Below are 57,671 nucleotides of genomic sequence, written 5' to 3' on the forward strand. Positions count from 1 at the left end.
TGGCACAAGAAATCCGTTGCAGTTCATCGATTTTTCCAACAAGGATGAGCGAATAATTCGCGGCCTCCAAGCTTATGAGCGAGCAGAGGAAATTGGCCTTGATCGCGTGGAAAATGCACTCGCCTCATACAAGGTAATGCCCGAGGCATTTATCTTAAATCCAGGTAAGTATTTTAGCGACCTGGAAATTTCAATTACCTAGCCTTTCGGGCAATCCGACTACCCCTCGCCTCGCCGCTCAGCAGCCCGTACAGCCTACATTGTCGGTCCAAACACCATAACTCGCGTAGAGAAGTGATAGCAGCCGACTCCAACCGGCGTCGCGATGGCAAAACGTCCAGCGCGGACGTGCCCTATGGAGGATGTTGCCGTGCTAAGCATCTCGCCTGCCCCTGCTTTCGCCCAAGTACCAGCAGTACCGACTGGTGCGCTTACCAAGCAGGCGCACTCAGACCTGTTTGTCTTGAAGAACTGCACTACCGACAACTGCAATATTTTCAACAGGCCGAGGCACACTGGCAGGCGGAGCGTTTCGACGAAGCCTGGACGGCCTACGCACAAGCGTATGCCATCCGGCCCGATGATGAACCCCAATCCCCCTAGCAGCGTGTCTTATCCGGCGAGCGCAATAAACTCCGCCAGATTGGGACGGTAGGGCACAATCTGCACCGTGGGATTTTGCATTTTTTGTTTGTAGCGAGATTCATTTGTCCACATGGCAATCTGGCTACGCAAAACCCAAAAACCGCAGGGTACGGCCATGCCTGCCACCATGACGGCCAATCCCACGGCGTCTCCCCAGGAGCGGTGCAGGCCAACGGCGACTATCGGTAGGGAAGCGGCGCCAGCGAGCAGGCAGGCGGCGGTACAGCCGGCCGAGACTAACATCATCCCTCGGTAAAAATTGACGTGGTACTTGAGGGCTTTCAGTTCGTTCTTTGTTGCCGATGCCAAGGCAGACTCCCGGGTTAATAGCGGCACGCGCTCCGTGCTATTGGGTGGGCTGAGCATACGGGCGGCGGACTGGGCATTTGTCGCGCTGCTATCGTTGACGGGCTCGGAGATGTTGATCGAAACATGGCTTGGTGGAAGAGTAGGAACAAGAGGAGTATGGTCGAGACGAAACATGGTGGCTGCCTTCGCAATGAATTGTTGTGAAAATCGCGTGAGTCCATGGCAACGCCCCTTATTGCTTCCTCCGCGCATGCCAAATAGCAAGCACCGCTCGGCGAAATTGCCTTGCGGCATGATGCTTGCTAATTCCGACGGATAAAACGCCAAATCAGCGGTGGCAGCTTTCGAAATACGCTTGCCGATTTATGTTTTTCGATGCGCTCCGCAGGGTGCTTAGTGCAGGAACCATAGCATCAGGCCGACCAGCCATAAAATCAGCGGGGCAAGGAAAGGCAGATAGGTGAATTTATTCGCACCGCGCATTAACACGCTTTTCGCGGGTTTTTCCGGATGGTGGTAAACCGTGACGGTTGAATCCAACGCGAACTTGCTGACGATGGCGCGGGCAGTCGAAATTGGCACCGTCCCACCAAAAAAGACACGATAGCCTTCGTAACTGCTGCCGTTGACCTCATAGCGATAGCGCACTTCCCAATCCCATCGAGTCGGCTTGGATATATAGCGTGTCACTTTGGACCTGACTACTTTGCCCCGCACAGCAGGCCAGGCCAAACTCCGGCGTGCACAATACAGTTCGTATAGCCCCCACGCCGCCATCGCACATCCAGTAGCCAGAAGGAAGAGGCTAGCGCCTTGAAGCACGGCAAGTTGCTGCCAATGTGCACCTGTCGGTACCGCTGTCATGTCGTCTACCGCCGTTTTCTCTCAAGGATATTTAGGGTCCCGCGATCCGCAGGGCTTCTTCGATATCCACCGCCACCACCCGGCTAACCCCTTGTTCCTGCATGGTTATGCCAACCAGCTGATCGGCCATTTCCATGGTTATCTTGTTATGGCTGATGTACAAGAACTGCGTACGTTCTGCCATACGTTTGACCATTTCACAGAAGCGCGCAGTATTGGCATCATCCAACGGCGCATCCACTTCATCCAATAGGCAGAAGGGTGCCGGATTGAGGCGGAATAACGCAAATACCAGTGAGAGCGCCGTCAGGGCTTTTTCACCGCCGGACAGCAGATGGATGGTGGAATTTTTCTTGCCGGGCGGTTGCGCCATGATCTGGATGCCGGCATCCAGAATCTCGTCGCCGGTCAGTATCAGCTCGGCATGTCCTCCACCGAACAGCAGCGGAAAGAGTTCCTGCAGATTGCCGTTCACCGTGTCGAAGGTGGTCTGCAGCATGGCGCGGGTTTCGCGGTCGATTTTGCGGATGGCACTTTCCAGCGTTTCCATGGCTTCGATCAGGTCGGCGGCCTGGGTATCCAGGTAGAGCTTGCGCTCGCGGGCGGCATTCAGCTCGTCCAGGGCGGCCAGATTGACATTGCCCAGTGCATTGATGGCTTGGCTCAGTTTGCCGATTTCGCTTACCAGCGTGTTGATCTTCAGGCCGTTGCCGATCAGCGGCAACAAGGCCGCCACATCGGCCTCCGCGTCCAGCAATTCCTGACTGAACCGTTCCAGCGCCAGGCGCGCTTCCTGTTCCTTGAGCCGCAAATCGCCGAGCTTGTCGCGTAGGGGGTCGAACCCCTGTTCGATCAGCTGCTTTTCCAGCTCGCGCTCCTTGAGCGCGTTGGTGGCGGCATTGGCGGCATCGCGCAAGCCGGCCAAAATCCGTTCCTTCTCCGCCCGCTGGTTCACGGCTTCCTGGAAACCGATATCGAACTCGCCCTCGTCGATGCCTTCCAGATCGAAGCTGGCTTCGTCCAGACGCAGCTGCGCTTCCTCCAACTGGGTAGAGAGATCCTGATCGCGCCTGGCCAATTCGGCCAAGCGGGCTTCGGCCGACTGCCGGGCGAAGCCGCTCTCCTGTGCCTGGCGCTCGACCTGTCGCAGCCGGCCGCGCTGTATATCCAGCGCGGTTTCGGCCTCGGCCCGGGCCAACTTGCCGGTCTCCACCGCACGTTCCAGTTCCGGCAACTGACTGGCCGCCTGCTCGGCTTCCAGTTTGACATCCTCGCGTTCCAGCGCAAGTTCGCCGGCTTCTTCCGCCAACTCGGCGATTTCCTGCTGCAGAACGGCACGCCGCGACTGTGCCTGTTCGGCGGCCTGGCTAAGACGGGCCAGCTCCACTTGCCGTTCGCCCCGCTGCTGGCGCAGCACATCCAGCCGGGTACGGGCATGTTTGAGTTCGCCGTGCAGTTCACCCAACTTTTGTTCGGCGGCGTGCAGCGCCGTGGTTTCGGCCTCCAGGGCCGGGCCGAGTTGCGCCAATCGCTGGGCCAGCTCGGCCAGCTCGCGCTCGCGCTGCAGCACACCTGCCAGCGCATTGTCGGGGCGTGGAAGTGCATGGCATGGCGGCTGACGGCATGGCCGGATGGTGAAACGGCCAGCCCGCCCGGGGGCAAATTTGGCTGTGCCTGGGCCAGTTCGTCATCGCCGGCCACGCACCAGACCTGCGCCAGCCAGTCCCGCAGCGCGGGCGTCAGCATGGCAAGGTCGGAGCCGACACGGTCGGCCAGCGCGGGCAGACCGATATCGCGCGGCTCCCCGGTCGAGGCAGCTTGTCTGACGGCGCCAACCCAGCTCAGCCGGGCCGGCGCTGCTTCGGTAAAGGGGGCACCCTCCCCCACCACGGCATTCATGCGCTCGCGCAACACCGCCTCGACCGCAACCTCCCAGCCGGGATCGATACGCAGATGCCGGAATACCCGCGGCGCATCCTGCAGTCCCTGCCTGGCCAACCAGCCAGTGAGATCCTTGTCCGCGCTGGCTTGCGCCTGCAGCTTGGCGAGGGCGTCATGGCGGGCGCTGGTTTCGGCGCGCTCGGTGCGGAGCATTTCCACCTCGCGGCGATGCCGGCCGCGCGCGTCCTCCGCCTGGTGCAAGGTAAGGTCCAATTCGCCCAGCCGGCCTTGCGCCTCTTCCAGACTCAAGCTCAGTTCTTCCAGGACCAAGCGCTTGTCGTCGAGCAGATCGGTATCGGGCATGGGCAGATTGCGCTGCTCCGTCTCCAATCGCTCGCGTCGCTGTTGCAACTGCGCCAGGCTGCGATCGAGGTGCTGCAACTGCTGTTCGGCGAGTTGCTTGCCCTGCCTGGCGTGCGAAAACGCCAGCTGCGCTTCGCCCAGCGTGGCTTCGTGGCGCTTCTGTGCTTCTTCGAGCCTGGGCAGGGCATCCTGCTCGGACAGCAAGTCCAGCTGGATATCTTCCTGCGCCATGACCGCTTCATCGCGCTTGTTCTGCCACTCGTCCCGTTCGGTCAGCAGCGCTTGGCCTTGCCGGCCCAGCTCGTCCAGCCGCTGGCGTGCATGCGCCTGCTGTTGGCCGAGGCGCTGTCGGGTTTCCCGCAGGTGCAGCAGTTTTTGCTCCATGCGCGCCACGCCGGCACTGGCTTCGGCCAACATGGTCTGCGCCTCGCTCACCCTATCGGTGGCGTCGTAATGCGCTTCCCGCAGCATTTCGATGGCAGCTTCGGTTTCGCGCAAGCGGCTGGTCTGCGATTCGAGGCCGGTCTGTGCCGCCGCGATATCGCCGCGGCATTGCGCTTCATCGCGCTCCGCATCCAGCTTGCGTTGCAAGGCCAGCAGATTCTGCTTTTCGGTCAGCTGGGACTTGTACTCATTGAAACGCGACGCGATGCCGGCCTGGGTTTCCAACTTCTCGAGCTGGCCGGTCAATTCCAGGCGGATATCGTCTACCCGCGCAAGATTCTCGCGCGTGTCGCCGATGCGGCTTTCGGTCTCCTTGCGGCGCTCCTTGTACTTGGAGATGCCGGCGGCCTCCTCCAGAAAGGCACGCAGCTCCTCCGGCCGGGCATCGATGATGCGCGAGATCATGCCCTGCTCGATCACCGCATAGCCCCGCGTACCGACACCGGTGCCGAGAAAAAGGTCGGCGATGTCCTTGCGTCTGCATTGCAGGTTATTAATGTGGTAGGACGACTCGCCCGTACGCGTCAGCACGCGCTTGATGGCAATCTCGGCGTATTGTGACCAGGCGCCGGCGGCGCGTCCTTCGGCATTGTCGAAAACCAGTTCCACCGACGCCCGGCTGACCGGCTTGCGGCCACTGGAACCGTTGAAGATCACATCCTGCATCGATTCGCCGCGCAGTTGCTTGGCCGACGACTCACCCAGCACCCAGCGCACCGCATCGATCACATTGGATTTGCCGCAGCCGTTGGGGCCGACCACCGCGACCAGTTGGCCGGGAACGGGGATAACGGTGGGATCGACGAAGCTCTTGAAACCGGCAAGTTTGACGTGGGTAAGGCGCACGGCGGCATTCTAAGGGATGGCGAAGGTCGGCGGATTGTAAACGATGTGAATGAATTATCATGGGCAAGACCATGCACACACTTCTCCTGCGTCTACTGCTACTGGCCACCCTCCTTCTGACCGCTTGCGGCGGAAAGCCGAAGATGGAGCGGCTGCCCGCCGAAGCCGGCGTGCTGGCCTTTGGGGATAGCCTGACTTACGGTACGGGTGCACCGGCGGAAAGCAGCTATCCGGCAATCTTGCAGGATCTGATCAAGCACAGGGTGGACAATGCCGGCGTTCCCGGCGATACCACGGCCGATGGCCTGGCCCGCCTGGAAAGCGCGCTGGACGAAGCCAAGCCTGCCCTCTTGATACTTTGCCTGGGCGGCAACGACTTTCTCAAACATCGGCCGGAAAGTGAAACGCGGGCGAATTTGCAGGCCATGCTGGAATTGGCCCAATCCCGCAAGTTGCCGGTGTTGCTGGTGGCCACGCCCAAGCCCGGTTATGGCCTGAACGTCCCGCCGCTGTATGAGCAGTTGGCAGAACAATACGGCGTCCCGCTGGAAGACGAGGCCTTGCTGGAAATCCTGGGCAGCAAGGCAATGAAGAGCGATCTGGTCCATCCCAATACCGCCGGTTACCAGGCCCTGGCCGAAGCGATCGCCGCCCGCCTGCGGGAGCTGGGCGCGCTCTGAACAGGCGCTGCAAACACGCGGAAGCGACTGTTCGCGTTGCCTGCACGCGCCTATCGGTAAAATACCAAGCGTCAAAATGCAACAATCTTTCTAAATAAGTCAAAGCTGCGAATATAGATTCGGAGTAATTTCCTTTTTGGATTATTGGATTTAAATTAAATACCCAATTTAATCTTTTATTTTTTGAAGAGGACTTTCTATGCGCTGCTTTGTTCAGCCAGGTTGGGTAGCATATATATCCGCCTCCCTGCTATTCCTATCGCAAGCGAGTTTCGCGAGTAATCTTGTCGATACCGATAAACTCTCCCCGCAAACACGCGCCATTCCTTTTATGCGCAAGGCGGTCGAAATCGGTAGTGCCAGCAATAGCTTCGAACTCAAGCCTTCCACCACCGTCGTGTACCTGGATCCCGCTGAACAAGCCATTGCCCAGGTGCTGGTGGAGGATATTCGCAGCAAGACCGGCTTGACGCTCGCCACCGCCCAACGCGCCGACTGCCCGTCCGACGCAATCTGTCTGATCGTGCAATCACGCACCGGACCGCCGCCTACCGGCATCAATGTCGACGGCTACCTGCTGAATATCGACAACGGCGTAAAGATCCAGGCGCCGCACGCCAATGGCGCATTTAACGCTACACGGACCTTGCTGCAGCTATTGCAGGACCAAAACGGCCATTTCAAGGCGCCATCGATGCAAATCCGCGATTGGCCCACCGTGCGGGAGCGTATTCTTACGCTGGATGTGGCCCGGCAGTTCTATCCGCTGGAGGATCTAAAGAATTTGATACGCCAGATGGCGTATTACAAAATGAACTATTTCCACATCCATTTCACCGATGCGCAGGCTTTTCGCCTGAATAGTCCGCGCTACCCCGGCCTCGCGCCCAGTGTGGAAAGCTACAGCAGGGATGACATAAAGGAACTGGAAGCATTCGCCCGGAAATATCATGTTTCCATCATCCCGGAAATCGACCTGCCCGGGCACGCCACCGCGCTCGGCAACTACTACGCACGCAGCTATGGCGCCCAGGGCAAGACGATCAATTTCACCTGCCCCAGCATGGCAAGCTACACCATAGGCGGGGTGATCTACCCACGCTGGACGATAGACGTGACCAAGCCGGAAGCCGTCGCGTTCGTAAAGCAGGTGGTGGGCGAGTTCGCGCCTTGGTTCGAGGGCAAGTACTTCCATATCGGCGGCGACGAATACCCCAATCAGCAACTGATGAGCCAGTGCGGACAATTGGTGAATGCCTGCCTTGATCCGCAGGGCCGCATCCGGCCTGCCTGCCAGGGCCGGCCCGACCAGCCGGCGATGGTCCCCGGCGGACTCTTCGTGGATTTTATGAATGACATGAATCGGTTCGTGCGCGGGCTAGGCAAGACCACCCGCATCTGGACAGGGTGGGACGCAGTCTCGCTGAATGCCAAATACTCCATGTCGCCACGGGATCCCGATCGCGACATCGTGATCGATTCCTGGCTGCTCAACGATCCACAACTATTGGTGAACAAAGGTTTTCATGTGGCCAACCATGCCTATACGATGACCTATCTCACGCCCGGCTTTGCCCAGGAGGAGTGGGATTTCCCGCCGCCGGAGAATTATCTGCTGAATAGCTGGCAACCCAACGTCTTTTCCCGGACCGACAACCACAAGCTCGATCCCGATGAGGAGAAGTTCCTCGGTGCTTCCTTCAATATCTGGAACGACGGCATGACGGACAAGCCGACCGACTATGTCCTGACGCTGGCCGCCAGGCCTCTGGCCTTGATCGCCAACGCCGCCTGGACGGGGGGTAAGACCCAATCCATGGGGCTGGACCAGTTTGTCGCGATCATGGAAAAAACCGGGCCGGCTCCGGCAAGCATTACGCAACGCCCGCCACAGGTGACGACATGGCAAGCGCCGGTCGGATTCAATGGCTATGCGCCGCTGGGCCAGTCCGTCAGCGATATTCCGGTGCCGTGGAGCGCCACTTTCTGTATCAAGCGCAACCAGGGCGCCAATGACGCGACACAGTTCCTGCTCAACTCCAGCCTGACTTCGCTGAATATCTTCCGGGATGGCGAGCGGCAGGTCTTTGGCATGACCACCGGGACAGCCAACGGATCCACGCCGGATACCCCCGTCGGCAGGTTTTCCTTCCCTTACGATGTAGCGGATGGCTGGCAAGCGGTCACCTTGATAGGAACGCCCTCCGGTACGTCGCTGTGGGACAGCCACGGCAAGATCCAGGCGAGCAATCTCAACGTGATGTCTTTGCCCGTGGCGCAAATCGGCAAGCCCACCCATCCGCTTCAGCACGGTATTCGCTACCTCCGCTGGGTCAATCGTGCCCTTTCCCCGGCAGGCATTGCCGAGGCAAGCCTGCCCTGCGGACAGTGAGACCCTGTGCGCCTATTTACGTAGAAACGCCACTGCTTCGCGCACCACCGCCGCATCCCGCAAGATGCGGCGGTGACCCAACCCTTCCGTCAGCAGCAGCCGGGCGCCCTGCCAGGCTTCGGCCAGCTTCGCTCCCGTGCTGCTCGGTACTTCCCTGTCGTTACGGTCATGCAGGATCAAAGCGGGCAGGTCCAGCCGTCCGGCCAGGCTGATCGCATTGAGCTCCTGCCAGAGAATGCCGAAGCGGGTTTCCATGCGCTGCTGCACCCCGGCCAGTACTGCCTTGTCCAGATTCAGGAGCCGTCCAATATAGCGGGCATACGCAGCCACATCGGCACTGGGGGAAATCAATACGACCTTTTCCACCGCCAGCTTGTGGCTGGCCAAGGCGTAAACGGTCGCGGCGCCACCCAGTGAATGGGCCAGGACCGCCGTCACAGGGCCTTCGTTGCGAATCACCCGCGTCAGGGCATGGGCAAAGTGCAGTACGGAAGCCTGATTTCCGTGGCTGGCGCCATGGCCTGGCGCATCGATTCCCACCACCTGGTAGCCGGCAGCCGTGAGCGGGGCAATGAATTCATGGAATTGGGTTGCCCGGCCTCCCCAGCCGTGCAGCATCACGACCTTGCCGTGGCGGGCTTCGCCCCAGCGATAGATGCGCATGGGCTTGCCATCCCATTCCGAAATGGGCAAACCGGCAGTGTATAGCTCGCTCCGTTCCGCCCTGTCCCGCCAGGCTTGCTCGACTCTGGGCCAGTCGTGGCGCGGCGGGCGCAGGAATAGCCGTTCCGCCCATGCCGCAGCCAAACCCGGAGCAAAGCTCGCCAGCGTGCCCAAACAGGCGCGTAGCGACGTCAGCGCCACTATATTACGAACGTTCGTGCTTTTAACGGTCAAAACTGGGCTGTTCATGTTGCTCTCCCGCTAAGTGTCATGGATGGGTAGGGTTACGCCGTGGAGGGGCGCTGATCAAACGCTCCAATCCGGCCTGGGCGGCCCGAAAGTAGCGATCGTCATTCAAAAGGCGAGCGTGGTGATGGGTAGACAGAATCAATCCGAACAGCTCGAAGGCGAATTGCTCGGTATCGGTATCGGCAGGCAGTTCGGTAGCCTCGATTGCATAAGACACCGTGCGTTGCAGCCCTTCCAGCCAGCCTAGCTGTTGCTTGGCAAGGTAGTCGCGCACCAGCCCCGGCCGGTCGTCAAACTCGCTGGCAGCCGCCAGCATCAAACAGCCACCCGGTTGCGGGCGGGCGGCCGACCAGCTTAGCCAGCGTGAAAACAATTCGCGCAGGCGGGCCAAGCCACGGGGCGTCTGGAAAGCCACCCTTGAAACGGACTCGTCAAAACGGCCTTGCGCAGCGCGCAATACCGCCAATTGCAGTTCTTCCTTCGAGCCAAAGTGGGCGAATACACCGCTTTTGGACATCTGCGCCCGCTCGGCCAGTTCGCCTATCGTCAGTGCCGCCAGGCCAAACTCGCGCGCCAATGCGATTCCGGCATCGAGAATGGCTTCACGGGTGGCTTCGCCCTTGCTGAGGGTACGGGACATGGCAATCGGCATGGCAGGATAATGGCCACTTTATAGCACGACCGTTCGTTTTATTTCAAGCAAAATCGCGACAAATTAGTCAATAAGCCGCGGCATATAGGCTTTACTTGGCATAAAGCCCCGTGGATGGCTTATATCAATGGTAGTGCTGTCCGCCTGTCGGGAAGGGTGGACGGGTTTCCGGAGGTACTATATGGCGCGAAGTTTCTTGCCCAGACCATTCGCATCTCTCACCCAGCTGTCGCTTGCGCTCGGCTTTGTCGGTCTGTCCCAGGCCGGTTCGCTCGACGAACTTCAATTGCAATCCGGACTAGGACAATTTCTCGAGGCGCGCGTCAGGATCGGCGCGAATAGCGGGGAATCGATCGCTGCGGATTGCCTCTCCGCCAGCCTACGCGATAGCGAAGGAGCCAACGCGCGGCGCTTGTACATCGAATTTACCCCTGACCGCAGCGGCGGCTGGGCCAGGTTGGCCGGCGACGCAATCCTGAATGAACCGGTGCTGACCTTGTCGGTACGCCTGCATTGTGTCGATGGCTCCGATATCAAGCGCGATTACACGCTGCTGCTGGACCCCCCGATCAACACAGTCAGAACGCCAGCGGCCACGCTCCCTCAGGCAGATAGAACGGCCCGCCAGCTATCGCCGGAAGCCGGCGACATAGCGGGTGAAACCGTGAGCAGCCAGGCGGGAGACAGCCTGTACGGCATGGCCAGGGAGCGCTTTCCCGATCGCCCGGATGCGCGCCGTCAATTTATCGCGGGCATGCGCGCGCTGAATCCCGACTTGCCGGCCGATGGCGAGGCCCGCCTGCCGCCGGCAACCACCTTGTCCTTGCCGCTTGCCCAGCCGGCGCCATCCGACGGCCTGAACGGGCGCGGCCGGAGTTGGACCGTGCAGCCCGGCGAATCATTCTATGCCATCGTCCGCCGTCTCTATCCAGACCAGCCCGCCGAAAAAAAAGCCCTGGTGATAGCGATGCGCAAGCTCAATCCACAGTTGCCGCGCAATGGTGAAAAACCGCTGCCGCCCGGCATGCAATTGCAGCTGCCCGAGAAGCTTACCGCTGTACCCACCATGCCCAGCGCGCAAGCCGCCACCTCGGCCGGCAAGGCCATTGCCCCGGTCACCGACCGTTTGCAGATTTCCGCCGAACCGGCGGCCAAGGGTACGCCGGCCAATCCGCAAGATGCGATACACGAGCGCGAACGGCTGCTGCTGGACCAGGCAGCCGAGCAATTGGCCATGCTGCACGAAGCGCGGAATCGCATCGAGAAGCTGGATAAGCGGCTGAATTGGCTGGTCGAGCAACTGGGCAGGCGTGACGCGGAACGCAGCCAGGCCTTGAAGCCGACCACGGACTGGGGCGGACTGGCGGTCGGCGCAACGGCCGGCGCCGGGCTGGCGGCGCTACTGGCGCTTCTACTGCACGGCAATAGCAGCCGTCGCCGCAATCAGGCCAATAGCGCCGGCGCCAAGCTGGCCGCTTCGCTGGGCGAGGACAGGGAAACCCAGCTGTGGAAGGGCTTGGAACCCAAGGAAACGGCGCCACCGCCTAGCCGGCCTATTCCCCCGCCGCGTTACGATTCCCCGGTGCAGGAGCCGCAGGCATCGGATATGGATGTGTTCATTCTGAATAGCGCCGCCAGCGAGGCGGCGGTGTTGGCGGCGAATGGTCAGTACGACCGCGCCATCATCATGCTGCAGGACGAAATCGAAGCTTATCCGACCAGCCTGGTGAACTGGATGCAGCTACTGGAATTGCTATACGGCAATCGCGATGTCGATCGCTATATCGAAGTAGCCAGCCGATTCAAAACAAGCTTTGCCAGCGAAGCCTTATGGAACAAGGTCCGGCGCATGGGCATCGAGCTGGCGCCGAATGAAGCCCTGTTCAAGCAGGAACAGTCCGCTTCAATCCGGGAATCGGAAAACGAGCCGGAACATAGCCTCAATGACATCCTGGATGCCGGCATAGCCCGCCGGCCCCCATCCCGGAGGAACCGATCAAAATGGCGCCGCTGGTCTTCGAGCTGGAGCGATCGCATACCGCCATCGGCGAACCGCAGGTCCTGGACATCATCGAGGTTCCCCCGATACGGGAGCCAGGCGCGGGCAAGTCTCCCAGCGGCAAGCCGCTCGGCAATCTCGAACGCGCTCGCCAGCTGATCGCCACCGGAGAACGCGAAGCGGGCGCCACCTTGTTGGAACATATCCTGATGCAAGGCAGCCAGGAAGAAAAACTGGCGGCTGCCGATATGCTGGTCAGGCTGACTTCACCATCATAGCGCCGCGCTATACCCCCGACGCTTCCGCCTCGCGCTCCGACTCGCTCTGTTGCAAAGCCCACATCCGCGCATAACCACCGCCGCCGGCCAACAGTTCACGGTGATTGCCGCGCTCCACCACCCTGCCCTGTTCCATCACCAGTATCTCGTCGGCATCGACGATCGTGGACAGCCGATGGGCGATGACCAGGGTGGTCCGATTGGCCGATATGGCGGCCAGCTCGGCCTGGATGGCGCGTTCGGTGCGGGAATCCAGCGCCGAGGTCGCTTCATCGAAAATCAGGATGGGGGGATTCTTGAGCAGGGTGCGGGCAATGGCAACGCGCTGTTTTTCGCCACCGGATAGCTTCAGTCCGCGCTCGCCCACCGGCGTTTCCCAGCCCTCCGGCAGGCTCTCGATAAATGCCAGGATATGGGCGGAACGGGCTGCTTCGATGATTTCCGCCCGGCTGGCATCGGGTCGTCCGTAAGCGATGTTGTAGTAGATCGTATCGTTGAACAGGACGGTATCCTGCGGCACGATGCCGATATGGGCGCGCAAGCTGGCCTGGCTCAGCTGGCGCACATCCCGGCCATTGATACTGATCCGGCCGGCGCCCACATCGTAGAAACGGAAAAGCAGCCGCGACAGCGTGCTTTTGCCGGCGCCGGAACTACCCACCACGGCCACGGTATGCCCGGCGGGAATACAAAAATCCACTTGCTGCAAAATGCTTCGATTGCCTTCGTAACCGAAATCAACCGCTTCGAAGCGAACTTCCGCCGCGGAGGTGGCCAGGGTCACCGCCTCATCCGCGTCCTTTACCTCGGCATGTTCGTTCAGCAAGCTGAACATCTTCTCCATATCGGTCAATGCCTGCTTGATCTCGCGGTAGGCCATGCCCAGAAAATTCAGCGGTGCGTAGAGCTGGATCAGGAAAGCATTGACGGCCACCAGGTCGCCCAAGGTCATCTTGCCGTTGACCACGCCGTCGGCGGCCAGCCAAACCAAGCCGGTGACTCCGACAGCAATGATGGCGCTCTGGCCGCTATTGAGGATGCCGATGGAAATCTCGTTGCGGATGGCGGCTTTTTCCCACCGTCCCAGCGATTCATCGTAGCGGTCGGCTTCGTAGCGCTCGTTGCCGAAGTACTTCACCGTCTCATAGTTAAGCAGCGAATCGACGGCCTTTACATTCGCCTTGGAGTCGAGCTCGTTCATGGCGCGGCGCGTCTTGGTCCGCCACTCGGTGACGGCGATGGTGAAGCCGGCATAGACCACGATGGTGGCAAGGGTGACGGCGGCGAAGCGCCAGTCGTACAGCACCATCAGGATGCCGGCCACCAGGGCGATTTCCAGTAAGGTCGGCAGGATATTGAACAGCATGAAACTCAGCAGGGATCCGATCCCGCGGGTGCCCCGCTCGATATCGCGCGTCACCCCGCCCGTCTGGCGGTTCAGATGGAAACGCAGGCTAAGCCGATGCAGATGCTCGAAGGTCTCCAGCGCCGCCTGCCGCATGGCGCCTTGCGCGACTTTGGCGAATACCGCGTCGCGCAACTCGCCGAACACCGTGGAGCTTAAACGCAACAGTCCATAGCCGAGGATCATGCCCAAGGGCACCGCCAGCATCGCGTTGCCGCTAAGGCTCAGATGATCGACCACATTCTTGAGCAGGAGCGGCACCGACACATTGGCCAGCTTTGCCGCCGCCAGGCAGGCCAATGCCGCCAGGACCCGGCCCTTGTAACGCCAAAGATAGGGAAAGAGCGTAAGCAGGGTCTGCCAATCGCTGCCGGGAAGGCGAGCCGATTGGCCGATAGACGGGTCTTTCGGGGGGGGTGCTTGCATCAAGGGCATTCTGCGGAAGAAGGTATCCCGCTATGATGACGCCTTAGTCACGGATATCAAGCCCGCCCATGGAATGGTTCTTAATCGAAGCAGGTGTCGCCGGCCTATTGCTGGTCTTCATCATCTGGTGGACACTACCGAAAAAACGTCGTGATGAGGATGAGGATCCTTCCTAGCATCTGACTCGAATTCGGCCACCTGGCCGCGGTCGGCTTGATGGCCGCCGCGATCGTGGCGCGATGGGACAGCTTGCCGGGCCGTCGTCTTCTCCAGGGCTGGCCATCATGATCCGTCCGTTCGCGCCGTCGCAGTCCCCGCGTTTGCCGCTGTGGTTCCGCATCGGCGGCCTGCTGGCCCTGGTGATCCTGTTTGTCGTCGGGCTGCTGGCCTTTCTCAATTACGCCAATTTCCGGAAGACGGTCCAGGGCCTGCACGAGGCCCGCTACCTGGTATTGGGCAAGGACTTGCGCCAGAGTGTGGAGGCCGGCCTTTCGCTGGGGCTGACCCCTGCCCAGAATGCCCGGCTACCTCTGCTGTTCAATGAATTGAAAGACAGTTGGCCGGCTATCCGCTATGCGGGCGTGATCGATACCGAAGCGCGCGCCCTGCTAGGCACCGGGCCGGTCGATAGCAGCCACCAAGGCAGTTGGCGCGAGCGGATCGCCACGGGTCCGGCGGATGGCATCTGGCATTGGCGGGCGGAGCATGAGTCGGCGGTCGGCCTGACCCTGGCGGACAATTTCGGGGGCAAGGCGGGCGCGGTGCTGATCGTCTATGACGACCGCGAGGTATTGCTCGTCGCCGGTCGCATGGCGGAACAATTGTTCTGGCGCGCATTGGCGGTGATCCTGGTCGCCGCCTTGCTGGCCTGGTGGGGCGCATGGCGTTTGACCCGCTCCCTGGCGGCGGAGCTGGATGCCGCCGAAGCGGTTCTGGCCGGCTCATCCTTGCCGCCCGACACCCGTCCACTGGTGCGCGAAACCCAACTATTCATGGATGCGGCCGCACAGGCGGAAGCAAAGATGGCGGAGTCCGCACCATGACGACCGCCCGCAGCGCGACCGAGCAACTGCAAAGCCGTTTGGCCCTGCTGGCGACCAGCCTGCTGATCGCTGCGGCCTTGGCCTTGACCCTTCTCGCAGCGCCCCCGCTCACCGCGGCGGTCGAGCCGGAAATGGCCGGCAGCGTGCAAGTGGCGGGCGATTCCATCGCCAAACTACTGCAACGCGCCGACCGGCTGGGCCTACCCTTCGACCGGCTTAACGGTGTCGCAGCCTCTTTGGACGATGCCCGCCGGGACAATCCGGATATCGTCTACCTGGTGGTGGCCGATAGCCAAGGCAAGCCCCTGTACGGTAGCGGCGATGCCTTCCGCACCCCTGGCGCCAACGATACGGCCCTGCGCAAACGTTGGGCCGAGCAGCTTGCCGGCAGCGCGACCATCGGTCCCTGGCTGGACACCAGCCTGCTGATCCAGGATGCGCGGGGCGTGCGACCCTTGGGCACCCTGCATATAGGACAGCGCGCGGCCACGGTGGAAGCCCAGCTACGCGAACTGGGCTTCGATCTGCTGACGGTGTTGGTGGTGGCCTGCTTGACGGCGCTGGAGCTGCTGCGCTTTGTGATGGCGGCCATGGTGGGTTCGCCTTCGGCCGCCTTGGCCCAAGGCTGGCAAGCCGCCGGCCAGGGCGATTTCTCTCGCTATCTGCCCAGCGACTATTTTGGCGGAATAGGACGGCTGAATGCCGGCTACAACGCCGTGATAGCCGGGCTCAACCAGCGCGCCCAGCGTTTGCGCGAACAACTGGGCGAACGGTTCGAGCACAGTCTGGCCGGCCTACGGTTCCACGCGGGCGGCGAGCGTCCCACCCTGTTCTCCGGCGCGGTGGACTTCATGCGCTGGCCGTTCTTCCTGTTGATCTTCGCCGACTCGCTCTCGCTGTCGTTCTTTCCCCTCTTCGTCGAAAGTTTCTATTCCCCCGCCTACGGTATCTCGCGGCAATTGACCCTGGGGCTGCCGATTTCGATCTTTATGTTCGCCTGGGCCATGGCCATGCCCTGGGCTGGGCTCTGGTGCGACAGCCTCGGCTATCGGCGGGCCTTCGCCATCGGCGCCGGCATCACCACGGTGGGCCTGCTGCTGACCGCCATGTCGCAGACCCTGATCGATCTGCTGCTCTGGCGCTCGCTGACGGCGATAGGCTACGGCTTGGTATTCGTCACCGCCCAGACCTATATCGCCAGCCACACACCGGCCGCCCGCGCCACGCGTGGCATGGCGATGTTCCTGGCCACTTTCTTCGCCGGCTCGCTGTCCGGCGCCGCGATCGGCGGGATTTTGGCCGACCGGCTCGGGCATCGCCCCACCTTATTGCTATCGGCCTGCCTGGGTCTATTGGCCGCCGTGTTCGTGTTGCGCTTCCTGGCCAGGAAGCGGCCCGGCGGCACGGTACGCAAGTCGCTCAGCTGGCGCGACATCCGGCTGCTGCTGGCCCATCGCCCCTTCCTGATCATTACCCTGCTGGCTGCCATCCCTTCCAAGGTCGCCCTCACCGGTTTCCTTTACTACACAGCACCGCTCTACCTGCAAGCGCTGGGCAATAGCCAGTCCGCCGTTGGCCGGGTGATGATGGCCTACGGGCTTGCCATCATTGCGTTTTCACCGCTGGTGGCCCACTTGGCCGACAAGCTGGGGCGGCATGGCTGGTTTGTCAGCATCGGTGGTTTTGCCGCTGCCGGCGCCATGTTCGCCATCCATTTCCTCGACGGCACGCTGGGCGTGGCCTTGGCCATCCTGCTGCTGGGCATGGCCCATGCGATAGGCGTCTCGCCGCAACTGGCACTGATCGCCCAGCACTGCAAGGACGCCGTCGCCGAGGTGGGGCAAGCCACCGCGACCGGGATATTCCGGCTTATCGAGCGGCTGGGCAATGTACTCGGCCCGCTGATTGCCGGCACCCTGATCGCCAGCTACGACTTCAAAGGCGCTTTCTACGGCATAGGTCTTTTGACCCTTTGCACCAGCATGTTGTTTACCCTGGCCTTTCTCTGGCTAGGCCGTGAGCAAGCGGACCCGGCGGAGGTGGCGCCATGAAGCGGCGTACCTTATTGCAAGCCGGCCTGGGCCTGGCGCTCGGCAGCACGCTGACGGCCGGCGCGGACGCAAGCAGGCGCAAGCGCGTCATGCTGCTGCTCTACCGCGGCCTGACCGCGGCGGAGCAGGGTTTCATGGATTATCTGCGGGCACGCCTGGAGGTGGAATTTATCGTGCGCGATGCCGGCAGCGACAAATCGCGGCTGGCCGGCATGGTGGAAGAAGCCCGCCAGCTGCGGCCCGATCTGATCTACACCTTCGGCACCAGCGTGACCGTGGCCACCGTGGGAACCTTCAGCGGCCGCGATCCCAAGCTGCATATCAGCGATATCCCGGTGGTGTTCAATATTGTCGCCGATCCGGTCGGCGCGGGATTGGCGCCGGATACCCAGTCCAGCCTGCGCAATCTCACCGGGGTAAGCCACCTGGCGCCGCCGGCCGCCCAGTGGCAAGCGCTACGGCGCTTCGGCAGTCCACGCAAATTGGCGATACTTTACAGTCCGAACGAGAAGAACGCCGTGCTGGCCGCAGCCAGGCTGGCCACCCTGGCCCGCCAGGACGGCGGACAAGTACAGGCCGAGGCCATCGCTACCGCGGCCGGCCAGGCACCCGACCCGGCAAGCCTGCAAGCCTCCCTGGCGCGGCTGCTGGCCAGCCAGCCCGATTGGCTCTATCTGCCGTCCGATTCCTTTCTGATCGCCAACGCCGCCGCCGTGGTACAGCAGGCCCATCAGGCCGGCGTGGCGGTGTTTGCCGCAACCGAAGAACCGGTACGCCAGGCCGGCGCCCTGGCTGGCCTGGTCAGCCCCTATTACGCCGCCGGCCAGTTTGCCGCCCACAAGGCCGCGCAGATTCTCAACGGCAAGAAAAAAGCGGCAGAATTGCCGCTCGATACCCTGGCCCGCTTTACCTATTTGATCCATATCGGCAGCGCGCGCGTGCTGCGGCGCTATCCTCCTTTAGGACTACTGCGCTACGCGGAGATTGTCGGTAGCTGATCTTCAGCTCATATGCCGGCGCAAATATTCATTCTGTTCCTGCAGGTCGCGCGCCAGCTGTACGGCGATCATATATTGCAGTTGATGGCATACCGGCGGGGCGGATTGGAACAAGGTCCGAAAGCCCTCGCGCGTCAGGGCGGCGATCTTGACCGGACCGTGCGCCACGCAGGTAGCCGCTGCCGGCATATCGTCAACCAGCGACAAGAGTCCGAAGATTTCGCCGTCGCGCAGATCGCGCACCTCGTAGTCGGTCTCGTTGGGCCTATCCCGCCGAATGATGCCGACCGAGCCTTCCAGGATGATGAACATCGCCCCGTCACGGCCGCCTTGATGGATAAAGACAAAGCCGTCCGGGCAATCCTCCACATCCAGTTCGGCGATCAACGCATTGAGGTATTGGTCGTGATACGACTCGAAGGCCGGCAGATTATGTAAAAAGGCTTTCAGTTCCATCTCAGCGGTCCCCCTGCTTGCCGATGGCTGCCGCGGATATCCGCAAGCGCATGGCCAGCAAGTCGATCAGATTCGAAAGCAGCGCATTGGCAATATGGTCGTTGTCGCGTATCAGCCGATCGAAGTCCTGATAATGCAATTTGAGGGCGCGGCAAGCGCTGAGGGTGGTGACGGTGGCACTGCCCAGCATGCTGCCCGACAGTACCGATACCTCGCCCAGCCATTGACCGGGTCCGGCATTGCCCAGCACGAAATTGCGCTCCCCCTCCACCAGGGTGATGGACAGCTCGCCGGTCAATATCAGGAATAGCGACTCCACCGGCATACGGTCACGAAACAGCATACGCCCGGGGGCCAACTCGACCGGCTTGCAGGCATCCAGAAAGGTCTGCGTATTGACCGGACCCAGCTGCGCGGCCAAGTCGGGGAAGGCCGTTTGAAATGAAATGCGCATGATTTATGCCACCATCGCCATATGGATAGGGAGTAGGCCAGCGGATAAGGTATAGCCTTGTTCCAGGCACTACGCCAGTCGGACAGAAGAAAGGCGCGAACCCGATACGGCGTGGCCTCCCCCGCAAGGTGGCGCCATGCAAACAACCCTAAGGAACAAGTGTATGCGGCGTGCCAGGCGGCTCAAGCCGCCGTCATCGCATTCGCCGAGAAAGAGTCGCGAACATGGAGGGTATAGTCCGCTCTTTCCCGGAGAGGTTCCAAAAGCTGGTTTTTATTCACTTTGCCTTCGGGCAGGGCGAACCAGATATCATCTTCCCACCAGCGCATCGTCTGCTGGTGGTCATCCATGCGCACCTTATCCATCAACAATAGCACTTGCCCTTTCCGTTTCGCCTCTTGCTCGAACTGCTTGATTTTTTGCGAATTGGTCACGCCGTAGCTGAAATTGGCACTACTCCGGTTGCTTTGCGGACCTTTAGGCACAGCCACGGGCACGCCCTTGCTTGTTCTCAGATTACCCTCGCCCGTCCGGAACTTAAAACCCGATAGCTGGCTACATATGCGCAGTGGAATCAATTTGATACCTGCCTTATTCGGCAAATTGGCAAATTCAACGATGACGGGCTTGTCGGCCACGTAAATCTTTAAATAGAGCTTCTTCGTACTGACCGCCGCATGTTTATCCCCGGCCGGTTGCTCTTCATTGAATCGATCCAGGGTAAGCTGCACGGCGCCTACATTCTCGGCCAGTGCGCCATGGATCTTGTCCAGCAACTGCTGCGCCAGGCAGCATGCCTGGCTGGATTCGTCGATCCCGCAGGATTGAAAAAGCGACTTCAAATCATAAAACTCCGCCACCCGCTCCCTTATCCAATCATGTTTTTTCGCGAGCTCTGTTACAAAAACAGGCTCTTGCACCAGGGAACAGCAAAAGAGCCTTCGCATTTCCACCATCCACCCTTCCACGGTCGCATCGTATTGCGCCTGTTTGACATCGATATTCTGCAAGGATTGAAACAAGGTAGCGACGCGTTTCACCGTAAGTGCCGGTGCTATTGGTGCATGTAAATTCAAGGCATTAAGTGATTCCATTTGCATGCTTCCTCTAAAATGGAGAGACAAACCCAAAACAGGGAACGATTCAAAGTCTCCCGGCGGAACTGAACCATGCCCAGTGCAGTTCAATGCCAAGCAAAAATGCTTTCGAATTCACCATAGAAGCTATTGTTTTTCGCAAGATGAATAAGCCCTCGCAGGCTCAAGCCCCGCGCCAGCCCAGCAAAACCAACGCTTTTGCACTACACAGTAAGGTGTCTTTGCGCAGCGTGAAGACCGAACCCATGGCACGCAGCCGGAAGTACCGATGAAAGCTCCTACTCGCCTGCTCCATCCCACGACTTGGCCGATTTCCGCCAAGCTGGCGGTCTTGCTGCTGTTATTCGCCCTGTTGCCCTTGCTGGCCGCCAGCAGTTATGCCTTGCGCGGCAGTCTCGCCAGCATGGAAGCGACCGAGAAGCGCAATCTGGAGCAGTTGGCGGCCAGCTTGGCCGGCCGGCTCGACCAGTTGATCATGGATACCCAGCACTTCCTCGTCTACACCTCGGTACACGAGGCCGTGACCAAGTTGATGGCGAACCCCAGCCCGGCCAACCGGGCGGTGGTGGAAATGGAGCTGGGCAAGATTGCCAGTGCCAACAACGATATCGAACTCCTGATGGTGTTGGATGGCAAAGGGACAGTGCTGGTCGCCGACAAGGCCCAGTTCAATGGCCAGGACTTCCATTTTCGCGATTACTTCAAGCAGGCCATCGGCGGTAGCTTGTATATCTCGGATATCGAAGTGGGCGCGGTCACCCGCCAGCCGGGGGTATTTTTCTCGGCGCCCATCCCGGACGCCGAGGGCAAGACCCGTGGCGTGGCGGTCCTGAAACTGCGCGGCGAGGCCGTGATCGATATCCTGCAAAGCGTGCGGGCCAGCGGCAGCCGCTATGCCTTTATCGCCAACCGCGAAGGCATCCTGGTCTACCACCCCGACCCGGCCTTGCTCTACAGGAGTCTTTCCACCCTGCCGCCACCGGTGGCGAAGCGCATCGTGCAGGAACGGCAATTCATGCTGGACCGCATCGACAGCCTGAACATGACCGAGCTGGCCCACGCCATGGTTCCGGCCGATGAGCCGGGCAGCGTCGTCTTTCGCTCACCATTGAGCGGCGAAATGGAAATCGCCGGCTTCGCGCCGGCCCGCCATCGCTGGGTGGTGGGCGTCAATGAGCCCGAGGCCGTCTTCACCGCACCGCTGGACCGCTTGTCGCGCCATGTGGCACTGGGCGTGCTGGCCATCGCCGTGCTTTGCCTGCTGGCAGCCTTGCTGCTCTCGCGACTGGTGATGCGGCCGGTGCACTCGCTGTCGCACGCCGCCCAGGCCATGCGAACCGGCGACTACCCGAACGCCCGCGCCCTGCCCTATTGGCAGGATGAAATGGGCGCGCTCGCCAATACCTTCAACGATATGGTCAAAAGCGTGCAGGAGCGCGAACGGGAACGCGATATCTTCGGCCGGGTCGTGTCGCCCGAGGTCAGGGAGAAATTGCTGTCGGGCGAGGTCAAGCTGGGTGGCGAGAGCCTGAAGGTCACCGTGCTGTTTTCCGATATTCGCGATTTCTCGACCATTTCCGAACAGATGACGCCCGAGCAGGTGGTGAGCTTCCTCAATGAATACCTGTCGGAGATGGCCGAGGCGGTCAAACCCTGGGGCGGCTACATCAATAATTTTATCGGCGATGCCATCGTGGTGATCTTCGGCGCACCCATTGCCGCGCCGGGCCGCGAATGGGCGGCCGTGGCGGCCGCGATGGAGATGCGCGATCGGCTCGGCACGCTCAACGACCTGCGCGAGCTGCGCGGCGAGCGCAGGCTGGAAAGCGGTATCGGCATCAGTACCGGCGAAGTGGTGGCCGGCCAGGTCGGTTCGATGGACCGCTTCCTCTATACCGTCATCGGCGATGCGGTCAATGTCGCCGCCAGGCTGGAGGCGCTGACCAAGGATCTGCAACGCGCCATCCTGATCAACCCCAGTACCTTCGAAGGCATACGCAACCGGCCGGAAGCGCGCGTCGAAGGCATGGGCCGGCATATATTGAAGGGCCGCCGCGAAGCGATTGAAGTCTATGCCGTTACCCGTGCGAGTTAGATTCCCCACCCCCCAAAATTTACCGTTTTCCGTCGCGGCCCCAACTATGCTTTAGCGTCATCTGCTCAGCCGGGTATCGTCTTGAAGCACCTACTCCTGCCTAGTCTTGCCGTCCTCGCTGCGCTGCCGGCGGCGACCGCCGAGCTGCCGCCCACGCCGGGTAGCGTCGAGCAATCCTTAAGGCGGCCGGAGGCGCCGTCCCGCCCGGCCACCGAGCTGCTGTTCCGGCGCGAAGACGGCGGTAGCGAACATGACCCCAACGACCGGCGCTTCCGGGTCAACGCCTTCGACTTCCATGGCAACACCGCCTTTGCCGGCTTCCGCCTCAAGCGCGTGATGGAGCGCTTCGTGGATAGGGAATTGAACCTCTACGACCTGGGCCGTGCCGCCGACGCCGTCACCGAGTTCTACCAGCGTATGGGCTACCCCTTGGCACGGGCGCTGGTGCCCGCGCAGCGGGTCGTTGACGGACGGGTGCGCATCGATGTGGTGGAAGGCGTGCTCGGCGAAATCAAGGTGGCGGGCAAGCATGGCTATCGCGGCGATACCCTGTTGCAGCGGGGTGGCAGCTTGGCGCCGGGCGCACCCATCCTGCAGGCTCCCCTGGAACAGAAGCTGCTGATCCTGAACGATCAGCCGGGCCTGAAAGCCCGTGCGACGCTGGTGCCGGGCAAGCAATACGGCAGCACCGACCTGCTGCTGCAGGTCGAGGAGAAGCGCCTGAGCCTGGATGTGGCGGTGACCAATGCCGCCCGTGAAAATATCGGCCAGACCCGGCTGGACCTGAACAGCGCCTGGAATAATCCACTGGGCATCGGTGACCAGCTGAGCCTGCGCGGCATCGTCAGTGAACGGAGGCTGCTCAAATACGGCAAACTGGCCTACAGCCTGCCGCTGGGCGACGACGGCAGCCGCCTCAGCCTCAGCCACGCGCGTATCGCCTACCACGTGGCCGGCGCACTGAGCGAGCTGGAACTCGCCGGCCGGGTGAAGACCTCGGAACTGAGTTATACCCTGCCCATGCTGCGTTCGCGCCAGCACGACCGCAGCGTGGGCATCAGCGCCAACTATCGCGAATTGCGGCAAACCAGCCTGGGTACCGAGCTGGCGAAAAACCACCTGGCCACCCTCAGCGCACATTGGAACGAACGCTGGCAGGACGACGCCGGCACCAATTGGAGCACCCGCGTCAGTATTTCCGGCAACGGCCATTCCACCCGTACCAGCGATCGCGCCTACACCGCTGCGCAGCTCCAGTGCCAGGCCGATGCGAGCCTATGCGTACCACTGCCCCCGCTGCGCCAGGATGCCGAGCGATTTCGGCTGGAAGCCACCCTCCAGGCCAGCGCCGCCATCACCAGCCGCTGGGACGCGCATATCAAGGCCCAGCTGGTACACAGCCGCGAGCGGCTACCCGATAGCGACAAGTTCGACCTGGGCGGACCGGATAGCGTACGCGCCTATCGGCCATCGGAACTGCGTGGCGACAGCGGCAACAGCCTGACCGTGGAACTGCGGCATCCCATGGTCTTGCTGAACCGCGCGGCGCAGGCGAGCGTGTTCATCGACTATGGCCGCGTGATCAACAAGCAGGGTGGGCTGCGCAACGGCGACGGCGAGATCGGCGGCGCCGGTGTCGGACTGACGGTCTACCCTAGCGGCAATAGCACGGTTAAAGTGGAATACGCGCGCCCCTTTACCAACGAGCGCAGCGATGACGGCAAACGTGGCCGGCTGTGGTTCAACTTGAGCGCGAGTTTCTGATGGTCTCCGCCATCCCCTTCCGTCCCTCCCTGATGGCCATCGCCTGTGCGATGGCCTTGTCCGTGCGGGCGGAACTGCCCCGTGACCCCACCGTGGTGGCCGGCCAGGTGGCGATCGAACAGCAAGGCGCGCTGGTCCGGCAGTTTTCCGACAAGGCCATTATCGATTGGCGCCAATTCAATATCGGCGCCGATCAATTGATGCGCTTTTTGCAGCCGGGCAGCCGGTCCATCATCCTCAACCGTGTGACCGGTAACGATCCCTCCAGCATCCTCGGCCAATTGCAGGCCAATGGCCGCGTGTTCCTGGTCAATCCCAACGGCGTCTATTTCGGCGCCAATGCCCGCGTCGACGTCGGCGCCTTGCTGGCCACCAGCTACGCAATCCGAAACGAGGATTTCCTGGCCGGCCGCTATCGCTTCCTTGCCGCCGGCCAGGCCGGCCAGGTCCGCAATGACGGCAGGCTGCGCGCGGCGGATGGCGGCTTTGTCGCCCTGGCCGGCAGCCGGGTGGCGAACCATGGCCTGGTGGAAGCCAGATTGGGCAGCGTGCTGCTGGCCTCCGGCCAGGCGCTGGAACTGGATCTGGCCGGCGATGGCCTGATCGGCTATGTGCTGGACCCCGCGGTGGCCGGCTCGCTGGTCGGCGTGGACAACGCCGGCAGCATCCTGGCCGACGGCGGCCGGGTGGTCTTGGCGGCCAGCGCCGCGCGCGCCGTGGCCGGCAGCGCGGTCAATCACAGTGGCCTGATCCGTGCTGCCGGCGTGGCGGAACGCAACGGTGTCATCGAATTGCTTGCGCAAGACGGTGAGGTGAACGTCAGCGGCGCAGTGCATGCCGATAGCGCCCAAGGCAGCGGCGGCCGGGTAGCACTATACGGACGGCAAGTGGGCGTGGCCGGCAGCGCCGCCTTGTCGGCGGATGGCCGCGATGGCGGTGGCACGCTATTGATTGGCGGCGATTGGCAAGGTAGCGGCCCCGTTACCGCGCAGCACACCACGGTGGCCGCCGGGGCCCGCTTCAGCGCCGATGCGCTGGAACGGGGACAGGGTGGCAAAGTCGTGGTCTGGGCCGATGGCCGGACCGAGTTCGCCGGTTCCATCAGCGCCCGCGGCGGGCGCCGGGCGGGCGATGGCGGCCAGGTCGAGGTGTCTGGCAAGCATGCCCTGCGCTACGACGGCAAGGTGGATACCCGCGCCGATGCGGGCCTTACCGGACAGCTGCTGATCGATCCGGCCACCTTGACCGTGGTGGACGCCGCCACCGCCGGTACCGATGAAATCACCCGCGCCTCGCTCGAAGCGATCGTGGCCACCAGCAATGTCAGCCTGGTGGCCGATGGCCTGATCACCATCAACAATATGGCCGGCAACCTGATCAACCTGAAGCAAACCGGCGGCAATAGCGTCACCATGCAATCGACCGCCTCGGGCGGTATCAAGTTTCTCGACGTCAATGACGAGATCCGCACCGCCGGCGGCAGCATCACCTTGCAGGCACTGGGCAGCGGTTCGCTCCAGCTGGGTAAGCTGACGTCCAACGGCGGCGCCATCAATCTCAAATCGGCCGCCAACGCCCTGCTGGGCAACGATGTGCGGGCGACCGGCGGCAGCATTACGCTGGATATGGGCAACGGGGTGGCGCAGTCCACCGCCAAGGGCCTGTACACCACCAATGGCTTGTTATTGAAAGGCAGCGGCTATTTCAAGCTGCTCAGTTACAACGACAACGGCAATTTCTACCAATCCTTCAACCAGATAGGCAACCTGGCCGCCAGCCTCAGCGGCGGCTCGGTCCAGTTTTCCCACAATGGCGCCTTCACGGTCGGCAGCGTGGCCGGCGTCAATGGCATCCAGACCAGCGGTGCATCGGTCCAGATCTACAACAACAACGGCTTGACCCTGAGCCAGGACTTCAATGTCGGCGGCGGGTCCATCTTCATGCTCGCCGGCAGCAATGGCGTCAACCAGACCGGCGGCAGCGTGATTGCCGATGGGCTGATCCTGAGCGGCGCGGGTACCTTTACGCTGAACCAGGCCAATAACGATCTCAATGTCCTCACCGCCTCGGTGACCGGCGCGGTCACCTTCCGCGACAAGGACAATCTGGCGGTCGGCAATGTCTGGGGCTGGAGCAAGGGCATCAGTACCGGCGGCAACAACCTGACCCTGACCACCGGCGCGCCCATCGCCACGCCCGATTACAACAAGACCCAGGGCGACGCGGCCAATCCGGCCAGCCTGAAGATCGACGAGAATATCAATGTCGGCAGCGGCCTGGTGCGGCTGAACCTGGATGCCGGCGGCGTCCTGCAGCGCAACGAAGCCAATGTGTCGGACGGCTCCATTACCGCCGGTTCGCTGCTGGTCAGCGACGGCAGCAGCACGAGCAAGGTCAACCAGGTCAGCCTGTCCAACGGCTATAACGCCATCAACACGCTGGCGGCCCGCCTGAACGGTTCTTTTTTCTATACCGGCGCGGGTAACAACCAGACAACCGTCACGATAGGCAGCGTCGGCGGTGTAAGCGGAATCCGCACCACCTCCAATACCATTATCGCGGCGGCCACCACCAATCCGGACAAACCCGCCACCTACAACCCGAACGATGTCGCCCTCTCGATAGGCGGCAATCTCAATATCGACAGCGCCATCGAAGCACTGCGGGAAAGCGGCGGGACCAGGTACACCGGCTCGGTAACGGTAGGGATAGGCGGCGACTACACCGCCAGGACGGCCGGCGGTATCGTGATCAAGGCCAATTCGCTGGGCGTATTGGGCGAGGTCGGCCAGGGCACCTTCAATATCAAGAGCTTTGTCGAGACCCTGGTCGCCGGCGGCGGCAAGAACACGGTGATCGACAACAGCAGCTATACCGGCCTGCTGGCCGCCGCCGCCATCGGCGCGGTCAGCGATGCCATCGACGTGGATGTACCGGCCGCACCTGGCTCCAGCGGCAGCAGCTCGGCCGGCTCGGGCTCCCCGCCCATCGGCAGCGGCGGCAGCGCCGGCGGCGGTACCACGCAAACCTTGTCGGTCACCGAAATCAACAAACCGGTCGGCAACTTCTATCTGACCACCGGCGACGATCTGCGCATCGTCAAATTGAACAGCCAGGGCGACAATCTCTTTCTGCGCGCCAACAATGTCGATGTCGTGCTGGATGCGGCCACCAAGGACGGCGCCCGCATCATCCTGCAGCCCTACGGCCTGAATCGCAGCGTCAAGATCCAGAAGGACGACCCGGCCAGCCCCTTCAACGTCAACCCCGCCATCAGCGACCCGGACCTGCGCTATGTGTCGGGCTATACCACCGACACCACCTACAGCTGGGAAACCCTGCTGAAGTTCAGCAACCTGACGTCCACCTTCTATATCGGCTCCCTGCCCTACGTGATTACCGATGCCACCGCGGTCGCCGTGGGCGGCACCCATTTCACCGGCAATATCCGCATCGGCCAGAATGGCGCGGCCGATCTGTCCTACCGCAGCCTGTCGGCGCAGACCGATGGCGATATCACCACCGATGCGGTCGGACCGCTCTACAACCTGCGCTTGCTGGGCCGCAATCTGCTGGTGAACGGCTTTTCCACCTTCGGCGACAAGATCCATTTTATTTCGGACAGCCTGGCGATGAATGGCGCCGACAGCCAGTACATCAGCGCCGACAATGTCAAGGTCACGCTGCGCAACCTGGGCGACCAGACCATCTGGGTGGGACCGCGTCCCGGCAATGCCGCCTTCGGCAACGAAACCGAGTACACCGAAGCGGTCCTGCGCAAGTTCAACGACAAGGCCACCCTGATCATCAGCGGTACCGACGATATGCCCTTCGGCAGCTCGCCTACCCGTTACTCGCAGGTCTACACCGATATCCACGTCGCCAACAGCGGCAGCTTCGGCCTGGGCAATCGCAAGCTGGTATTGGACACCCCCAATTCCATCACGGTGCACAACACGCCCCCGTCATTACCAGCAAGGGCAAGACCGGCAAGGCCGGCGGCTTATGGACGGGCTGCGATAACGGCGTCAGCAATTGCGGCGAAACCAATCCGCCGATAGAGAGCACGCCGGACGGCGGCGACAACAGCGACAGCGACGGAGATGGCGGCGGCGGCGGCGATACCGACACCGGTCCGACCACGGGACCCGGCAACGGCAACGGCGGCAATCCCGGCGCCGACCCTGGCCCTACCCCGGTCACCCCCGGCACACCGGACGACGATACCGGCACGGTCGATGATCCCACGCCACCCGGCACGGTCACGCCCCCGGGTACGACCCCGATCACGCCTACTCCACCCCGCGGCGGCCCGATTACACCCACCCCGCCCGACGGCACGCCGGGTACGCCCGTGATCATTCCGCAACTGCCCGACGATGGCGGCATCGGTGGCGCCGGCGGTGGCGGCAGCTCCGGTGGCGGAGGCGGCAGTGGCAGCGGCGGGGGTGGCGGCGGTAGTGGCACGGGCGGCGGCGGTGGCGGCTCGGGTGGTGGTGGCGGCGGCACGGGAGGGTCCGGCGACGGCACGGGTAGCGGTGGCAGCGGCAATGATGGTTCCGGCGCGGGTTCGGGCGGGTCCGGCTCGGGTGGATCGGGCTCGGGTGGTTCAGGTAGCGGCGGCTCTGGCTCCGGCGGCGGCTCCGGTGGAGCCGGGTCGGGTGGCTCAGGTGGCGGCTCCGGCTCGGGTTCAGGTAGCGGCGGCGCGAACGACGGCAGTGGGGGCGGCGGTTCCGGCTCGGGCAACGACGGCAGCGGTGGCGGCGGTGCCGGCAGCGGCGGTTCGGGCAGCGGCTCAGGCGGCGGGGGAAGTGGTAGTGGCGGCTCGGGCAGCGGTTCCGATGGCTCGGGTGGCGGTGGCCAGGGCAATGGCGGCGGAAATGGCGGCAGCGGCTCCGGCTCAGGTAGCGGCGGTGCGAACGATGGCAGTGGGGGCGGCGGTTCCGGCTCGGGCAACGATGGCAGCGGTGGCGGCGGTGCCGGCAGCGGCGGTTCGGGCAGCGGCTCAGGTGGCGGGGGAAGTGGTAGTGGCGGCTCGGGCAGCGGTTCCGATGGCTCGGGTGGCGGTGGCCAGGGCAATGGCGGCGGAAATGGCGGCAGCGGCTCCGGCTCGGGTAGCGGTGGCGCGAACGACGGCAGTGGGGGCGGCGGTTCCGGCTCGGGCAATGACGGCAGCGGAGGCGGCGGCGCCGGCAGCGGTGGTTCGGGTAGCGGCTCGGGCGGCGGCGGCAGTGGTAGCGGTGGCTCCGGCAGCGGTTCGGATGGCTCGGGTGACGGCGGCCAAGGCAATGGCGGGGGGAACGGCGGCAGCGACTCGGGTTCGGGTAGCGGCGGCGCGAACGACGGCAGTGGGGGTGGCGGCTCCGGCTCGGGTAATGACGGCAGCGGTGGCGGCGGCGCCGGCAGCGGTGGTTCGGGCAACGGCTCCGGTAGCGGGGGCAGTGGTAGCGGCGGATCGGGCAGCGGTTCCGATGGTTCGGGCAACGGCGGCCAGGGCAATGGCGGCAGCGGCGGCGGTTCCGGATCGGGCTCGGGCAGCGGCGGTGCCAACGATGGTAGTGGCGGAGGCGGTTCCGGCACAGGCGACGGCAATGGCGGCGGAGCCGGCGGCGGCGGATCGGGCAGCGGTTCAGGCGGCGGTGGGTCGAGCGGCGGCGGATCGGGTTCCGGGTCCGGTGGCGACGGTTCCGGCTCGGGTTCAGGCTCGGGCAATGACGGTGGCGAGGGCGGCGGGTCGGGTGGCGGCTCCGGCAATGATGGCGGCAACAATGGCGCCGGCGGCGGCGGTTCCGATAACGGCTCGGGCAATGGTGGTTCAGGCAACGGCGGCTCCGGTGGCGGCGGCTCGGGCAATGGCTCGAGTGGTGGTGGTGGCGCGGACGGCGCAAGCGGCTCGGGAAGTGGCGGCCAGGACGATACGGGTGGCGGGAGCGGCGGTTCCGGCGGAAGCGATGATGGCAGCGGCGCGGGACACGGCGGCTCGAAAGGCCATGACGATGGTAGTCGCGATGGCGGTGGAGGGGGACGGCAAGGTGGCGGTGACGGCGGCGGCGACGGCCGGGACGGTGGTGGCAACGACAATGGCCAGGACTCCGGCAAAGGCGGCGGTGGAACGGCCAGTGCCGATGCCGGGCTCCCCTGTACCGAAATGCCGCTGAACAAACGCCCGGTCGATGACAAGGCCGCCGGCGAGGTCGATCTCAGCGGCGGCAAGGGCCTGGTCAAGCTAAAGGGTGAAGGCGTCAATATTCGCCGCGACTGCCAACGCAACAAGGACAAGGCGGGAGGAGTAAAAGCAGCACTTAAATAACGGCGGTTTGACGAGTAGTGCCTTGTACAGTACCGACCGCTAATCTAAGACTAAGCATAAACCCCCGGCGATCCGCAGTGCAGGTAGAGCTGATCCCGGCAGAGGATGGAATGGTCGCCAGTCGGACCGGACCGAGGGAGGCGTAGCCAGGACTCGCTACGCGCCCGTGCAATCGCAGCCGCTGTCCGGACACCTCAGCAATGTCGCAACGCACCTCACCATGGGGATCACGCGCCATGCCACAAGCAAACCCGATCGCACCCTGCCTCGCCGTGCTGCTCTGTGGCGCCCCCGCCCTGGCCGACGATGGTCCGGCGGTGTCGGAAACCGTTTCCGTCTTCGGCAATCGCCAAAGCCGCCAGGTCCAGAATATCAGTGCGGATGACCAGGACAAGGCCCTGCCGGGCAGCAGTCCCTTGAAGACGCTGGAAAAACTGCCCGGCATCAATTTCCAGTCGGCCGATGCCTTCGGCAGCTACGAATGGTCGGCCCGCTTCGGTATGCGCGGTTTCGGCCAGAATCAGATCGGCTTTACGCTCGATGGCATTCCGCTTGGCGATATGAGCTATGGCAACAATAACGGCCTGCATATCAGCCGGGCCATCGCTTCGGAAAACATGGGCCGGGTAGCCGTGTCGCAGGGCGCCGGTGCATTGGGCCTGGCTTCGTCCAGCAACCTCGGCGGCACCGTCCAGTTCTATTCCTTGCCGCCGGCCGAGCAATTCGGCTTCCGCGTGTCCCAAACCCTGGGCAGCCACCACACATCGCACAGTTTCGCCCGCATCGATAGCGGCGCCTTGACCGCCGGCACCAAGCTGGCATTCAGCGTCAGCCGGCATCGGGCCGACAAGTGGAAAGGCGATGGCGGCCAGGACCAGGATCAATACAATCTCGCCTGGGCGCAGCCGCTGCATGCCCATCGCCTCAGCGGCTTCTACAACTATTCCGACCGCAGCGAAACCGATTACCAGGATATGTCGCTGGAAATGAAAGACCGGCTGGGCTACGACTGGGACAATTACGCGCCCGACTGGCAGCGCGCGGTCGATGCCGCCAACGGCCAATTCCGTGGCGCCGTCAACAACCTCGACGATGCCTATTACCTGGGCCGTGGTTTGCGGCGCGACCGCCTGGGTGGGCTGACGCTGGAATTGAATCCGGCGCCGGCGCTGCAGTTCAAGAGTACCTATTACCATCACAGCAACCAGGGCCAGGGCCACTGGTACACCCCCTACTCGCCTTCTTCGGCCACCGTGCCCATTTCCATCCGCACCACCGAATACGATATCGATCGGGACGGTATCCTGGTGGACGGCCGCTGGCAGTGGGAGGATCACGCGCTCAGCGCCGGCTTCTGGCTGGAACGCAGCCGCCATGGTGCGACCCGTAACTTCTATGCCGTGCAGGGCCCCGAAGATACCAACCGCTTTCTTGACCGCCCCATGTCGACCGGTTTCAAGCAAGATTTCCTGACCACCACCCAGCAGTTCTATCTGCAGGACAGTCTTACCCTTCTCTCGGACAAACTGCGCCTGAACTTTGGTTTCAAAAGCCCCCGGATCAATATCAAGTCGACCAGTCTGGTCGGTAGCCGCGCTGCCGGACAACTGCTCGCCCGCAAACGCCTGCTACCGCAAATCGGCTTCAATTACGCAATGGCTCCCGGCTCGGAGTGGTTCGGCAGCCTGTCCCGCAATATGCGCGCCTACCAACCCGGCGTCAGTGGTCCTTTTTCGCAAACCCAAACCGCCTTTGACCTGACCGCCCACCAGCTCAAGCCGGAAACCTCGACCGTACTCGACCTTGGCTACCGCTTCAAAAGTGGCGAATGGCAGGGTGCGGTGGCGGTCTATGCCGCCGACTTCAAGGACAGGATCTTGAATATCGCCCTGTGCAGCGGCATCGTCGGCTGCCCCAACACCATCGCCAATATCGGCAAGGTATCCACCCATGGCATGGAGGTCGCTACCAACTGGGCATTCGACAAGCAATGGAATTGGTTCAACGCCTTGACCTTCAACCGTTCGCTCTATCGATCCGATTACCTGGACAACGGCAAACTGATCGCCATTTCCGGCAAGCGGGTGGTGGATAGTCCGCAATGGATGTTCAATACCGAGCTATCGATGGATGCCGCCCCCTGGTTTGCCCGCATCGGCGGCAAATATTCCGGCAAGCGCTATTACACTTATCTTAACGACAGCCCCCTTGCGGGCTATTGGGTTGGCAGCCTGTCCATGGGTTACAAGTACAAGAGCGGAGGTCCCTTGCGCGAGATGGAATTGCAGCTGAATGTCGACAACCTGCTGAACAAGCGCTACTTCAGCACGACCGGCAGTAACGGCTATGTCACCAGCGATCCGGCCGGCACCTTCGCCACCTCGCTCACCGGTGCGCCGCGCCAGGTCTTCCTGAGCCTGAGCGGGCGCTTTTGAGCGGAAAGAAAGGGCGGCAGCCGTCCCGCCGAAGGATAGATCCGATGGCTTTTTTGAATTGCGGTCCCTGGCTTGCGGGACTGTTGGCGGCGAGCACGATGATTTCCCCTGCCGTAGCCGAGGAAATTGCGCCCACTGAAGCCTGGCGCGGCAGCCACCGTATCGAAGCATGCGATGATCAGGCCGAGTTTCCGCCGTATACCTATATCGAGCGGGTTGCCGGGGTCAAAACCGATATCGTTACCGGTATCAGCTATGAATTGCTCGCGACCATGCTGCAAAGGCGCGGTTTGTCCCTCCGTATCACCTTATTACCGTGGAAGCGCTGCGTGGAGGAGGTGCGGACCGGCAGATTCCACGTCCTGCTGAATGCCACGATGACGCCGGACCGGGCGGTCAATTACCATGGCGTGGGGCCCCATGCCACCCTGTGGACCTACTACTTCTACTCCCGCAAGCTGCATCCCGATGGACTGGCCATCCGAACCTTGGCGGACCTGCGCAAATACCGCATCTGCGGCATGATGGGCTACAACAGCGAAGAGCCTTACGGTCTGCCCAAGGGTTTTGTCGATCAGGGTTCGAGCGATTTCGGCTCGATGATCAGGAAGGTCCTGGCCGGCCATTGCGATCTATTCAACGAGTCGCTCGACGTCATGCAGGGCTTCGCCAAGATCGGCCGCCCGCTGCTGGATGATCCGCAACTGGCGGTCAAGATCCTGCCGCCGGAGTTGAAGCCGGCCGAGTATTACTTCCTGGTATCGCGCTTGCATCCGCAGGGCCGGGCACTGGCGGAGCTCTTGGATAGCGAGTTGAAACAGATGAAGGCCTCGGGCGAATTGAAACGCCTCCGCGAGAAATTCCTCAAGTCCCCGTAGTGCCGCCCGCCCGCAAGGCACACGCTGTCGGTGGCCGCGCATACCACTTGCCCGGCTCGCCTTCATACAGCGTGACGCTGAACCAGACGTCCCAAGCGAAGCCGATATCCTGCTGGTCGCCATTGGCGAGGGCCCGCATGCTGAACAAGCCGCCCGGCACGGCATTGCCGCTGGCCAAATGAAGCGCGGGCGAGGCCGTGGCGGACTTGCAGGCCAGGGCGGGATCGAATATCCGCACTTCGCGGCTGATGCCGACCTGATTGGCATCGCTGTCGCGGGCCTGGTAGCTGCATGTGTAATGTCCCACCCGGCTGCTGTCCACCTGGCTGCAATCGGCCGTCACCGGCAACTTGCCGTCTTCGCTATCGCTGGCCGTCGCGCCCGGATCAATAAACGCCTGCCCTAGCGCTATGTGCAAGGGATTGTGGCCCAGTAGCGCGATGGTGGGCGGCTGGGCCGCGCGCGGATGGCGCGAGAAAAAGTCCCAGACGATATCGGGATAGCTCGGTCCGTCGCGCATCGCCCACTTGCCGTTCTTCCCTTCGCTGCCGCCTATCCAATAATGCCCATGATCGGTATCGGCCGTATTGGGCGTGCGCAAGGGACCGCGATAGAAAACCGTCTCGACCAGCGACGGTCCTGTCCCCTGCCCATCGGCGTGATAGACCGAATGCAGACAGCCATAATCGTCATCGCCGTAAACCGGCGCGCAAGGCTTCTGCGCCGTCAGGGTCCGCGCCGGCGTATCGTGGCCGACGCTACCGAACAGCTTCAGATGGGCATCGCGCAGCCGCGATGCCGCCGCCGCGATAACCGTGCAGTCTTTTTCGTTCTGCAGTACCAGCAGCGGAATGGCATGCGGGTGATCAAGTTCTGTCCGCATCTCCCTCACCACTCGATCAAGGGGATGCAGGCTGGCGAAACCCGGACAGCTGTAGGAAACCGAGGCGGGGTCCTCGCCGTAGGGCAGGCCGGCCGCAGTGGCGACAGCACTCCAATACTCATTGTGCGTAATGGCCGCCACCACGCTGATGGCGCCGCCCGAGGACAAGCCGGTAAGAAAACGGCGCTTGGGGTCCACCGGAAAACGCCCCTCCACTTCCAGCCCGATGCGATGCAGGTCCTCCGGTTCACCGCGCCCCTGGTGGCGATGCGCGTCGAACCAGAAGCCCCAGCAATTCTGCGTGCGCAGGCCGTCGTAACTGGTGATGTAGGGCGTCACCAGGATAAAGCCATGGCGGTCGGCCGCCGCGCGCAATCCCCAGTCGCGCATCACGTCGCCGCTGTCCTGGCGGCAGCCGTGCAGGGCCATCACCATGGGCGCCGGCTGCGCCAGTCCGGCCGGCAGATAGACCTGGTAATCGCGGTTGCGCGAACCCGGATAGTCGCGGGCTTGAAATTGGAAGGATTGCAGCGTACCGGCAAGCGCCACCACGGACAGCAATGTCCAAAGCGCCGCCAGGGTAGCCAGTCTGAAATTGCAAGGCATGGCTCGCCGCCTCCTGCGGCCGGCCATCCATCGCGCTCGCCCTTACTTCGGCAGGACACGGGACAGCCTGTTTTTATCGGTGTCCTACTATAGTCGATACGTATGCCGCAGGTGTGCGCATCGCATGCCGGAACACCGGCCTCCATTGCGGATGGGAATATTGTCCATCGAGTATCTATGATGAAACTGTTCGCCTAAGCCGTGGCGATTTACCGTCAATCATAAAAACAAGCGGGGCAAATTTTGGAGCGGGGCGACGTTTCCAGTCGAGCGGCGCCGGGACAGAGGAATTCGGCATGAATGAACAGGTGGCAAGCGATATCGACAGGCGTCGCCTGTCAGCGCTCCTGCCCATGGCGGAAGCGGAAGGCGCTCTGTTGCATCAACAGCAATTGCTGCACAGCATCCTGTCCTCGCTGCCGGAACAAGTGCTGGTATTGGACAACTGCGGCCGCATCGTACTGACCAATTCGGCCTGGGAGCGCTATCGCCAGGAACAGGCATCGCCCGATTCGCTGCATACCCCGACCCACGGCGATAACTTCATCGATTTCCTGGTGGGTCGCCACCATCCCTTTGCCGGCAGGCTTCTGCTGGGCATCTGCGATGTCATGGATTTGCGCAAGCTGCAATTCAGTTTCGAATACCGCGATGACAGCCTGGACAGCCACGATTGGTTTTCGCTCAAGGTGACGCCCTGGCTGGGTGCGGCCGGCGGCGTGGTGATCAGCCAAACCGATATCAGCCGCAGCAAGCGGCTTTCCGCCGAGCATGAGCGGCTGATCGCCCTCGCGGAAAACACCAGCGACCTGATCGCCATCAGCGATATCGACGGACGCATCAGCTATCTGAACCAGGCCGGCCGCACGTTTTTCGGCCGTGCCGCCATGGACCCGCGCGGCGAATTCCAGACTTTGGCCTGGCTCAGCGCGATGCAGCCGCTATTGACCGAGCAAGGTCAATGGTCGGGCGAGTCCAGTTTGACGCGCCAGGATGGCGTGGAGGTGCCGGTGCTGATGGTTTTACTGGCCCACTGCGACCGCCAGGGAAATATCAGCCATATTTCCGGTATCGCTCGCGATATAAGCGAACTCCGCCGCAGTGCCGTCGAGCTGGAAAACCGCAATGCCGCCTTGGTGGCGCTCAACCAGCAGTTGGCCGAGATGCAGGACCAGCTGCTGCAATCCGAGAAGCTGGCCTCGCTGGGGCAATTGGCGGCCGGTGTGGCGCACGAGATCAACAATCCCATCGGCTATGTCAATTCCAACCTGGCTTCCTTATCCAACTATCTGCAGCGCCTGTTTCGGTTGATCGGCAGCTACGAGTCGGTCCTGGACAAGCTTGCCGACGATGACTGCAAGGCCGCCGTGCAAGCCGAACGGGAGGCGCTGGATTATGCGTTCCTGCGGGACGATCTGACGGCCTTGCTGGATGAATCGCTGGAAGGGGTCACCCGGGTAAAGAAGATCGTCGAGGACCTGAAAGGCTTTTCCCGCACCTGCTCCGAAGCCGATTGGGAAGAGGCCGACCTGCATGCCGGCCTGGATAGCACGCTCAACATCGTCCAGAACGAACTCAGGTACAAGGCCGAAGTGGTCAAGGCTTATGGCCAGCTGCCCAAGGTCGAATGCATGTTGCCGCATTTGAACCAGGTGTTCATGAATATGCTGATCAATGCCAGCCATGCCATCGAGGACGTCGGCACGATCTGGATCCGGACCGACATCCTCGGCGAGGAAGTTTGCGTGGAGATCCGGGATAACGGCAGCGGCATCGCGCCACAGCATCTTTCCCGCATTTTCGACCCTTTCTACACCACCAAGCCGATAGGCAAAGGGACGGGCTTGGGCCTATCTTTGTCTTACGGCATCGTCAAAAAGCATCACGGCCGCATCGATGTGGAAAGCCAGCCCGGCCAAGGCAGCACTTTCCGAATCTGGTTACCAATCCGGCAAAACAGCCCTGCCGCGGCGCAATCCCCGGCCAGGCAGGGGGAAGCGCCCACCAGCGCGGCGTAAAACCATACAACCGAGGGGTAGATGCATGGAACAGCAGGTGCGCCAAGAAATGCTGGCCGAAGAGGGCGGGCAGGCCGAACCACCCTTCAGCCTGCTCGCCGTGGACGACGAGAGCAATATTCTGGCCTCCCTGCGCAGGCTGTTCCGGCCGCATGGCTATCGCATCCTTACCGCCGGTAGCGGCAAGGAAGGCCTGGCGCTGCTGGAAACGGAGCAGATCGACCTGGTGATCTCGGATATGCGCATGCCCGAAATGGATGGCGCGCAATTCCTTACCCAGGTGCGTAATCGCTGGCCCGACACGGTGCGCATCCTGCTCACCGGCTATGCCGATATCAGTTCGACGGTGGAAGCGATCAACAAGGCGCAGATCCATCGCTATATCGCCAAACCGTGGGATGAAAACGAATTACTCGATACCGTCCGGCAGTCCCTGGAACTGAAAGGCCTGCAACGCGAGAAAAAACGCCTCGATTCCCTGCTGGAGCAGCGCAACAACGAGCTATTGGTACTGAACACCAGTCTGGAAGCCAAGGTCCAGGAGCGCACCGCCGCCTTGGAACAAGCCATGCTGCTGGTGGAATCCTCGCACGAAAAACTGAAGAAAAGCTTTCTCACTTCCATCCGCATCTTCGCCAACCTGATCGAGTTGCGCGAAGGCAAACTGGCCGGCCATAGCCGCCGGGTAACCGAGATGAGCCGACATTTGGGGCAGATCATGGGTCTGGCGGAAAACGCCATCCAGGATCTGGTGGTTGCATCCTTGCTGCATGACATCGGCAAGCTGGGCCTGCCGGACGTGCTGCTCAGCAAACCTTTCGCCACGCTGACCTCGGATGAGCGGCTGCTGTACGTCAAGCATCCGATCAAGGGCCAGCAGGCCTTGATGGCGCTGGACACGCTGGAGGAAGCCGCGCTGATCATCCGGAGCCACCATGAGCGCCACGATGGCCTGGGTTACCCCGACCAATTGAACGGCGAGCAGATCCCGCTGGGCGCACGCATCCTGGCCTTGGTCAATGACTACGACGGCCTGCTGAACGGCACCCTGCTGCCGCGTATCTTCACCAAGGAAGAAGCGGTCAAGGCCATCATGGACGGTAGCGGCCGCCGCTACCACCCGGACGTGGTGGCCGCCTTCGTCGAATTCAATACCTCTCCGCCGGATGAGGAGACGCCGACCGAGCGGGAAATCAGCAGCCGTGAATTGTCGCCCGATATGGTTCTGGCGCGCGATCTGATCAGCCCGGCCGGCACCCTCTTGCTTGCCAAGGATTACCAGCTGAGCCAACGGGCGATCGACCGCATTCGGCGCTATGAGGAAGTGGAAAGCTGCGCCCTGAAGTGCCATGTCAAAACGGAGTAAGCCATGAGTCGCATACTGCTGGTCGACGATGAAGCCAATATCCTGACCGCCTTGAGACGCTGCCTGATGGCGCGCGACGACTTTGACGATACGGTTCCCGATTACCAACTCGATGCCTTCACCTCGCCGCAAGCGGCTTTGAAGGCCGCCGAGCTGAATGAGTATGAGCTGGTGGTGTCCGATTACCGCATGCCGGAGATGGATGGGGTGCGCTTTCTTACCGAGCTGCGCTATATCCAGCCGGATTGCATCAGCCTGATCCTGTCCGGCATGACCGACCTGGACGGCTTGGTACGGGCCATCAACCAGGCATCCATCCACCGCTTTATCTCCAAACCCTGGAACGACATCGAGTTGCGGGCCAGCGTGACCGGCGCGCTGGCGCAACGGCGGCTGCAACTGGAAAACCAGCGGCTGGCCGACGAGGTTCGGCAACTCCATACCCGCGCATCCAACCAGGCCGCCGAACTGGCCAGGCTGGAGCGTGAAAGTCCCGGCATCACCAAGGTGCAATGGGGCCCCGACGGCTCGGTCCTGCTCGACGACGATATCGCCTAGGGCAGGACGACGATGGCCAGCGCCTACCCTATTCCTCGTCCTTTCTGGCTGTTCGTCTCGCCGCTCAGGCTATTCCTTGTGGCCGGCGTGATCATTGCCCTGCCCTTTATCGTCTTCACCTGGCTGGCGGAGCAACAGACGCGCGAGACCGTCTGGGCCGAAGCCAAGGCGCGCAACGAGACCATGGCCAATCTGGCGCAGAAGGTAGTGCGCAACGCCTTCCGGGGCATGGCCGAGTATGTCACCCTGCTATCGACACACGATGGCATTGCCCGCGCCATCCAGTCGGGCGACCGCGAGTTCGTCCAATCCCATCTGAAGACTTTCGTCGAGCATAGCGCGCAATTCCACCGCGTGATTATCACCTCCCCTGACGGCAGCCTGCTGTTCGACTATCCAGTCGACCCCAGCGTCAAAGGCCTCAATTACGCCTATCGGGACTGGTATCGCGGCGTCAGGCGCAGCGGCCAATTCTACGTATCGCAGATCTACCGGCGCGCCGAAGCCGGCCAACCCTATGTCGTAGCGGCTACCATGCCAATACGCGATGAACAGGGCGCTATCGTGGCCTACCTGGTGGGGCAATTGGAACTGGGCACCCTGACCGACTGGATCAACCAGCTTAATCCGAACCGGCATACCCACCTGCTGCTGGCCGACTCGTCCGGCCAAGCCGCCGGCGTAGGCAACAAGACGCCGGAAGACTGGCGTGGCCATGCGCAACTCAAGCACGCCCTGGAAAGCAGCAAGGCCGGCCGCAGCGGCATGGTGGAGACCAACGACCCCGTCTCCGGCAAACCCGCCCTGGTCACTTATGCGCCGGTTCCACCGTATGGCTGGACCGTCGTCATCAGCCAGGAAAAATCCGAAATTCTCGCCCCGCTGCAGATCCTCCACCAGACGCTGCTGTGGCTGGCCATCGCCATGCTGCTGGTGCTGGCACCGCTGGGTTATCTGTGCCTAAGCGCTGTTCTGCGCCAGCAACGCGCCGCCGAAGCCAGCCAGAACCTGCTGGCCTGCATACTCGACAGTTGCCACGACCCGGTGGTGGCGTTCGATATGCAAACGCGGCTGCTCGCGGCAAATGGCGCCTGGATGGACGCAATCGCGTCCGCCGAGGGGCATACCCCGCGACTCGGCGAGGTCCTACCTTCCGATCCTGGCGGCGACACCGATGAGCTACGGGCTCGCATATTGGCTACCGGGGTCATGGACGAGTTGGTTGAGTTCCATGAGGGACCGTTGAAATCCCGCAGCTTTGAAGTCAAAAGCAGCCGTCTGCTGGATGGCAGGGGAAAGCAAAAGGGGGTGGTGGTCTGTGCGCATGAGGTCAGCGATTGGTTAGCCGCCCAGCGCAAGATCACGCTGCTCAATTTGCAGACGCAGGAACATAACGAGGCTTTGAAAGCAGCCAATAAGGAACTGGAAAGCTTCAGCTATTCGGTTTCTCACGACCTGCGCGCACCGCTGCGGGCCATAGATGGCTTTTCCGGCATGCTGGCGCGCCGTAGCGCCGACCGGCTGGATGAGGAAGACAAACGCATGCTGGGTATCGTGCGCGACAATAGCAAGATGATGGGCCGCCTGATCGACAACCTGCTCGAATTCTCCCGCCTGGGCAGGCAGCAGATGTCGCGCGGCATGGTGGATATGCAGCTACTGGTGGAAGAAGCATGGCATAGCCTGCGGGATGACTTCCATGGCGAACTCTGTCTGGGCAAGCTGCCTTCCGCCCCGGCCGACCGCGCCTTGCTCAAGCAGGTTTGGATCAATCTATTGTCGAATGCCATCAAGTACAGCGGCGGCGTCGCCTCTCCCCGTATCGAGGTCGACGGCTGGCAAGGCAATGGCGAATATTGTTATCGCGTCAGGGACAACGGCGCGGGATTCGATATGCGCTACGTGGGCAAGTTGTTCGGTGTTTTTCAACGACTGCATGCCAGCGACGAGTTTCCCGGCAGTGGTGTCGGCTTGGCTATCATTGCCCGTATCATCACCCGCCATGGCGGCAAGGTAAGCGCGGAGGGGGAGGTCGGCGTCGGCGCCAGCTTCCAGTTCAGCCTGCCCATGCAAGCCGATGCGAGTGCAGCAACGGTAAGCAATCACGGAGAACAGTATGGAAACGTTGCAAGCCATTGATGTCCTGCTGGTGGAGGATAACCCGGCGGACGCCGAGATGACCCTGACCACCTTGCGCGACCAGCGACTGGCCAATCGCATCGCCTGGGTCAAGGACGGCGAGGCCGCCATCGATTACCTGTTCTGCCGGGGCATCTATGCCGAGCGAGACCCGCAACCGCCCCGCCTGGTCCTGCTCGATCTGAAATTGCCCAAGATCGACGGTGTCGAGGTCTTGCGCGTCATGAAGGAAGACCTTCGCCTGCGCAATATCCCGGTCGTCATGCTGACCTCTTCCGCCGAGGAAAGCGACCTGGTCCGTACTTATGGCCTCGGGGTGAACAGCTATGTGGTCAAGCCCGTGGACTTTGACGAGTTCAGCGTCGAAATCGGCAAGCTGGGCTTCTACTGGCTACTGATCAATCGGACACCATCCAGCTGAACAAACGCCCTTGCGGTCTTCATCATCCAAGGCGCCCACGTCGGCAATAGCCACGTCCCTGGATGGCGGGATTTCGGCAGTGGCTATGGTCTATAGTAGTCACAGAGTCATAGCCCTCATGGCCACAGGCCGGCGACAAGCCCGGTGGGCCGATGATTGCGCACCATAAGGAGGAAAGATGCCGGTATCGATTTTGGTTGTCGATGATTCGCCGATGGCGAGAAAAATGCTGATCCGAGCCTTGCCGCCGGCCTGGGACGTCAGCATCGAACAAGCTTCGAACGGCATAGAAGCCATGGATGCCTATCGCAAAGGCAAAGTGGATGTGATGTTTCTCGATCTACAGATGCCCGAGATGGACGGCTTCGAAGTTCTGGATACCTTGCGGCACGAAGATATGAATTGCCTGGTGATCGTCGTCTCCGCCGATGTCCAGGAAGAAGCACAAGCCCGCGCACGCAGCATGGGCGCCATCGCCTTCGTCAGAAAACCGGTCGATGCCGACAAGATCCATAAAGCACTCAAAGATTATGGGATCGAATTATGATGGATCCAATCCTGAACGATGAGCAAAGAGAAGCCCTTCAGGAAATCGCCAATATCGGCATGGGCCAGGCGGGCGCCTCTATCGCCAAGGTATTGAGCGAGTTTGTCGTACTCTCCATTCCCCGTATTTCCTCGGCCGCCACCGCCGATTTTTCCGATGCGGTCGCCAGACTGGTCGGCGATACGCTGCTGACTGCTGTTCGACAAGCTTTTATCGGCGAATTCCGCGGCGAGGCCTTGGTGATCTACCCGGACGTGAGCGTTACCGAGCTGGGCGCCATCATGGGCTATGACGACACCCTCGATCGAGCCGCCGAACAGGAGATCATGCTGGATATCGCCAATGTCCTGATCGGCGCCTGTCTTAATTCCATTGCCGACTTGCTGGGTTTGATGATCGGCTTCTCGATGCCCTCCTTGATGGCGGAAAACGTCCCCGCCAGCCAATTGCTCGGTTCCGAAGAGCTGGAATCCAAGTGCGCCCTGCTGGTCGAGGTCAATTTCAAGCTGGAGAAGGGCAATTTCTCCTGCCACCTGGTGATATTGACCCTGGAAGACGATATCGCCACGCTCAGCAACGCCTTGGATAAATTTATTGCCACTTTGTAGCCGCGAATACGGATCCAGAAGGGTTATCCATGGCAAAAACGGATATCGAAGCAGAAGGCACCGTCAGGACAAAGCTGTTCGCCAGCCTGGTCGATTCGATCCCGGTCGGCATCTTTGCAGTCGATCGCGATATGGAAATCGTGTTGTGGAACCATTATATGGCCACGCACAGCGGTTGCCGCGAAGAGGATGTCCGCGGCCGCAATCTGTTCGAAGTGTTTCCGGAACTACCGCAAACCTGGCTGAAACGTAAGATAGAAGGCGTATTCATCCTCAAGAACTACGCCTTTACCGCCTGGGAACAACGACCCTTTCTATTCCGGTTTTCCCATAACCGCCCGATTACCGGCGGCGTGGGCGAGATGCGCCAGAATACCGCCTTTATTCCCATCAAGAATGAATCCGGCGACGTCGAGTACGTTTACGCCACCCTCTTCGACTATACCGACACCGCAATTTTCCAGCAGCGCTTGAAAGATACCATTCATGAGCTGGAGCAGAAAAAACTGGAGCAACAGACCCTGATCCAGAAGCTGGAAGAAACCCGCAATCAGCTGCTGCAATCGGAGAAACTGGCGGCCATCGGCCAATTGGCCGCTGGCGTGGCCCATGAAATCAATAACCCCATCGGCTTTGTGCTATCCAACGTCGGTTCCATGGAGCGCTATGTCAAGGATCTGTTCCTGCTGGTCGACGAATACGACAGCGCCCAGGAGTTCATCTGGGAAAAAGCGGCCGTGGACAAGATCGAGGCCGCCAAGAAGAAGATCGACTATGCCTTTCTGAAGGAAGACGTCCCTGCCCTGTTGGCCGAAAGCCTCGACGGCCTGGGCCGAGTGAGGCGCATCGTGCAGGACCTGCGCGATTTTTCCCGCATCGAACCCTCCGACTGGCAGCGCGCCGATCTGCACCAATGCCTGGACAGCACCCTGAATGTGGTCAACAACGAAATTCGCTACAAGGCCGAGGTGATAAAGATCTACGGTACCCTGCCCGAGGTGGAATGCATGGCTTCGCAGATCAACCAGGTTTTGCTGAATCTGTTGGTCAATGCGGCACAAGCCATCCCGGAAATGGGCACCATCCATCTGCGCACCGGGGTCGAGGGCGATATGGTGTGGGTGGAGGTGGAGGACAACGGCGGCGGCATCCGTGCTGCCGACCTGGGCAAGATATTCGACCCCTTCTTTACCACCAAACCGGTCGGCAAAGGCACCGGTCTTGGATTATCGGTGACCTATAGCATCATTCAGAAACATAACGGCCGTATCGATGTATCCAGCCAGGAGGGGCAAGGCACGACTTTCCGGGTTTGGTTACCGATCAAGCAGGCGGAGGTTTCGGCGAATCCTTAGGTCAATTCGATTGAATCAAGGCCACGGAGTTAATTTTGGTGCCCAACCACTCCCTACTGCGGGCCTCAAGCTGTGTTGTAACTTGATACCGCTGAAATACCCGAGCTGCTCCTAGACCGCTAAGACGATTAGTCAGTGCATTTAGCATGGGAGCATCAGCATTACATTGAGGAAAATATTGCCACCCTCTCACTGCTTGGGTGGTTTGTCTTTTTCCTCTTGGCTTATTTCATCCAGCAAGGATTGCGACTCCACACTTCCGCCGGACTTAGCTTTAGTGGCCCAGTATTTGGCTTTCCCGATGTCGCGAATAGCCTGGTTGTAAAGATATGCCGCGGCCAAATTGTGCTGGGACAAGGTATCACCTTGCTCCGCCGCTGTAGTTAACCATTTCAACGCCTCACGATCATCGAGGTTGATGTATCCATAGTAAAAAGACAGTTTTCTTGCCGATTTAATAGCACCACCTTCGGCCATTTTTTTGTGTTCCTGCAACTCAGATTCGGACATTGCATACTCCTGCCCTCCTGCAGGAACATTTGTCGAATGCGATCGTATGAAATATACGCCCGCCAGTACTGTGAGCCTGAATCATTTTGGCCATATCCTGCACGGGTATGGATTTTCGGTCAGAGTCAATCATGTTGCTCGGATTTCCATGCCCTGCCACAGTGAACTCGCCCGGCGCGCTATTAAATTTCTCGGCGTTTTTATAAGCTACCTCCCCCCAAAAACCCAAAAACCCAGGCTTGAAAAGATTTATGTCTGGCGCCAATCCAAGTGGATCAACATTGCTCAGCGGACCACTTCCGACATAAGCATAAGTATTAATTCCTCCTTGTAGCCCAATCGGATCCGACTGCGCATACCTACCCAACGCGGGGTCGTAGTCACGATGGTAGTTGTAGTACAGGCCAGTTTCCTTGTCGTAATACTGGCCAGGGAAGCGCGGGTTATAGGCGTATGCGCCGCCAGTCCCTTCCGGATCTTCATTCGGCGGCGTATTGCCGAAAGGCTCACCCTGCCATGCCCAGATCGGCCGCTTGGTGGCATCGGTGATCAGTCTTGCCGTGCCCAGGTGGTCGGTATGGATATAGCGGACAGCACCGAAGTCGATGACGGGGTGAGGATCTGGTTGATCTGGCCGGCGGCATTGAAGTTGTAGGTGATAGTGCGGCCGCTGGGGTAGACGCGCTGTTTCAGGCGTCCCGCGCTGTCGTAGTTTTCGCGGGTGATGTGCTGAGGGCCAGCGCTGCCGCGAGTATCAGATTGGGGAATTTCATTCGGTTTAGCTTGCAGTGCGTGCGGTAGGACGGGCCAGCGGGGCGCGGTCGGCGTCGATCTGGGCGACCAGTTGGGCCAGGCTGTTGCTGCTGTCCTGTAGCTCGGTGAACTTGCGATTGCCCATGGCATCGAGGGTGTAGACGATGCGGTTGCCGAGCTGGTCGCGGATCACGCTCAGGCGGCGGGCCGTGTCGTAGTCGTAGTTCAGCTTGCGGCCGTCGGGGGTATCGACCTGGCTTAGCTGGCCGGTGGGGTGATAGCTATAGGTGCTCACCAGGCTGCCGACCGTGCGGGTCTTGAGGCGGTTGCGCAGGTCATAGCCCAGGGTAACAACGACTCCGTCAGTTTGTTTGATGCGGCCCACCTGGCCGGCCGGGGTGTAGTCCTGATAGAGCGTGACCAGGCCAGCGCCGTCGGTGGCTTGGCTGAGGTTGCCCTGGGTGTCGTAGACGAAGGTGCTCACCGACCGGTCCGGCTCGGTGATGGTCCACAGCAGGCCGTTCGGGTGGTAGGTGTACTGCCAGACGCGGGCGCTGCCGGTCAGGGTGGCGTTGAAGCCTTGGCTGCCGTTGGGGTCCAGGGTGGCTTGCTCGGTGCGGCTGAGGATATTGCCCTTGGTATCGGGGACAAAGGTGGTGCGCAGCGAGGGGGCGGAGATCGCCAGCGGGATACGCAGGCTGGGCGACCATTGGGTGCGGGTGGTCGTGGCTTTGTCCGTGCCGGCGGCGTCAACGCGTTCGATTTGCAGGTTACGAGCCAGGTCGTATTTGAAGGTGGTGGTCGTGCCGCCGAAGTCGGTGTAGCTGGCCAGGTTGTTTTGCGTGTCGTAGATCTGGCTGCGGGTCTGCACGGGATCGCCGGCGCGGGCACCGCTGCGTGTTTCCTGGCGGGGGCGGGTCACGTCGAGCTGGCTGGCTTGGCCATAGCTATGGCTGACGCCGAGCGGATCGGTGAAACGCACCGATTGCAGCTGGTTTTGGGCATCGAATTGGTACTGGTCCACCTGATAGTGGTTGAGCTTGCCGGCTTCCCAGGTGGCGGTGGTCAGGCCGGTGGTGGCGTCGTATTCCCAGTGGGCGAAGGGTTGCTGTTTCTCGTCGATCAGGTCGCTCAGCATGGCCGGGGCGCCTGCAATCGGCGACACCCGGGCCAGGTACTGGTATTGGCGGCGAGTGCCATCGGCATGGCTGACCGAAGCGAGCTTGCCGGCGTCATAGCCGTAGGTAATGACCTTGCCGCTGGGCGGGGTGACTTGCTTGATCAGCAGGCCGTCATAGTCGATGCGCAGTTGGCGCTGGAAGCTATCGCGCACCAGGGTGATGTCCTGGTTGGCATTGGTGGTGAACGTCAGGGTGTAGCCATTGCGCTGGACCAGGCTGAGCGGATTGAGGTAAGCATCAAAGGTCCATACGCGCTCGTCGCTATCACGATACGCCCAACCGCTGCCGGTCGGCAGTTCGGTCAGGCTGGCGTTCACATCGGCATCGGCTTGCCAACGACGGGGTTCCCCGTCCAGTAAGCGGAACGATAGCGTCCGTTGGCCCAGCTGGAGAACCATATCGATACGATCGGAACCGGTGCGCGAGAATAGGCGGATATCGTAGTTGTGGCGCCAGCCGCTGGCATCCCAGCCGCGTGGGGCCGTACCGCTTGGCACGCGCCGCAGGCTGTCGTAGTGGCGGACAAAGGCGAGCGATGACGCACCCGTGGCGGCGTAATCGGTTTCGTCGATCAAGGTCCGGCCCCGGTCGAGACCAATCGGATCGCCGATCGCAGCCGGGATGCTGCATTGGCAATCGTCCTGCGGCGGCGTTTTATCCTGGGTATTGGGCGTAGGCGGGACCGGAGCGGCACATTTATCCTGCTGGACATCGAATGCCTGGCCGGCTGGGCATCCGCAGCTGCCATCCTCCCGCATGGAAAAGCCGGCAGGGCAGACATTTTATTGGGACCGGCCATACGGCAGACTTGCTTGCTCGGCGTCACCCCATTATTGAAGCTGATCTCCCAGCCCGGTTTGCAAGCACCATCAAAGCGGTAGACCGGCGAGTTGCAGTATTCCGGACCGACGTCAGTACGCCTATAACAGATGATGTCCGTGTAGGACCAGCCGTCATTGTAGTAGCCAACTATCTTGAGATACTGGTTGAGTTCGGGGTTAGGGACCACTTTACACTCGCCAATATTCTTGATGCCTTCCACTGAAGCAGGCGACGAACAGGAAAAATCTTTTCATTTTCAATTACTTGGCATGATTTCGGCGCAGGCTCGGACAAGAAAAATCCAAGCCTGGAACAGGTGGGGTCAATATCATATACGAGGCCTGACCGTTCGATTGACGATATGACCGGTAAATATGCCGTCCGAGAGCAGACGCCTGAACTTCGTATCCTTTTCAGAAAATCCCGCCGAGAAACTTGAAGATTGCGTCACGAAACTACGTTAAACATGCATTCCAGTACCGCAAACCTCATATAGGGTGCACCAAACGGATGAAACGGCATGTCCTCCTGCTCGCCCCCCTGCTTTTGGCCGCTTGCGCCGGCACGACGGCCCATCCGCCCCCAGGCCAATGGGTGGAACAACCCTCGGCGAATGCCGATGAACGGGTACAGGTGCGATTCCTGGTCATGCATTACACCGCACATGACTTCGCCTACTCGCTACACGTCCTGAGCGAACCCAATGTCAACGGCAGGAATGTCAGCGCCCACTACCTGCTGCCCGAAGAAGGCGACCCCAGCTACAAGCGTCCTACGCTGTTGCCCTACCGTTTGGTTCCAGAGAGCCAACGCGCCTGGCACGCAGGGCTTTCCCGGTGGGAAGACCGGCAGAACCTGAACGACCAGTCGATCGGCATCGAAAACGTCAACCAGGCCGAGTGCTTCCCGGTAGAGGACGCCGAGCCCTTATGCATCTACCCGGACTACTCGCCGACCCAGCTCCAATTGCTGCTTGGATTGAGCCAAGAAATACTTGCACGCCATCCCGATATCACCCCGACCCGTGTCGTTGGCCATAGCGATATCGCGCCCTTGAGAAAGACCGACCCAGGTCCCCGGTTCCCCTGGCAGTGGTTGGCACGCAATGGCGTGGGCGCCTGGTATGAAACCGGCACGGTCCTCAAGCATCACCGCGTCCTGAAGGACAGGCCCGACGACAGCACCTTACTGTTACGCGCGATGCGGGCATACGGTTATGGCGTGCCTGAAAACGGATTGCCCAGCGGAGACGCGGAAAAATATATCCGTGCCTTCCAGATGCATTTCCGCCCCTGGGAAGTCACCGGCCAAGCTTCTGCCGCAACGATCGCGACAGCCCTGGCGCTTGTCGAAAAATACTTTCCAGACCGTTTGGAAAAAGTCTTGCTGCCAGCCAGCCGCGTTCCTTAGCAACCCTCTGATTTTTACCCCGCCTGCTCAATGGGAAGACCAATCCGAAACGTCGTCCCCTTACCCAGCTCGCTCTCTATCGTGATCGAGCCATTGTGCTTGCGGATAATGCCATAGGAGATCGACAGGCCCAGGCCGGTACCCTGGCCAATTGGCTTGGTGGTAAAAAAGGGATCGAAAATACGATCCCTGATTTCAGGCGCAATTCCCTTGCCGGTATCGGTAATTTCCACCCATACGCATTTATCATCGTGATACATATTGATGGTAATCGTGCCCAGTCCGCCCTCGATGGCATGGGCCGCATTGACCAGAATATTTAGGAAGACCTGATTGATCTGGCTCGGCATGCAATCCACATAGGGTAGCGGCTGAAAATTGCGCACCAGGTTGGCTTTGTACTTGATCTCGTTATTGACGATGCTCAAGGTACTTTCCATGCAATCCACCAGGCTGGCCTTCTGCCAGCTGTCGCTGCTGTCCACCCGGGAGAAGTCTTTCAGGTCCTGCACGATCTTCTTTACCCGCGTCAAACCTTCATTCGACTGCTCCAACAGACTGCCGACATCTTCCATCAGAAATTCCAGATCGATTTTCTGCTTGAACCGGTTCATTACCTGCCGGTCTTGCTCCGATAGATTTCCCTCCAATGCCGTATAGCTGGACACCAGCCCCAGCAGGTCCTTGATATAGGCAGACAAGGAACTGAGGTTGGACGCGACGTAACCGACCGGATTATTGATCTCATGCGCTACCCGGCGGCCAGCTGCCCGATGGAGGCCAGTTTTTCCGATTGTAGTAGTTGGACCTGGGCGGCTTGCAGCTCTTCATTGAGCTTGCCCAATATTCCATTCTGCAGTTGCAGCGCAGAGGTGCGCTCCTGCACCAGGGCCTCCAGGTTGCGGCGATGCTCAGCCAGCTCGAATTCGGTGTTCTTGCGGGCATCGATATTCTGCAAATAGCCTTGAAACAACTCGGCGGCATTTTCCCGGCGCTTTTTGGCGCCCTGAAACAATACCCAGCAGGTATGCGTACCATGTAAGAGCCGACATTCCAGCTCGAATTTCTCCTCCGCGCGGTCCACCAGGATTTCTTGCAAGTGCTGTATATCCTCTGGGTGAAAATGCTCAAGCAGACTGCCGGGCCGATACCAATCGTCCAGCTCGATACCAAACTGGGCATGCGCCTGCGGCCCGATGTACTGCAGACCCCAGCTGGCCGCATCGGCGATCCAGGGCACTGCATTGGTCGATTCGATCAGGCTGCGATTCTTCTCCTCGCTTTCGGACAAGGCTTCCTTGGTCTTCTCCAGCACGGCGATTTCGTCGCGTAGCGAGAGCCGCATCTGGTTCATCGCATTGACGAGTACCTGCAGTTCATCGTCTCTGCGGCTGCCGCGGCGATCCAGCACCCAGGCTTGCTCCAGGTCCTGTATGGTCATTCGCCGCGCCTGCCGTGCCAATTGCGCCAGCGGCACGCTGATCAAACGATTGAAGATCAGCAGGATAAAGGCCGAAATAAACAGAATGGTGATCGACTGGTTCAGCAGGATCAACATCACATGATCCTTGACGCCAGCAAACACTTCGTCGAGCGTATAGAGGATATCCACCCGCCCGATGTATTTTGCCCCGGCATCGTCCTGGTAATCGAGCGAAAAGCTGCGCACGATAATACCGGGCTCACCCTCTTCCAGAGTCGTGCCGATATGGCTCACCACATGCCCCAGATGGTCCCGTATCTGCACCTGCTTGATGCTGCGCATCTGCATCAGGCCCAGCAATTGCGCGTTCAATTGGCGCTGGTCGAAGTTCCACATCGCTGCCGTGATGCTGGCTTTGTTGATGCGCTCGAACTCATCGAGCTTGCTCTCGATCTGGCTGATCTCGCGCTTGTAATCGGAATAGAGCTGGGCGCCGGTAAATGCCATAGTCATGAACGTGCTGAACACCACGATATAGATCAGCACCTTCCAACCGAGCGGACTGTCCTGCCTATAAGTGATCAGACGTTTTAGCAAACCCATTGGGTCACATGCCATATGCGAAATCATTGCTACAAGTTGTAGTGTATTTCGCTGCGGATTGGCGCCGAATCGCTTCGCAAAGGCACCCAAGGCGCTCTGCCAACGCATTCGCGGAGAAAGGCTGACCATCCAAGCGGCGAGCCGATGGAGGCACGCGCCTTGCCTATATATTTGTCTTGCCGCGTCCCTGTTCTATGCTGGATTTACATAGGTGCCAAAGGTCGGGCTGCCTGGATAAAAATTGTGTGCAGGAGGAAACATGGCCCACATGTTGTCGTCCCCCGCGAGGCGTTTCGCTCAGCCCAGTCCAGCCGGCCTTCGCCTGGTGCAAGGGCCCGGCCGCTCCGGATATACACGCCGCAGCCCCCTGCCCCTCCCTCCGCCCGCCCGCGTCTCCTTCCTTGATCCGGTGTTGAACGCCGCGCAGAGCCTCCCTTGATGCCAGCGGAAAGTAATCGACCCATCCATGCAATTGAAAATTGGCGTCCGCTGCTGCTGGCCGTGCTTGCCTGGCTGTTCGCCAGCCTGACGGCGAGCTGGGCCGATAGTGAAATCGAGTATCAGGTCAAGGCTGCCTATCTCTATAAATTCACTTCCTATGTCGAGTGGCCGGAATCCGTGTTCAGCCAGGCCGATTCGGCCTTGACCATAGGCGTGCTGGATGCCGACGTACTGGCCGAAGAACTGGGCAAGCTGCTGGTCGGCCGTACCGTCAATAATCGCCATATCGTGCTCAAGCGGCTCAAGCCCGGCGCACCGCTGACCGGCGTGCAGATCCTGTTTATCGGCCGGCACGAAGCCGACCGGCTTAAAGCCCTGCTGGAGAGCCTGCAGGCGCAACCCATCCTGGTGGTCACCGAATCGGCCGGTGCGCTCAACCTGGGCAGCGTGATCAATTTCGTGCAGGTGGATAACCGGATCCGCTTCGAAATATCGCGCGGTATGGCGGAAAAGAACAGCCTGAAGCTGAGCGCGAGATTGCTGGCGGTGGCGCAGCAGATCCGGAACGAGGCGCCATAATGATGGATTTCGGGCGGAGCTCCATCCGTTTCAAATTCCTCCTGACCGTGCTGGCCACCAATCTGGGTACGCTGATCGTGGCCGGCTCGGCGCTGGTCTATAACGATGCCCGCGAATACCGGCAGGGGCTGGTCAACGAGCTGACCACCCAGGCCGATATTCTCGGCCAGGCCAGTGCCTCGGCCCTGGAGTTCAACGACCCGAAGTTCGCCAACGAAAACCTTGCACTGCTACGCGCCAAGCCGGAAATCGTCGCCGCCGGCATCTATGCCGCCAAGGGCTCGCTATTCGCCAGCTATGCGCGTACCGGTGCCGGCGGATTCCCCGCCCTGCCGGAGCAGGATGGCATACGCATACACGACAAGGAGCTGCTACTGTTCAAGCGCATCGTGACCCAGCGCGAGATCATCGGCACCGTCTACCTGCGCGCCCGCTATGACGTCCTGCAACGGATCATCGACTACTTCGGCATTCTCGGCGCGGTCACCCTGGTCAGCCTGATGGCGGGCATGCTGATCTCGACCCGGCTGCAGACCTATATCAGCGCGCCCATCCTGTCGATCAGCAATGTTGCCAAGCAGGTGATGGAAAAGCGCGATTTCACCCTGAGGGCGAGCAAGACGACGGATGACGAAATCGGCTACCTGGTCGATGCCTTCAACGATATGTTGGCCGAGATCGGCCGGCGGGCCGAAGCGATCGAGGTATCGCGGCAAGCGCTGGAGCACGAAATCAACGAGCGTCGCGACGTGCAGAAAGCCTTGCATACCAGTGAACGGCGCAATCGCTCGCTGGTCGAGGCCGCTTCTTCGGTGATTTGGGTCAGCGACATCATGGGTAATTTCGTCGAGCCGCAACCCACCTGGGCCACCTATACCGGCCAGCAGGCGGGCGAGTATCACGAGCTGGGCTGGCGCTCCGCCTTCCACGCGGCCGACCAGGGCATGGTGGATCGCGCCTGGGCACTGGCAATCAATACACCGGCGCCGTTCGAGCTGGACGCACGGCTCTGGCATGCACAATCCGAACGCTATCGGCAGGTATGCCTGCGCGCGGTCCCGCTGTTCGGTTCGGATGATGAAGTGATCGAATGGATAGGTACCGTCACCGATGTCGATGACCGCCGTGCCGCCGAACAGGAGGTCAGGCAGCTGAATGCCCAGTTGGAGCAGCGCGTGGGTGACCGGACCAGGCAACTGGAGGAGGTCAATAAGGACCTGGAAAGTTTCAGCTACTCGGTTTCGCACGATCTGCGCGCGCCGGTGCGTGCGATAGGCGGTTTTTCCGCCATGCTGTGGCAGCACCATGCCGAAAACCTGAGCGATGAGGGACGGCGCCTGCTGGGCATCGTCCGCTCCGAAGCCAGCCGGATGGGCACGCTGATAGACGATCTGTTGGCCTTTTCGCGATTGGGCCGGCAGGCCATGCAGCTCGCGCCGCTGAATATGAAAGCCCTGGCCGGCGCGACTTTCGAGCGCTTGTGCGCGCAGCAGCAAGAGTCCCAGCCGAAGTTCCAGCTGGGTTCGCTGCCCGAATGCCGGGGCGATCGGGCCTTGATCACCCAGGTATGGGTCAACCTGTTGTCCAACGCGATCAAGTTCAGCTCCAAGCGGCCGCAAGCGTTGATCGAAGTGGGCGCGATCAGCGACGACGAGAAGCACACTTTTTTCGTCCGGGACAACGGAACCGGTTTCGACCCGGTCTACAAGGCCAAGCTATTCGGCGTATTCCAGCGCCTGCACGACGCCGGCGACTTCCCCGGCACCGGTGTCGGGCTGGCGCTGGTGCAACGAATCATCAACCGACATGGCGGCGTGGTCTGGGCGGATAGTCAGCCCGACGAAGGCGCGACCTTCTATTTCACGCTGCCCAAGGAGGCATCCGATGGAAGAGTTTGAACAGATCCATATTCTGTTGGTGGAAGACAACCCACTGGATGCCGAATTGACGATGTATGGCCTGCGCGGCGGCAATATCTCGAACATGATTACCTGGGTGAAGGACGGCAAGGAGGCGCTGGACTACATTTTTCGTCGCGGCACCTATAGCGACCGCGAGTTGGCGCCCCCCGGGCTGATCCTGCTGGATCTGAAGATGCCCCATGTGGACGGTACAGAAGTACTGGCGGCGGTGAAGTCGGACGAAACCACCCGGCGCATCCCGGTCGTGGTGATGACTTCCTCGCGCGAGGAGTGCGACATGGTCAAGAGCTATGACCTCGGCGCCAACAGCTACGTGGTCAAGCCGGTGGATTTCGATGGCATCAGCGATATCGCGAAACAGGCCGGTTTTTATTGGCTAGTCGTCAACCGTACACCGCACAGCACCTGATCGAGCGAAATGGAACAATTTCCCATCAAGATCCTTCTGCTAGAGGACGTCCAGCTGGACGTCGAGATGGCCTGTGACGCGCTGACGGTGGCTGGCTTGGTCTTCGAAACCCGCCACGTCATGCTGGAAGGGGATTTCCGTGCCGCCCTGCTGGAAAAATGGCCGGATATCATCATCGCCGACTATTCGCTGCCCCATTTCGACGGCTATACCGCCCTGCTGCTGCGGCGGGAATTGGCGCCGGATGTGCCCTTCGTCTATTTCACTGGCTCGCTGGGAGAAGAGCGCGCCGTCGAGACCTTGCGCGCGGGCGCGACCGACTATGTGCTCAAGCATAGCCTGCAGCGCCTGCCCATGGCCGTCCTGCGCGCCCTGGCCGAAGCCGACGCCATGCGCGACCAGGCCCGCGCGCGGCGCGAGCTGGACAACGAACGACAGCTGCTGGGCGCGGTTCTGGCCACCGCCGGCGCCCTGATCGTCGTACTGGATCGCAATGGCCGCATCATGCAGATCAATCCCTCGGCGGAGCGCAGCATAGGCCAGAGCAAGGTGGATGCGATAGGCAAGGAATTCCGCCAGCTGTTCGCCTCGGTGGGCGAGAGCGAATGGGTCGGCAGCCAGCTGGACCGGCTGGAAGAACATGAGCGCAGCGATAGCAACTATGTCTCCTGGCGCAGCACCGTCGGCCATCTATCGGTACAGTGGTCGGCCGGCCGCTTGCCGGGCAGCCAGGCGGAGTACGCGGTACTGGCCGGCATCGATGTGACCGAACAGGAAATCGCCGAACAGCAGGCCTACTTCCTCCGCCACTACGACAGCCTCACCGGCCTGCCCAACCGGGCCTTGCTGGAACGCCGGCTGGATCAATTCCAGCCTACCGAAGGTGGCAATCTGCTGGCCCTGATCCTGATCGGCGTCGAGCGCCTGGCCGACGTGCGCGATAGCCTGGGCGTGGCCACCGGCGACCTGCTGCTGCGCGAGATATCGCGCCGGCTGGGCAGCTGGCAGCAGGCCGGCGATTGGCTAGCGCGGGTGGGCGACAATAACTTCGCCTTGATGCTGGAAGTCAGCGACGAAGTGGAACTGATCAATCAATTGCGCCACCTGCTGGAGCAGCTACGCAAACCCCATCGCCTGGATGACCGCGAGTTCTTCCTGCCGGCTTATCTGGGCGTGGTGGTGCACAACAACGAGGAACACGATCCGGCCGGGTCCTTGCAAGCCGCCGAGGCAGCCCTGCATCGCGCCATCCTCGACCAGGGCGAGGGGTATCAGCTCTACCAATCCACCTTGTCGAACGAAGCGGCCGAGAGGCTGATACTGGAAGGCGAATTGCGCCTGGCCTTGCAGGGCGAAGGCCAGCTGGTCCTGCACTACCAGCCGCAGGCGGACCTCGGCAGCGGCAAGGTGGTTGGCCTGGAAGCCCTGGTACGCTGGAACCATCCGCGCCTGGGCCTGGTCCCGCCGGCCCAGTTCATTCCCCTGGCCGAATCGTGCGGCTTGATCATCAAGTTGGGCGAGCAGGTTTTGCGCATGGCCTGCCACCAGGCGGCTGCCTGGCAACGGGCCGGCCTGCCGCCCGTCACGGTGGCCGTCAACCTCGCCGCAGCCCAATGGTCGCAAAGCAATCTGCTGGCCATCGTCAAATCCGCCCTGGCGGAAAGCGGACTCGATCCGCAATGGCTGGAGTTGGAACTGACCGAATCCACCTCCATGCACGACCCCAGCGCGACCATCAAGGTGATGGCGAATCTGCGCGCCATGGGCGTGCATATGTCGATCGACGATTTCGGCACCGGCTACTGCAATCTGAACTACCTGAAGCGCTTCCCGGTGGACAAGCTGAAGATCGACCGCAGCTTTGTCATGGAGATCACCACCGACCCGGATGATCTGGCCATTTCCCGCACCGTGGTCGCCATCGCTCACCAGCTTCGGCTGGAAGTGGTGGCCGAAGGCGTGGAAACCGAAGGACAACTGGCCTTGCTGGCCGACGCGGGGTGCGATCTGATTCAAGGTTACTTCTTCAGCCGGCCGCTTGCCGTGGAGGCTTGCACCGCCTTGCTGAGCGCCGGCACCACCCTGTCCGCCGGGCGGCGCCAGCGCTACAACCGCACCCTGCTGATGGTGGACGACGAGAGCAATATCCTGGCCTCGCTCCGTCGCCTGCTGCGCGGTAGCGGCTACCAGCTGTTGACCACCAACAGCCCGTTGGAAGCCTTTGAATTGCTGGCAACCCACGAGGTTGGCGTGATCGTGGCGGACCAGCGCATGCCGGAACTGAATGGCACCGAGTTGTTGAACCGGGTCAAGGATATGTATCCGGGCACGGTGCGCATGATCCTGTCGGGCTACACCGACCTGCAAACCGTGACCGACGCCGTCAATCGCGGCGCGATCTACAAGTTCCTGACCAAGCCCTGGGAGGACGATGCCCTGCTGGCTGTGCTGGAGGAAGCGTTCAGCAAGTACGAGCTGGATCGGAATGTCGCGGTCAGATAGCCGCAGGGTGTGACGGGTTCAGCAAGCGCCCTATCATCGCCTTCACGGCTTCCGCGGCCTTGGCGGGCTGCTCGAACGGAAAGTGATGTCCGCCCGCGAACTGCTCCAGCACGATGCCGAAATGCTGCCGCATATGCTTGAGGTCCGACGACCGCACATAATTCGAATCGCTGCCGCCGATAAAGCCGGTCGGTACCCGTAGCCGGCCGCGCTGGGCCGGAAAGGTATGGGGGATGGCGCAGTAGATGTCGTATTCCACTTGCGGACGGAATTTCAGGCTGACGCCCGCGCCGCTCGGTTCCGTACCGGCCTCCACGTAGTCGCGCAGGCAGCTGGGATCGAAGCCGCGGAACATGCCCCGCTCATGGAAGTGCCGGTAGGCCTCTTCCACATCGGCCCAGTCCCGGCGGCGGTTCAATGTGCCCCGTCCTGGCGTCAGGCGTTCGATGTAGCCCAGCCGCTTGCCCAGCCACAGCATGCTCGATACCGGCCGGCCGAAGATGGGTGAATCGAGCAGCACCACCGCGCGGAACAGCTCGGGCCGTTCCAGTGCGCACATAAAGGACAGGAATCCGCCCAGCGAGTGCCCCACCGCGATGACCGGCTCGGTGTAGCGCTGCTCGATATACGCCAGCGACTCCGCCACCAGATTGGGCCAACCGTCGCTTACCGGATAGCGCGGGTCGTGTCCCAGCATATTTACGTAGCCGACATCGTAGTCGGCTTGAAAATGGCCAAGAAATTGCCGGTAGCTTTCAGCGGTGAAGCTGTTGGCATGGGAGAAATGCAGGGCGGCTTTTTGTGTAGGCATGACTACCAAGCGATTGCTCGAATTTATGCTGCATCATAGTCCTTTTATATGCGGGAATCCAAGGGCGCCAAGTCTTTATCGTCCACCCGTCTGCTATACATAGTGCTGGGTAAGCTCTGAAAACGTC

Annotated in this window: 42 protein-coding genes and 1 pseudogene (1 of these 43 cut by a window edge); 26 read left to right on the top strand and 17 right to left on the bottom strand. The window is 61.3% G+C overall.

From position 1 onward, the window contains the following. A protein-coding gene (locus tag FNU76_RS00625; RefSeq protein ID WP_143855894.1) for a hypothetical protein crosses the window boundary here: on the top strand, positions 1 to 202 show its 3' end. 587 nt of this gene lie to the left of the window's left edge; the window shows 202 of its 789 coding nt (coding positions 588-789); its start codon lies beyond the left edge, outside the window; the stop codon is at positions 200 to 202. Positions 203 to 612: 410 nt separating this feature from the next. Here FNU76_RS00625 and FNU76_RS00630 read toward each other — a convergent pair whose 3' ends face one another. The 4 genes and pseudogenes from FNU76_RS00630 to FNU76_RS24255 all read right to left on the bottom strand — a co-directional run. Next, positions 613 to 1,248: a hypothetical protein gene (locus FNU76_RS00630; protein ID WP_143855895.1), complete on the bottom strand. Its 636-nt coding sequence runs from the start codon at positions 1,246 to 1,248 to the stop codon at positions 613 to 615. Between the two features lie 99 nt (positions 1,249 to 1,347). Further along, complete coding sequence (locus tag FNU76_RS00635) at positions 1,348 to 1,818, bottom strand: DUF3592 domain-containing protein (protein WP_143855896.1); 471 nt, start codon at positions 1,816 to 1,818, stop codon at positions 1,348 to 1,350. A 31-nt stretch (positions 1,819 to 1,849) separates the two neighbouring features. Continuing rightward, positions 1,850 to 3,388 (bottom strand): coiled-coil domain-containing protein, encoded by a 1,539-nt coding sequence (locus FNU76_RS24250; RefSeq protein WP_308418591.1) that lies wholly within the window; start codon positions 3,386 to 3,388, stop codon positions 1,850 to 1,852. A gap of 1,268 nt (positions 3,389 to 4,656) precedes the next feature. Next, a pseudogene (locus FNU76_RS24255) lies at positions 4,657 to 5,352 on the bottom strand (chromosome segregation SMC family protein); the annotation flags it as partial. 71 nt (positions 5,353 to 5,423) lie between these two features. Here FNU76_RS24255 and FNU76_RS00645 point away from each other — a divergent pair. Further along, entirely contained in the window at positions 5,424 to 6,032 is a 609-nt protein-coding gene (locus FNU76_RS00645) for an arylesterase (RefSeq protein WP_143855897.1), read from the top strand. Between the two features lie 331 nt (positions 6,033 to 6,363). Then, complete coding sequence (locus FNU76_RS00650) at positions 6,364 to 8,424, top strand: family 20 glycosylhydrolase (RefSeq protein ID WP_179958288.1); 2,061 nt, start codon at positions 6,364 to 6,366, stop codon at positions 8,422 to 8,424. A 12-nt stretch (positions 8,425 to 8,436) separates the two neighbouring features. Here the strand turns inward: FNU76_RS00650 and FNU76_RS00655 are convergent, their stop codons facing one another. Continuing rightward, complete coding sequence (locus tag FNU76_RS00655; protein ID WP_143855899.1) at positions 8,437 to 9,336, bottom strand: alpha/beta hydrolase; 900 nt, start codon at positions 9,334 to 9,336, stop codon at positions 8,437 to 8,439. Positions 9,337 to 9,355: 19 nt separating this feature from the next. Then, entirely contained in the window at positions 9,356 to 9,976 is a 621-nt protein-coding gene (locus FNU76_RS00660) for a TetR/AcrR family transcriptional regulator (RefSeq protein WP_143855900.1), read from the bottom strand. A gap of 208 nt (positions 9,977 to 10,184) precedes the next feature. Here FNU76_RS00660 and FNU76_RS00665 point away from each other — a divergent pair, with 208 nt between their 5' ends. Continuing rightward, a complete protein-coding gene (locus FNU76_RS00665; RefSeq protein WP_143855901.1) occupies positions 10,185 to 12,146 on the top strand; it encodes a type IV pilus assembly protein FimV in 1,962 nt (653 codons plus the stop codon). 126 nt (positions 12,147 to 12,272) lie between these two features. On the opposite strand, the gene FNU76_RS00670 is transcribed toward FNU76_RS00665, so the two are convergent. After that, a complete protein-coding gene (locus tag FNU76_RS00670) occupies positions 12,273 to 14,096 on the bottom strand; it encodes an ABCB family ABC transporter ATP-binding protein/permease (protein WP_179958289.1) in 1,824 nt (607 codons plus the stop codon). A gap of 284 nt (positions 14,097 to 14,380) precedes the next feature. On the opposite strand from FNU76_RS00670, the gene FNU76_RS24000 reads away from it, so the two are divergent. The 3 genes from FNU76_RS24000 to FNU76_RS00680 are packed head-to-tail and all read left to right on the top strand — an operon-like array spanning position 14,381 to position 18,188. Continuing rightward, complete coding sequence (locus tag FNU76_RS24000) at positions 14,381 to 15,139, top strand: hypothetical protein (RefSeq protein ID WP_179958290.1); 759 nt, start codon at positions 14,381 to 14,383, stop codon at positions 15,137 to 15,139. Further along, on the top strand, positions 15,136 to 17,190 hold the full coding sequence (locus tag FNU76_RS00675; RefSeq protein WP_179958291.1) for an MFS transporter: 2,055 nt from the start codon (positions 15,136 to 15,138) through the stop codon (positions 17,188 to 17,190). Before FNU76_RS24000 ends, FNU76_RS00675 begins: the two co-directional genes overlap by 4 nt. Next, positions 17,187 to 18,188, top strand: coding sequence for an ABC transporter substrate-binding protein (locus FNU76_RS00680; protein ID WP_143855904.1), 1,002 nt, complete (start codon positions 17,187 to 17,189; stop codon positions 18,186 to 18,188). The genes FNU76_RS00675 and FNU76_RS00680 overlap by 4 nt, the downstream gene beginning before the upstream one ends. Positions 18,189 to 18,191: 3 nt before the next feature. Here the strand turns inward: FNU76_RS00680 and FNU76_RS00685 are convergent, their stop codons facing one another. The 3 genes from FNU76_RS00685 to FNU76_RS00695 all read right to left on the bottom strand — a co-directional run bounded on the left by FNU76_RS00685 (position 18,192) and on the right by FNU76_RS00695 (position 20,192). Further along, complete coding sequence (locus FNU76_RS00685) at positions 18,192 to 18,644, bottom strand: Crp/Fnr family transcriptional regulator (protein ID WP_143855905.1); 453 nt, start codon at positions 18,642 to 18,644, stop codon at positions 18,192 to 18,194. Between the two features lies 1 nt (position 18,645). Beyond that, entirely contained in the window at positions 18,646 to 19,098 is a 453-nt protein-coding gene (locus FNU76_RS00690; protein WP_143855906.1) for a Crp/Fnr family transcriptional regulator, read from the bottom strand. A gap of 182 nt (positions 19,099 to 19,280) precedes the next feature. Continuing rightward, the gene (locus FNU76_RS00695) at positions 19,281 to 20,192 is read right to left on the bottom strand and encodes a hypothetical protein (protein ID WP_143855907.1); all 912 of its coding nucleotides are present in this window, start codon (positions 20,190 to 20,192) and stop codon (positions 19,281 to 19,283) included. A 271-nt stretch (positions 20,193 to 20,463) separates the two neighbouring features. On the opposite strand from FNU76_RS00695, the gene FNU76_RS00700 reads away from it, so the two are divergent. From FNU76_RS00700 to FNU76_RS00725, 6 genes are all read left to right on the top strand, one after another. After that, entirely contained in the window at positions 20,464 to 22,290 is a 1,827-nt protein-coding gene (locus FNU76_RS00700) for an adenylate/guanylate cyclase domain-containing protein (protein ID WP_143855908.1), read from the top strand. Positions 22,291 to 22,371: 81 nt separating this feature from the next. Continuing rightward, positions 22,372 to 24,054 carry a ShlB/FhaC/HecB family hemolysin secretion/activation protein gene (locus FNU76_RS00705; RefSeq protein ID WP_143855909.1) on the top strand — a complete coding sequence of 561 codons (1,683 nt, stop codon included), beginning with the start codon at positions 22,372 to 22,374 and terminating at the stop codon, positions 24,052 to 24,054. After that, the gene (locus tag FNU76_RS00710) at positions 24,054 to 28,115 is read left to right on the top strand and encodes a two-partner secretion domain-containing protein (protein WP_143855910.1); all 4,062 of its coding nucleotides are present in this window, start codon (positions 24,054 to 24,056) and stop codon (positions 28,113 to 28,115) included. The genes FNU76_RS00705 and FNU76_RS00710 overlap by 1 nt, the downstream gene beginning before the upstream one ends. 293 nt (positions 28,116 to 28,408) lie before the next feature. Further along, positions 28,409 to 30,364, top strand: a complete 1,956-nt coding sequence (locus tag FNU76_RS00715) for a hypothetical protein (protein WP_143855911.1) — start codon at positions 28,409 to 28,411, stop codon at positions 30,362 to 30,364. Positions 30,365 to 30,600: 236 nt separating this feature from the next. Then, complete coding sequence (locus FNU76_RS00720; protein ID WP_143855912.1) at positions 30,601 to 32,799, top strand: TonB-dependent receptor; 2,199 nt, start codon at positions 30,601 to 30,603, stop codon at positions 32,797 to 32,799. A 44-nt stretch (positions 32,800 to 32,843) separates the two neighbouring features. After that, positions 32,844 to 33,677: a substrate-binding periplasmic protein gene (locus tag FNU76_RS00725; protein ID WP_143855913.1), complete on the top strand. Its 834-nt coding sequence runs from the start codon at positions 32,844 to 32,846 to the stop codon at positions 33,675 to 33,677. Here FNU76_RS00725 and FNU76_RS00730 read toward each other — a convergent pair. Further along, a complete protein-coding gene (locus FNU76_RS00730; protein ID WP_143855914.1) occupies positions 33,664 to 35,166 on the bottom strand; it encodes an extracellular catalytic domain type 1 short-chain-length polyhydroxyalkanoate depolymerase in 1,503 nt (500 codons plus the stop codon). The genes FNU76_RS00725 and FNU76_RS00730 overlap by 14 nt on opposite strands. A 296-nt stretch (positions 35,167 to 35,462) precedes the next feature. On the opposite strand from FNU76_RS00730, the gene FNU76_RS24260 reads away from it, so the two are divergent. From FNU76_RS24260 to FNU76_RS00770, 8 genes are all read left to right on the top strand, one after another. Continuing rightward, entirely contained in the window at positions 35,463 to 37,184 is a 1,722-nt protein-coding gene (locus tag FNU76_RS24260; protein WP_143855915.1) for a PAS domain-containing sensor histidine kinase, read from the top strand. Between the two features lie 25 nt (positions 37,185 to 37,209). Beyond that, a complete protein-coding gene (nosR, locus tag FNU76_RS00740) occupies positions 37,210 to 38,550 on the top strand; it encodes a response regulator c-di-GMP phosphodiesterase, NosR family (RefSeq protein WP_223879175.1) in 1,341 nt (446 codons plus the stop codon). A gap of 3 nt (positions 38,551 to 38,553) precedes the next feature. Further along, positions 38,554 to 39,108: a response regulator gene (locus FNU76_RS00745; RefSeq protein WP_143855916.1), complete on the top strand. Its 555-nt coding sequence runs from the start codon at positions 38,554 to 38,556 to the stop codon at positions 39,106 to 39,108. A 12-nt stretch (positions 39,109 to 39,120) separates the two neighbouring features. Then, a complete protein-coding gene (locus tag FNU76_RS00750) occupies positions 39,121 to 41,247 on the top strand; it encodes a sensor histidine kinase (protein WP_143855917.1) in 2,127 nt (708 codons plus the stop codon). Beyond that, a complete protein-coding gene (locus FNU76_RS00755; RefSeq protein ID WP_143855918.1) occupies positions 41,225 to 41,668 on the top strand; it encodes a response regulator in 444 nt (147 codons plus the stop codon). Before FNU76_RS00750 ends, FNU76_RS00755 begins: the two co-directional genes overlap by 23 nt. Positions 41,669 to 41,846: 178 nt before the next feature. Beyond that, complete coding sequence (locus FNU76_RS00760) at positions 41,847 to 42,215, top strand: response regulator (protein WP_143855919.1); 369 nt, start codon at positions 41,847 to 41,849, stop codon at positions 42,213 to 42,215. Beyond that, positions 42,212 to 42,823: a hypothetical protein gene (locus FNU76_RS00765; RefSeq protein ID WP_143855920.1), complete on the top strand. Its 612-nt coding sequence runs from the start codon at positions 42,212 to 42,214 to the stop codon at positions 42,821 to 42,823. Before FNU76_RS00760 ends, FNU76_RS00765 begins: the two co-directional genes overlap by 4 nt. A gap of 29 nt (positions 42,824 to 42,852) precedes the next feature. Further along, the gene (locus tag FNU76_RS00770) at positions 42,853 to 44,178 is read left to right on the top strand and encodes an ATP-binding protein (RefSeq protein WP_143855921.1); all 1,326 of its coding nucleotides are present in this window, start codon (positions 42,853 to 42,855) and stop codon (positions 44,176 to 44,178) included. Between the two features lie 189 nt (positions 44,179 to 44,367). Here the strand turns inward: FNU76_RS00770 and FNU76_RS00775 are convergent, their stop codons facing one another. From FNU76_RS00775 to FNU76_RS00790, 3 genes are all read right to left on the bottom strand, one after another. Beyond that, complete coding sequence (locus FNU76_RS00775) at positions 44,368 to 44,688, bottom strand: SEL1-like repeat protein (RefSeq protein WP_143855922.1); 321 nt, start codon at positions 44,686 to 44,688, stop codon at positions 44,368 to 44,370. Further along, a complete protein-coding gene (locus FNU76_RS25125) occupies positions 44,675 to 45,295 on the bottom strand; it encodes an RHS repeat domain-containing protein (RefSeq protein ID WP_144280537.1) in 621 nt (206 codons plus the stop codon). The genes FNU76_RS00775 and FNU76_RS25125 overlap by 14 nt, the downstream gene beginning before the upstream one ends. Before the next feature lie 171 nt (positions 45,296 to 45,466). Further along, the gene (locus FNU76_RS00790) at positions 45,467 to 47,380 is read right to left on the bottom strand and encodes an RHS repeat domain-containing protein (RefSeq protein WP_143855924.1); all 1,914 of its coding nucleotides are present in this window, start codon (positions 47,378 to 47,380) and stop codon (positions 45,467 to 45,469) included. A 574-nt stretch (positions 47,381 to 47,954) separates the two neighbouring features. On the opposite strand from FNU76_RS00790, the gene FNU76_RS00795 reads away from it, so the two are divergent. Then, positions 47,955 to 48,854: an N-acetylmuramoyl-L-alanine amidase gene (locus tag FNU76_RS00795; RefSeq protein ID WP_143855925.1), complete on the top strand. Its 900-nt coding sequence runs from the start codon at positions 47,955 to 47,957 to the stop codon at positions 48,852 to 48,854. A gap of 14 nt (positions 48,855 to 48,868) precedes the next feature. Here FNU76_RS00795 and FNU76_RS00800 read toward each other — a convergent pair whose 3' ends face one another. Together FNU76_RS00800 and FNU76_RS00805 are read right to left on the bottom strand one after the other, a co-directional pair. After that, on the bottom strand, positions 48,869 to 49,555 hold the full coding sequence (locus FNU76_RS00800; protein WP_143855926.1) for a sensor histidine kinase: 687 nt from the start codon (positions 49,553 to 49,555) through the stop codon (positions 48,869 to 48,871). A gap of 50 nt (positions 49,556 to 49,605) precedes the next feature. Next, complete coding sequence (locus FNU76_RS00805) at positions 49,606 to 50,880, bottom strand: hypothetical protein (RefSeq protein ID WP_179958292.1); 1,275 nt, start codon at positions 50,878 to 50,880, stop codon at positions 49,606 to 49,608. A gap of 438 nt (positions 50,881 to 51,318) precedes the next feature. On the opposite strand from FNU76_RS00805, the gene FNU76_RS00810 reads away from it, so the two are divergent. Genes FNU76_RS00810 through FNU76_RS00825 form a run of 4 tightly spaced genes read left to right on the top strand, consistent with a single transcriptional unit; the run spans position 51,319 to position 56,733 of the window. Beyond that, positions 51,319 to 51,900: a TOL_0243 family YfiR-like periplasmic protein gene (locus tag FNU76_RS00810; protein ID WP_143855928.1), complete on the top strand. Its 582-nt coding sequence runs from the start codon at positions 51,319 to 51,321 to the stop codon at positions 51,898 to 51,900. Next, positions 51,900 to 53,798 (top strand): sensor histidine kinase, YfiR-like protein-associated, encoded by a 1,899-nt coding sequence (locus tag FNU76_RS00815; RefSeq protein WP_143855929.1) that lies wholly within the window; start codon positions 51,900 to 51,902, stop codon positions 53,796 to 53,798. The genes FNU76_RS00810 and FNU76_RS00815 overlap by 1 nt, the downstream gene beginning before the upstream one ends. Next, positions 53,785 to 54,231 (top strand): response regulator, encoded by a 447-nt coding sequence (locus FNU76_RS00820; RefSeq protein WP_143855930.1) that lies wholly within the window; start codon positions 53,785 to 53,787, stop codon positions 54,229 to 54,231. The genes FNU76_RS00815 and FNU76_RS00820 overlap by 14 nt, the downstream gene beginning before the upstream one ends. A 9-nt stretch (positions 54,232 to 54,240) precedes the next feature. Next, positions 54,241 to 56,733 (top strand): EAL domain-containing protein, encoded by a 2,493-nt coding sequence (locus FNU76_RS00825; RefSeq protein ID WP_143855931.1) that lies wholly within the window; start codon positions 54,241 to 54,243, stop codon positions 56,731 to 56,733. Here FNU76_RS00825 and FNU76_RS00830 read toward each other — a convergent pair. Beyond that, positions 56,726 to 57,544 carry an alpha/beta fold hydrolase gene (locus FNU76_RS00830; protein WP_143855932.1) on the bottom strand — a complete coding sequence of 273 codons (819 nt, stop codon included), beginning with the start codon at positions 57,542 to 57,544 and terminating at the stop codon, positions 56,726 to 56,728. The two genes, FNU76_RS00825 and FNU76_RS00830, sit on opposite strands and share 8 nt — an antisense overlap. Positions 57,545 to 57,671 lie beyond the last annotated feature (127 nt).

This window comes from Chitinimonas arctica (assembly GCF_007431345.1).
In the GTDB taxonomy this organism is placed as follows: Bacteria; Pseudomonadota; Gammaproteobacteria; order Burkholderiales; family Chitinimonadaceae; genus Chitinimonas; species Chitinimonas arctica.

Bases quoted from the DNA above. Each gene is read 5' to 3' on its own strand.
- FNU76_RS00790 (WP_143855924.1), bottom strand. From the start codon at position 47,380: ATGCGGGAGGATGGCAGCTGCGGATGCCCAGCCGGCCAGGCATTCGAT.
- FNU76_RS00755 (WP_143855918.1), top strand. From the start codon at position 41,225: ATGGAAACGTTGCAAGCCATTGATGTCCTGCTGGTGGAGGATAACCCG.
- FNU76_RS00770 (WP_143855921.1), top strand. From the start codon at position 42,853: ATGGCAAAAACGGATATCGAAGCAGAAGGCACCGTCAGGACAAAGCTG.
- FNU76_RS00805 (WP_179958292.1), bottom strand. From the start codon at position 50,880: ATGGGTTTGCTAAAACGTCTGATCACTTATAGGCAGGACAGTCCGCTC.
- FNU76_RS00760 (WP_143855919.1), top strand. From the start codon at position 41,847: ATGCCGGTATCGATTTTGGTTGTCGATGATTCGCCGATGGCGAGAAAA.
- FNU76_RS00675 (WP_179958291.1), top strand. From the start codon at position 15,136: ATGACGACCGCCCGCAGCGCGACCGAGCAACTGCAAAGCCGTTTGGCC.
- FNU76_RS00720 (WP_143855912.1), top strand. From the start codon at position 30,601: ATGCCACAAGCAAACCCGATCGCACCCTGCCTCGCCGTGCTGCTCTGT.
- FNU76_RS00820 (WP_143855930.1), top strand. From the start codon at position 53,785: ATGGAAGAGTTTGAACAGATCCATATTCTGTTGGTGGAAGACAACCCA.
- FNU76_RS24000 (WP_179958290.1), top strand. From the start codon at position 14,381: ATGATCCGTCCGTTCGCGCCGTCGCAGTCCCCGCGTTTGCCGCTGTGG.
- FNU76_RS00670 (WP_179958289.1), bottom strand. From the start codon at position 14,096: ATGCAAGCACCCCCCCCGAAAGACCCGTCTATCGGCCAATCGGCTCGC.
- FNU76_RS00635 (WP_143855896.1), bottom strand. From the start codon at position 1,818: ATGACAGCGGTACCGACAGGTGCACATTGGCAGCAACTTGCCGTGCTT.
- FNU76_RS00765 (WP_143855920.1), top strand. From the start codon at position 42,212: ATGATGGATCCAATCCTGAACGATGAGCAAAGAGAAGCCCTTCAGGAA.
- FNU76_RS00815 (WP_143855929.1), top strand. From the start codon at position 51,900: ATGATGGATTTCGGGCGGAGCTCCATCCGTTTCAAATTCCTCCTGACC.
- FNU76_RS00750 (WP_143855917.1), top strand. From the start codon at position 39,121: ATGGCCAGCGCCTACCCTATTCCTCGTCCTTTCTGGCTGTTCGTCTCG.
- FNU76_RS00810 (WP_143855928.1), top strand. From the start codon at position 51,319: ATGCCAGCGGAAAGTAATCGACCCATCCATGCAATTGAAAATTGGCGT.
- FNU76_RS00710 (WP_143855910.1), top strand. From the start codon at position 24,054: ATGGTCTCCGCCATCCCCTTCCGTCCCTCCCTGATGGCCATCGCCTGT.
- FNU76_RS00830 (WP_143855932.1), bottom strand. From the start codon at position 57,544: ATGCCTACACAAAAAGCCGCCCTGCATTTCTCCCATGCCAACAGCTTC.
- FNU76_RS00650 (WP_179958288.1), top strand. From the start codon at position 6,364: ATGCGCAAGGCGGTCGAAATCGGTAGTGCCAGCAATAGCTTCGAACTC.
- FNU76_RS00695 (WP_143855907.1), bottom strand. From the start codon at position 20,192: ATGGAATCACTTAATGCCTTGAATTTACATGCACCAATAGCACCGGCA.
- FNU76_RS00775 (WP_143855922.1), bottom strand. From the start codon at position 44,688: ATGTCCGAATCTGAGTTGCAGGAACACAAAAAAATGGCCGAAGGTGGT.
- FNU76_RS00690 (WP_143855906.1), bottom strand. From the start codon at position 19,098: ATGCGCATTTCATTTCAAACGGCCTTCCCCGACTTGGCCGCGCAGCTG.
- FNU76_RS00795 (WP_143855925.1), top strand. From the start codon at position 47,955: ATGAAACGGCATGTCCTCCTGCTCGCCCCCCTGCTTTTGGCCGCTTGC.
- FNU76_RS00745 (WP_143855916.1), top strand. From the start codon at position 38,554: ATGAGTCGCATACTGCTGGTCGACGATGAAGCCAATATCCTGACCGCC.
- FNU76_RS00825 (WP_143855931.1), top strand. From the start codon at position 54,241: ATGGAACAATTTCCCATCAAGATCCTTCTGCTAGAGGACGTCCAGCTG.
- FNU76_RS00660 (WP_143855900.1), bottom strand. From the start codon at position 9,976: ATGTCCCGTACCCTCAGCAAGGGCGAAGCCACCCGTGAAGCCATTCTC.
- FNU76_RS00700 (WP_143855908.1), top strand. From the start codon at position 20,464: ATGAAAGCTCCTACTCGCCTGCTCCATCCCACGACTTGGCCGATTTCC.
- FNU76_RS00645 (WP_143855897.1), top strand. From the start codon at position 5,424: ATGCACACACTTCTCCTGCGTCTACTGCTACTGGCCACCCTCCTTCTG.
- FNU76_RS24260 (WP_143855915.1), top strand. From the start codon at position 35,463: ATGAATGAACAGGTGGCAAGCGATATCGACAGGCGTCGCCTGTCAGCG.
- FNU76_RS00630 (WP_143855895.1), bottom strand. From the start codon at position 1,248: ATGCCGCAAGGCAATTTCGCCGAGCGGTGCTTGCTATTTGGCATGCGC.
- FNU76_RS00655 (WP_143855899.1), bottom strand. From the start codon at position 9,336: ATGAACAGCCCAGTTTTGACCGTTAAAAGCACGAACGTTCGTAATATA.
- FNU76_RS00725 (WP_143855913.1), top strand. From the start codon at position 32,844: ATGGCTTTTTTGAATTGCGGTCCCTGGCTTGCGGGACTGTTGGCGGCG.
- nosR (WP_223879175.1), top strand. From the start codon at position 37,210: ATGGAACAGCAGGTGCGCCAAGAAATGCTGGCCGAAGAGGGCGGGCAG.
- FNU76_RS00685 (WP_143855905.1), bottom strand. From the start codon at position 18,644: ATGGAACTGAAAGCCTTTTTACATAATCTGCCGGCCTTCGAGTCGTAT.
- FNU76_RS00680 (WP_143855904.1), top strand. From the start codon at position 17,187: ATGAAGCGGCGTACCTTATTGCAAGCCGGCCTGGGCCTGGCGCTCGGC.
- FNU76_RS00730 (WP_143855914.1), bottom strand. From the start codon at position 35,166: ATGCCTTGCAATTTCAGACTGGCTACCCTGGCGGCGCTTTGGACATTG.